We start from the raw sequence: 51,377 nt of genomic DNA on the forward strand, positions 1-51,377 counted from the left end.
GCAACACCGAGAAATTAGGCTTTTTTATATTGAATTCCTTAACGTTGTAAATCCGCATTTTCCTGACGCTACCCCTATATTAGGTTGCGCATGCATTGCTAAAATAGGATTAAGCCGGGTAAGATATAATTATTTTTCTAAATAGTCTACTTTATAATTATTTAATCCGTATATTTTGTTTTTAGGGATAATGATTTTGTTTAGTGTTATACATATTTCTTTTCTACTGTATAAACCTTGTCTCCTCCATGAATAATAAACAAGGGATCTAATTTAGCTGCTCTTTGTAATAAAAGTTCGAATTCACCACCCATCTTAAAACAGCTACCTTCAGGTCCGTTGCATCTGCTGTCTTCAAAAAACACAAAATTAAATTTATTCTTACAGTGTAATTTTTTCATTCATTCTTTCAGTAAATATTCTGAACGTCCATGTAGTGTCATAAACATCTTTTCCTTTCATAAAAATCAATAATCTATCTTTTTAATTACATGAAGATTAATTGTTAAGTTAATCAAAAAAATAAAGGTTCTATAATGAATCTTGAGAAGCAAAAATAATTGAAATCATTTGAGTATAGAGATGAAAAACTTAGATGTTGGGAACTTGTTTTTTGTGGCATCTTCAACCAGTGATGTATAGGTGCATCTTCTATGCCTCGAGATATCGCTATCCAAACTTTCTTTTCACACAGTGGGCTTATTTGGATTTTAAGTGATTTGATATGAGATTTATTGTGTTAGCGCCTTTACTAATTTTTATTGTATATAAGATAAAATGAAGGAATGGTGGAAATGAAATGTCTTTTTAAAGTTATAACAATTGCGCTTATAGCTGGGGCTATCAGCGGTTGCTCTGAGTTAGCGGAGATAGAAGAAAGAGGCTTTGTAGTAGGTGCCGCTTACGATATTGTTAAGGAAAAGAAATCTAATCCAATTATGAAAGGGACGTATCAAATGGTACTTCCCAGTAAGTTAACGCAAGAAGGTGGAAAAGGCGCAGGGAATAATTATATTGATGTGAGTGCAAAAGGAGATAGTGTGTTTGAACAAATACGAATAATCGCTAAAAAGATTAGTCGTACTTTATTTTTTCCACATATACAAGTAATCATTTTTTCTGAAGAATTACTATCGAATCCAAATGTTTTACAAAATACGTTAGATGTATACATTCGAGATCATGAAATGAGAAGAAATATTCGTCTATTTGTTTCTGAGAAAAATGCAGAAGCAATCTTGAAACAAAATGCAAAACCAGAAAATTTACCGGCACAGTATATTGATATGCTAGCTGAACACCCTCCTAAAAATGCTCAGATGGTTGAGGCAGCAAGAATTGGTGACGTGCAGGAAAAGATAATTTCAAACCGAAGTTTTGTACTACCTGTCTTAAAACCTACAAAACAGGGGATAGAAATGGATGGGGCTGCGTTGTTTCGTGGGAAGGATAACAAGTGTGTTGGAATGTTAAACGGCGAACAGACAGTGGGAATAAACTTTATAATCGGTGAAAAATTAGGAGGTTATTTTACCATACGTAAAAAGGACCAGCTTATTACATATGAAATTCATAAGCTACACCGAAAAATACAGGTATTTACTGAAAATACTACAAAACCGAAGTTTGATATTCATCTATTTCTCGAAGGTGCTTTAGCGGAGTTGCATTTTAGTGATCATAAAAAATTCATGAATGAAAAACGCTTAACGAAGGATATTTCAAAAGAGGTGGAACAAAGGATTCAAAAATCAATAAAGCTTGTTCAAAAAAAATATAAGGTAGATGTATTAGCGTTAGGAGAAGTATATAAGCGGCATAATTATAAAAAATGGAAGAAAATACGTAAGAATTGGGATCAAGGCGAAAATTATTTTAGTGATGCCCAAATTAATGTTCATGTTCATTCAATAATTGAACATTCAGGTTCAGCTTTACCCAAGAAAGTAAAATGAGTTAATTTGATTGGTTACCGAATTAGATATTAGCTGCCAAATATCAATACTAGCTATACCCCGTATTATATATTTTATTTTCATAACTTCGATTGCTTCATATACATTACCTGTATTTCTTACATAAATTATATAAGTGAACAAGCTTTTACACTTTTCTTTCAATTTCACCTTTTACTTTTCTTAATATTTTCTTTTCAACTAAAAAATTGACTGAATAATTTTTTATCAGAGGTTTGAAATAGATTAAGTAACTAGAGGTACCATGTCAAAAAAGCTTGTAATTTGGATAACATCCAAATTACAAGCTTTTTATTTTTTATTTAATTACTGCCACCAAATCCAAGCCCAAAGGTAATTTCTTATATTTCGAGGAGTAATGCGAATGAAGCGTTCACCGTCAAAGAAGCAATTTAAATTTGGAAGTGTTTCATCTGGATTTTCTGGAACAAAGGTGACGATGTTCTCGTTACTTGTAACGGTTACTGTAATTGGTGGATCGGTAGGCGAGACTTGAAGTTGTAACGAAATATTGGCCGTATTTTTAAACTCATTATTAACAGGTGGACTTATTACTTGTACTGTGAATAACACGATAATTGTTTCGTTTGGCTCTAAATTAGTGGCAACTAGGAAACCGATATTCGGATTCGCTAGTGGAGAGCGTTCACCGTTAATAAAGACAGTGCCGTTTATAAATTGTAAACCTGCTGGAATAGTATCTTGTAACGAAATATTTGAGAGTGAAATTTTGGAAGTATTTGTAATGCGTACCGTGTAATCAAAATATTGATTTAAATAAGCTGAGCTGACGGAAGCATTTTTCGTGACTGTTGTAGTTATAAATTGAACTGGTATACGAACAATATTTGAATTAACAATGAAAGTAATAATTGGATCCTGTGGTGTCAATTGAAAAGCAGCGGTAACTGTTGCAGAATTTATAATTGTACTGTTTGAAGGAATAGAAGTTACGAGGACTTGAAATGTTATAGTTGCTACTGTACCTGCAGATAAAGAACCAATATTAATACCAGTGTCTGGACGAACATTTGGAACCGAAGTACCGTTAATAGTTACGCTGTTTTCTATAAATGTTGTACCAGCTGGAATTGTGTCTATAACAGAAGTACTAATTGTCGGAATTGTGGAATCATTAAATACCTCTAATGTGAATGTAATAACATCTCCTATAACGACGATAGATTTGTCTGCTGTTTTCTCAATGTTAATTATTGGCTCGATTAATGTTGTTGTAACGGTATTTGTTTGCTTTGTAATTGTAATAGGTGGTTCATCTGGATCAATGATAACGGTATAGGAAACAGTAGCATCGTTATTAATTGTAGGTTGAAGAGTAGAAGAAGATATTGTCACTTGGAACGTAATAATGACAGAGTCATTATGAGCAAGATTTCCTAACGTAATACCATTTTCCGGATTCTCATTAGGCTGATTGATTCCGTTAATCGTAACACTACCAGCAACAAAAGTCGTATCTATTGGTATGGTGTCTATAACAAGAAGGTCTTCAATCGTTACATTAACGCTATTCATAATCGTAATTGTATACGTTAAAGTTTGAGCAGGTAAGGCATTCGTTACATCAACAGATTTTATGGCAATGACATTATCATTTTGGACAGTAGTTGTGACGGTATTTGTTGTAGTCGTATTTGTAACGGGTACGTTATTTGGGTTGACTATATAGTTAAAAGTAGTAATTGCGTTGTTGTTTAGTTCATTTGGTGTTGGAATAGTAGTCACAGTTACTTGGAATGAAACGATAGCATCTCCATCTACAATTATAGTACCAATTGGTATGCCGCTTACTGGATTCACTCCTGGAAGAGTTTCTCCGTTTACAATGACGCTATTTTCTATAAACGTAGTACCTTGAGGAATAATATCTTGAATGATTACATCATTTACTGCAACATTACCGGTTTGATTTAGTGTAATCGTATACGTTAACGCATCACCAACCGTTGCAAATGCAAGGTCAACAGTTTTATTACTATTCAAAGTCGCATGATTAATTGTTGTTACGGCAGCTGATGAAATAATAGTTTCGGTAATAGGCGGCTGGTTTGGTAACGTGTATTGGTATTCAATTGTACTCGTATTAGAGATTGGATTTGTTTGCGGAATTGAAGTAACCCGTACTTGGAATAGAATAGTTGCTGTCGTATTAGGCGGAATGTTATCAAGTTGTATCCCGCTAAGTGGATTATCATTTGGACGAGCGCTTCCATTCACAATAACACTATTCTCTATAAAGCTCGTATTTGCTGGGATGATATCTGTAACGATAATATTTTCCACTTGTATATTCCCATTGTTTGTGATGGAAATAGTGTAAGGGATAATCGTTTGTAGGTCAGCGTATTGGATAGGCGTTGTTTTTGTTGCAATTATATTAGCAGAAATAACTTCAGTGAAGGTAATATTACTAGTTGATATTTGTTCTTCGCTATTAATTGTATAACGAGAAGTGGATTGATTTTGAATACGACCACTAGCTGGAAGCGCTACGACAGTAACAGAAAATGTGACTGGGATAGAAATGTTAGGAGCAATCGTTCCTAACAATATACCGGTACTTGGATTGGCATTAAGCTGCGGAATGTTATTTACTAAAACGCTACCGTCTATAAAGGTTGTTCCACCAGGAATATTGTCTGTAAATACAAGAGCAGTAGCATCCGTATTCCCTGTATTTGTTAAAGTTGTTGTATAAGTTAAAACATCACCAATTGTTACAGAAGTCAAATCAACAGTTTTAAGTGAAACGATATCAGCATCATTAATTTGAACGAAAGTAGTGTTGGAAGTAGTCGATTTTTGAATTGGTGCAAAGTCAGGGTTGAAAATAAAGTCGTAGACGATGTTTGCAGTATTAGGTGTTGGGTTTGCAGCAGGTAAATTCGTAACCGAAACTTGGAATGTTATTGTAGCTACTTGACCTGATGTGATATTCGGGATGGAAAAGCCGATATTCGGATCTGCTGCAGGAAGTACAGTGTTGTTAACTGTTACACTCCCCGAAATAAATACTGTTCCATCTTCTATAATATCAGTAAAAAAGATGGAGTTAGTTGTAGTGGATCCGTTATTTTGAATGAGTACTGTATATTCAATAGTTTCATCAATATTAGCTAATACTGTATTAGCGGATTTTGTAGCGATAAGAATGGCATCAATAAATTGTATATTTGTAGTATTGGAAGATGTCGTTTCTGAAATTGGTGGTAAGCTTTGGTCTGGCTGATACTCATAGTGGATGACGGCGATATTATTCATGTTATTTTGAGAAGGTATCGAGTCTACATTTACTTGGAATGTAACGATAATTGTATTGTTTGGAAGGATAATATTAAGTGAGATTCCGGTACTTGGATTTTCGTTAGGTCTTGGTATGCCATCTACAAGAATGCTATCTGGAACGAATGTGGTGCCAGCAGCGATTGCGTCAATTAGGAGAGTATTTGTAATAGGTACTGTACCAGCATTTGTAACTGCGATGGTATATGTGATAATTTGACCGATGCGTGTAATGGATCTGTTAGCAGATTTAATTGCACTAACATTTGCTGTACGGACTTCCGTGTTTACTGTATTTGATAATGATCTACGCTGAATAATTGGAGAACTAGGGTCAATTTGGTATTCATATGAAGTGTCTGAGATGTTAATGACTGTATTGTCTTCAGGTATATTTGTAAGTTGTACTTGGAATGAAATAGTGACTGTTTCATCTGGTTGTATCGTGCCGAGAGTTACTCCATTTTCAGGATTCGTACCAGGCTGAATGACATTATTTATTGATAAGCTATCTTCAATGAATATTGTCCCTTCTGGAATGTTGTCAATGAACACCGTATTGTTAGCTGGAACCGTTCCGATATTTTGTAGTGTATTTGTGTAGGTAATAAATTGCCCGATGGAGACGAAAGTTACATCTGCGCTTTTAACGGAAATAATATTCGCATTTTGAAGTGATGTTGTAACAATGTTAGAATTTGCAGAGCGATTCACTGGTGGAGCTGTAGGAATACTTATATATTGGTAAGTTACTGAAGATTGATTTACAATTTCGGTTTCAGTAGGTGGATTATTTGTTTGTACTTGAAATAGTATTGTTTTGGAACTGTTTGGTGGAATCTTTCCAATTGGTATTCCGTTTTCGGGATTTGCATCAGGCTGAAGTACACCGTTAATTGTGACACTGTCGAGAACGAATGTAGTCCCAACTGGAATCGAATCTGTAAAAATAATATTTATTGCGTCAACATTGCCGCTATTTTTCACTTCAGAAATATAAAGTATAGTTCCGCCAATATCTACAGTTATTGGATTGGACGTTTTTGTAATTGTTAATTGTGCTTGCACGAAATTTGTAATGACAATATTACTTGTAGATGTTTCAGTAATAGGCGGTTGCCCTGGATCTGGTTGAATTGTATATGTTGTATTAGATTGATTTGTAATCGATTGTTGCGAGAATGGATCGTTAATAAGAACTTGGAAAGCAATAAGGTGAGTAGCGTTTGCTGCTAGGTTAGGCAAAGTAACACCTACATTTGGATTGGCACCAAGTATAGTTGTTCCGTTAAGTGTAAAACTATTGTCTACGAATGTAGTCCCTTCTGGAAGCGTATCTGAAAATATGAGATTCGTAGCTGGAATATTTCCGGTATTTTCTAGCGTTATCGTATAGGTCAAAATATCACCTGTTGTTGCTTGTTGTGCATTGACTGCTTTTAAAGAAAGAACATTCGCATCCGAAATTTGTGTGAAAGCTGGATTAGACGTAATTGTTCGAGAGATGATAGGAGCAGTTGGATCAGCGATAAAAGTATAGTCAATACGAGCTATATTAGAAATTGGATTCACGCTTGGAATGGATTGAACGATAACTTGGAATGTGACGGTGACGATTTCCGAAGGTGCAATGGAGTTTAATGAGATCCCTACGTTTGGATCAGTACCTGGAGCTGAAACACCATTAATGGTCACACTATCCGGAATAAATGCAGTTCCCTCTGGGACCAAATCTGTTAAAGTAACTGTATTTGCAGTTGTATTCCCGTTATTTTGAACGACTACAGTGTAAGTGATTGTACCGTCAGTAGACTGTACGAGGGAATCTGTATTTTTAATTACAGATAGTGATGCATCAACGACAGCTGTATTAACCGTATTAGATGAAGATGTTGCTGTAACTGGAGGTTGACTTGGATCGACAATATATGTGTAACTTGTAAGTGCTTGATTTATAATTGCTCCTTGTGGCGGAATAGAGTTTGCAAGAAATTGGAACGTAATTGTAGCAGAATCACCTGGTGCGATAATGCCAACTGGAATACCGAGAGTTGGACTTGCATCTGGAAGTGAAATTCCGTTAAGCGTAACACTATTGGGAACAAATAATGCCCCTTCAGGAACACCGTTAATGAGTAATACCGAGTTTGCAGGGAAGTTTCCAGTGTTTGTTAATGTTGCTGTATACGTAATTATATCTCCGATAGATACAATTGTTCGATTTGCTTCTAAAACCGTTGTAACAGTAGCATTATTAATTTGTGTAGAAGCACTATTAGAAGTAATTGTGCCTGTAACAGGAGGAGAAGTCGGATCAACAAGAAATTCGTATTGAACGGATGCAACGTTTGTAATTGGGTTTGAAGGCGGAGTAGATGTAACTATGACTTGGAAAGTAACGGTTAAGGAACTGTTCGTACTAACGGTTCCGATATTAACTCCGTTATTTGGATTTGCACCTGGAATGGTACTTCCATTTACGGCAAAACTATTTTCAATAAAGGTCGTTCCAGCTGGAATGAGGTCTGAGAAATTTACATTCGTAGCGTTTGTACTGCCGCTATTTTGTATTAAAACTGTATAAGTGATCGTGTCTCCAATATTCGCAAAGGCTGTACTAGCAGTTTTTACAGCTGAAAGTATTGCTGAATGAATAGAAGTAACGAAGACGTTCGTTTCCACATTGCCAGGCTGAGCCTGTAATGCATTGCCTACGTTATATTGGAAGTTAACAAATGCTAAGTTTTGGAGTTCAGGTGTGAATGTTGATGGATTGCTTACGATTTGAACTTGGAATATGATTGTTACAGTTTGATTTGGAATGATCGTATTTATGCCAATACCGCTGGTAATAGAAGTGGATGGTAATGGAGTGCCATCAACAATAACGGATCCGGCAACAAATTGTGTCCACGATGGTATCGGGTCTGAGAAAATAACGTTATTGGCAGGGATATTTCCAGTATTCGTAATTGTAGTTGTATACGTAATTGTATCACCAATCGTTGCAAAAGCTTTATCACCGATTTTAGTAGTAGTTAAAATAGCACTTTCAATTGTTGTGATAACACTATTTGAAGTAATGTTTTTTGAAACAGGAGGATTATCTGGATTAACGATATGCTGAAAGCTAACGCTAGCTTGATTCGTAATTGGATTAATAGCCGGGATTTCATTTGAAGTAATATGAAATTCTACAATGGCAGATTCGTTTGGCGCGATATCACCAATTGGGACACCTGTAATGGTGTTTGCATTTTCGATAATAGTTCCATTAAGTGTAAAACTATTTGGTTCAAAGGAAGTTCCGTCTGGAATAACGTCGGTAAAAATAACATTCGTTGCATTAACATTTCCGCTATTTGTAATTGTAACGGAGTAGATGATATCTTGCCCAATATCTACTGTTGACACATTTGAATTTTTTTGTGCAGTAAGAATAGCACTATTAATTTGTGTTGTCGTTGTATTAGATTGATTGGAAGTTGTAATAGGTGACTGGTCTGGATCAACAATATAACGATAAGTGGTAAGAGCTGAATTAGAAATAGGGTTGTTGATTGGTAGGGTTGTAACGGTAGCTTGGAATGTGATAATTGCTGCAGTACCACCGTTAATTGAACCGATATTTACACCAGTAGATAAATCAGCATTTGGAATGGTTTGCCCATTAACTGTGAAACTGTTTGGAACAAAAGTTAAATTGCTATCAAGCGTATCGATAACGGTAACATCAGTTGCAGTCACATTCCCTGTATTCGGGAGGTTAAGTGTAAATGTTATTGTATTACCAACATCCGCAAAAGTAAGATCTGTTGTTTTTGTACTTATAATATTCGCGTTGTTTATTTGAAGAAGCGTAGTGTTGGAAGTAGCCGCACTTAATACTGGAGGATTAACAGGATCAACAGTAAACTCATATGTTGTTGATGCTGTATTTGGTGCTGGATTAATAGGGGGAATGCTGTTCACTGTAACTTGAAAGACGATACTATATATTTCATTAGGCGGAAGTGTTGCAAGTAATACACCTGTATTTGGATTCGCGTCAGGTTGTAAAACACCATCGACAGTTAATGTGTTAGGAACAAATGTGACTCCATTTGGTAATACATCTGTGAATACAATATTAGTTGCATCTGTATTTCCTATATTCGAAATAGAAGTAGTGTAAAAAGCAGTTTGCCCGATATCTGCAAAGGATACACTTTCATTTTTCGTCATGGATAATAGTGCTTCTTTAATTTGCGTTGAAACAGGATTGCTAATTGAAGTTTCTGCATCAGGCGGTGAGACTAATTGGTACGATGTTGATGAGAAATTTACAATGGGGTTTTCAGTTGGTAATGACGTTACAGTAACTTGGAACGAAATTGTTACTGTAGTCCCAGCTGTTATAGTTCCGATATTTACACCGTTCACTGGATTTGCACCACTTTGAAGAATTCCATTAATAGAAAATGTGTCTGCAATAAATGCTGTTCCGCTCGGTACGGTATCTGTGAATATAACATTTTGCGCAGATGAGTTTCCATTGTTTGTTAAAGCGACAGTATAAGTGAGTGTGTCTCCAATACGACTAAAGGATTTATCGACTTGTTTTAATGAAAGAATGGTAGCTGTATTAATCGTAGTGAACACTGTGTTTGAAGTAACGGTCCTTGAAACAATAGGGGCATTAGGATCAGCGATAAATGTGTAAGAAGCAGTAGCGGAATTGGCAATAGGATTTTGGGCTGGTGTAGAAGTAGCGGTAACTTGAAATGCTATAGATATTGAGCTGTTAGGAGCAATTAATCCAATTGTAATACCTGTATTAGGGTTGAGCCCGATTTGTGTGATGCCATCTATTGTAACGCTATCAGTTATAAACGTCGTACCATCTGGTATGAGGTCAGTGAAAGTAATATTCGTAGCGTTTGTATTACCGCTATTCGTTAAAATTGTCGTATAGGTAATGGTATCACCTAGTGTTACAAGTGTTTGATCTACAGATTTCACCATCGTTATCATAGCATCTAGTACCGGGTTTGTAACGATATTTGTTGAAATAGAAGTTGTAATAGGAGTTCCGTTTGGATCGACAGTATAAGAATATAAAATTGTGTCATTACCCATAATCGAATTTGAAGGGGGAACAGAAATAACATTTACTTGGAAAGTAACAGTTACTGTTTCACCCGGTGCGATATTTGGTATAGTTACTCCCAGTGCTGGTTGTGCACCAGACTGCTGAACGCCATTTATCGTGAATGAATTTGGTATAAAGGTAATGCTAGCTGGAATAGCGCTTGTGAAAGTAATATTCGTAGCGGCTGTATTTCCTGTATTTGTAATAGTAGTTGTATACGTAATCGTATCTCCAACTGAAACGATAGATTTATCAGCACTTTTTTGGGTTGTTAAAATTGCACTATTAATAGTTGTCGAAACAGCATTAGATACATTCATTTGTGATACGGAAGGTTGGCTAGGGTCGACCACATGTGAAAATTGTACAGAACTAGAATTAGAAATTGGATTTATACTTGGAATATTTGTAACAAGTACGTTGAGAGTAATCACAGCCGTTCCGTTTGGATTTATATTTCCAATCTGAATCCCGTTAGCTGGATTTCCGATCTGCTGTGTACCAGAATCGTTTGTAAGAGTGCCAGATATGAATGTCGTTCCGTCAGGTAAAATATCTGTGAAAATTATATTTTGTGAAGTAACATTTCCAGGGTTACTTAATGTAATCGTATAAGAAATTGTATCGCCAATTGTTGCGAAAGTTTTATCTACAGATTTAACAAGTGTAATTTCTCCGGAATTTATTTGTGTCGAAACCGGATTGGATGTCGTACTTCTTGAAACGAGTGGTAAATTAGGTCCTGTCATAAATTGATAATCAATAGAAGCGCCATTTACAACTGGTGAGTTTGGCCCCCCAGGTCCAATTGTGAAAATTGGATTTGGAATGCTAACTACTTGCACGCGGAAGGTAATGTTTGTAAAATCTCCTGCAATAATATCCCCAATTGGTACCCCATTCGCTGGATTTACCCCAGGTAATAAAACCCCGCCTACTCGAACGCTATCCGCTATAAACACTGTATTATTTGGAATCGGATCTGTAAAAATGATATTCGTAGCAGTTGTGTTTCCTATATTCTCCAATAAAACAGTATACGTTAAAAATGAATTTCCAGGTGCTACGTCAGAAAATAGTCGATCCACACTTTTCGTTGCTTGAATAATCGCTTCGTTAATTTGAACTAAAGTTGGATTACTTGTAGCTGTTTCTGTCACCGGCGGCTGGGTAGGATCAACAATGATCGAGTATGTCGTGCTAGACTGGTTCAAAGTTGGATTTGTAACTGGTATTGAGCCAACGATAGCTTGAAAGCTAATTGTTGTCGTTCCTCCAACTGGAATTGAGTCTAAAGAAATCCCGCTATCTGGTCTAAATCCAAGTTGTGGGATGGTATTAATTTGTACGCTATCAGGAACGAATGAAAGTTCAGGTGGTAATATATCGATAAAAACAGGTGTGTTTGCGGTAGTATTTCCGCTATTGGTGAGGGTAGTTGTATACGTAATTGTATCTCCAACAGCAGCAAATGCACTGCTTGCAGTTTTTGTTGCGATAACGGAAGCAGTATTTACTTGTGTAAAAGTTTTATTAGATTGAACTGTTCGTGAAACTGGCGGTTCATTTATACCTACAATAAAGCTATATTGAAGCGATGATTGGTTTGGGATTGGATTCGGATTTGGGAGTGATGTAATGTTTACTTGAAAACTGAGTGTAGCAGATGCATTTGAATTCAAGTTGCCAATATTGATACCATTTTGTGGATTTGCATTAGGAATAGTTGTTCCATTTACCGTAAAACTGTTTGGAATAAATGATGTACCATTTGGAATTACATCTGTAAAAATAACATTGTTTGCGGTAGTATTACCGGAATTAGTAATGATAGCAGTGAAAGTCAGTGTATCTCCAATAGTAGCAAATCTTGAATTGACAGTTTTATTTATAGAAAGAGTTGCATCAATAATTGGCGTAACCGTCGTATTCGTAACTGTACTACCAACAGCGGGTGATTGGTTTGGATTTACGGTATATTCATAATTTACAAGAGCATTATTTGTTAATGTGCCACTAGGTGGTATCGCTAAAATTTGTGCTTGAAAAGTAATGAATACAGTATCTCCTGGGGGAATATCTGCTAAGTGAATACCAAGTGATGGATCTAACCCTGGCTGCGGAATATTATCGATAGTTACAGAGTTTGGCACAAATGAGGCGCCTGCACCGAGTCCATCTGTTAAAACTGTAGCGCTAGCAGGGATATTCCCTGTGTTCGTAACTGCAATCGTATAAGTAACGATATCCCCAATTGCAGCTGTCGGTGTATTCACTGACTTCGTAGCGACGATTGTAGCGTTATTAATTTGAGTTGTTATTACGTTACTTAACGCATTGGCGGACGCTGGAGGTAAGTTAGGATCTATGACATATTGGTACGCTGTATTGCTTTGGTTCGGGATTGGATTTGGACTAGGAATGGAATTTACTATTACTTGAAATGAGATTGTTGCACTTGTATTAGGGTTTATTGGATCAATTGCAATCCCACTTGCTGGATTTGTATTAGGGAGTGTATTCCCATTTACTGTTACACTATTAGGAATAAATGATGTTCCGTTTGGAATTACATCTGTAAAAATTACATTTGATGCAAGTGTGTTCCCGTTATTCGTTAAAGTAGTTGTATACGTAATAATATCATTTACGTTAGCAAAGTGTTTATCTGCCGATTTTACAGCGGCAATCGTAGCGTTATTAATAGTTGTCTGTACGGTGTTAGAGGCCACCATCTGCGTTACAACTGATTTGGATGCGTCGTATGTGTATTGGAATGTAGTGCTCGATTGATTCGTAATCGGATTTGGACTAGGAATAGTTGGTACAGAAACTTGGAATGCAACAGTACGTGATGAATTCGCTCCTATCGTCCCAATTAAAATGCCATTAGCAGGGTTTGCATTTGCTATAGGGACACCGTTAATCGTTACAGTATTAGGAAGGAAGATGGTACCAGCTGGAATGATATCTGTAAACGTTACGTTAGAAGCAGGGATATTGCCGTTATTTGTTAAAATTGTTGCATACGTTATGACAGCGCCAACATCAGCGAAATTTGTACTTGTTAGTTTTGTGGCAACAATATTAGCAGTATTAATTTGCGTCGTTACTATATTGCTAGTAGCGTTTCTGACAACGGCAGGTAAACTTGGATCTGCGATAAAGCTATATTGAAGTGCAGCGCTATTTTGAACTGGATTTGGTGAAGGTAAACTATTTGCACTTATTTGAAAAACAATCGTTGTAAAACCACCTGAAGGAATGGAGCCGACTTGAAGACCGGTACTAGGGTCTGCACCTTGTTGTAAAGTACCACCTATAAAAATACTATTTGGTACGATAGTGGAGCCATTAGGGATTATATCGGTAACAATAACATTATTTGCTGTAGTATTGCCAAGATTAGCTAAAGAAATTGTATATGTGATTGGTTGCCCGACATCGGCGATAGTTAAATCTACTTCTTTGACAATCACTACATTTGCTAAATTAATTTGTGTACTTACAGTGTTACTTACAGATGTTTCTATAGTTGGTGGATCGCCCGGATTTAGAATAAAGCTATACTGTGTACTAGATGAATTTAATGTTGGATTTTGTGTTGGTAAAGAGGTGACGGTTACTTGATAAGAGACAGTAAGTGAGCCATTAGCAGCAATGGAAGGTAGTGGAACACCTATATTTGGATCTGCGTTATTTTGAAGTACACCATTAATAAGAAAAGTATTTGGAATAAAGGTAGTACCGTCTGGATTCGTATCTACGAAAGTAGGGCTATCAGCAGAAACACTTCCTGCATTCGTCAAAGTAACAGTATAAGTTAATATATCCCCTACGGTAGCGAACGCTCGATCCACTGTTTTGGCTGAAATGACATTTGCATCGTTTACTTGAGTAAATGTAGTGGTTGAAGTAGTGTTCTTACTTACAGGTGAAGTGTTTGGATCAACGATAAAGTTATAGGAGATGGAAGCGCTATTTGAAATAGGGTTTGGATTTGGAATGCTAGTGATTACTACTTGGAATGAAGCTGTAATTGTAGTATTAGCATTGATGCTACCAATATTGATGCTAGCTGGTGTAACGCCTGGCTGAGTAACACTGTTAACTATAACGCTGTTTGGGACAAAAGCGGTTCCATTCGCAATTGAATCAGATAGTAATACATTGTTCGCTGCAACATTTCCATCGTTAGTAAGAGCAAAGGTGTAAGTTAATACATCACCAACTTCCGCAAACGTTTTATCTACAGATTTATTAGCATGGAGATTTGCTAGTCTAATTGTTGATGTAACAGAATTAGAATTTGCTGTTTTTGAAGTCGGTGGCAAACTTGGATTTACAGTATATAGATAAGAAGCGAAGGCGTTATTAATGATAGGATTTTGGGTCGTAATATTGATGACTGTTACTTGAAAGGATAAGGTGAAAGTAGCTCCTCCTGGTATTGTACCAATAGGTACGAAAACGAGTGAATCTACATTTTGTAAAACACCGTTGAGTGTTACCGAACCTGGTGTTAATATCGTTCCATTTGGAAGTGAATCTGTTAGCTGTACGTTAGTTGCAGCTGTATTTCCACTGTTTGTAATAAGGATTGTATAACTTATCGTTTCGCCAATTGTGGCAAATTGTTTGTTAGTTGATTTTGTTAATGTTACATTCGCATTATTAATTTGAGTGGAAACGAGATTAGAAGAAATGTTTTTTGTAACTGGTGATTGGCTAGGGTTGACGGTATATTGATAAGAAGCGCTTGATCCATTAAATACGACGTTTGACGCGGGTATTGTATTTACTACTACTTGAAATGAAACATTTTTTGTTGTACCAGTTGGGATGGATCCAATGTTCACACCGTTAGCGGGATTTGCGCCCACTTGTGTCGTGCCATCAATTGTTACACTGTTGAGAACAAAAGTTGTTCCAGTAGGAATGACATCTGTAAAAATAACATTGTTTGCATTCGTATTACCTGTACCTGTAAAGGAAACGGTGTACGTTAGTATATCACCAATATCTGCAAAATTTTTATCTACTGCTTTCGTCATTGTTACAGTAGCATTATTCACTTGAGTGGAGACAATATTCGTCGTATCAGTCCCGCTTACTGCCGGTTGATTTGGCACAGGAATGTATTGATAAGTTGTTGTACCACTATTTAATATGGGATTTGTTTGCGGGATAGAAGGAACGAATACTTGAAATGAAACCGTAGTCGTAGAATTAGCAGCAATAGATCCAATTGATATACCAGTAGCGGGATTTGCGCCAGCTTGGGTAACTCCGTTCACAGTTACGCTCCCTGGAATGAAAGTAGTCCCGCTAGGAATCGGGTCCGTATATATAACATTTGTTGCAGCGATATTTCCTATATTAGCTAAGGCAATACTGTAAGTTAGCGTTTCACCAATATCGGTAAAAAGTTTATTAACTGATTTTGTGCCATTAATATCTGCGAGGTTAACTTGTGTTCCAGCAGAGTTGCTTGTTGCAAGACCGTTAAAGGTCGTTCCACCGGCGATTGGTGTATATTGAAATGTAATATTAGCAGTGTTAGAAATCGGATTTGGATTTGGCAGAGAAACGACAGTCGCTTGGAAAGTTACTGTACGAGAAGCACCATTATTGATTGTTCCAAGAGATATACCAGCGGCAGGATTTGCATTTGTTTGTGGTATGTTATCTACCATTACAGTGCCAGGTATAAAGGAAGTCCCATTAGGGAGAATGTCTGTCAAAATAACGTTATTGGCGGGAAGAAGTCCGGTATTAGGGATAGTAACTGTATAAGTGAGAATGTCTCCAATTGTAGCTACACTTTTATTCACGCTTTTCGTTGCTTGTATATTAGGTGAGTTTATATTAATTTGTAAACCGACTGTATTTAACATGTATGCATCTCCGTTAGTTGTTAAACGGATTGCGGCAGATACTTGAGAATTTGTTAAATAGGGAGAAATATCAATGGAAGTAATGTCCCAGCCTTGTCTTCCTGCAGAGATGTTTGTACCTGAAGAAGCACTTTGATTTCGCGTTCCAAATGTCCCTGTTGTATCTAAGTTTCCTGCAGCATTATTAATTTGGGAACCGAAGAAATTATTTATGGCATTATTTGGTCCGGATAAAGCGTTTAATGAACTGAAATTTGGTCCGAATAGAGCCTGATCCCCAATTAAATCAGCATCCCCTTCGGTAGAACTCAAAAATAATCGTCCGCTTACAGGTCCTCCGGAAGGTGTTAAAAATCCTGAAACAGCTACATCTGCACTACCGGTATCAGCAGAAACACGGTTACCCGCTACATAAATGGTTAAGTTTCTTGCTGGCAATGTCCCATTTTGATAAGCGACAATGAGCGTCCATCCAGAAGAATTGATAGCCCCATTAGAAGCATCTAAAGGATCAACAAGTCCAGGGACAGAGCCAGTTGTATAAGAGCCAGATCCAGCAGCTTGAACGAGAGATGTTACATCTGCAGAACGTGTATAGAATCCAAATGTGACAGATCCAGAAACGAAAGTTTGATTTGAAGCTGTAACAGCCGAAGGGGTAATTGGGTATGTTGAAACAGGTGTAGTAAAAGAAACAGGGTTTCCTAAAACACTCGTAATGTTTTGATCACGAGATAAATAGTTTCCACCCCAAACGAGTTCTGCGTAAAGAATCGTACTACCAGCAGGGATATTTAATACAGCGGTAGAACTATTTTGTGTATAGTTTAACGTTGTACCAGCAGGAAAAGTAGGTACTTGTAAAGCGGTATTCGTAGTTACGAATGCACCAATTGCCCCGATTGTACCAGCACGGTTTTGGTTACTAATTTTACTTAAACCTAGTGTGTTCCCTGTAATCGCAAGTGCCCCGTTAGTAGTGGTAGAAAATCGATTCGTAATGGGCATTTTTTCACCTCATTTGCATATAGTTTTGGTCAAAATACGATATGCATATAAACAATCAAAAGGAACATGTATAATTGAACTATAAATTCCTTCCTTAATCATTGGAAGGAATTTAATAGTAACAAGGGCTATTTTTAAATCAGTTAATATTAACATTAAAGGAAACTCCAGGGACACAAACATTGATTTATAAAACTGCATTTGTTCCTCTATTTTGTTTATTTTGACTTTTGGATAGCACCACATGCCCATCAACTTAAGAATTTAGAATTACCCCAAAATGAAAAAAATAAGCTTTTTGTTACTTAATAACGGTGTGTCTGTAGCCCTAAAAGGGGCATTTAATTATTAGAATATAATTATTACATTATCGCATACAGTAAAACATATATTTAATAATAGGAAACAGGATTAATACCTTAGCTAAATTTAAATGATTCGTACTATATCTATCAAGAAAAACCTATTCAAGATTAATTAAAATTCAATTATCTGAGCTTTTTTCAAATCAGCAAACCATTCACCTATTATATCGTTATGATGCTTAATAATTTGGGATGCCGATAATAATGTAGTGTCATATGTACTATGCCCATCTTCAACAAGAGTAACATCATACCCTAAGCTATATGCACGTCGACACGTCGCATCTATACATATTTCAGACTGAACGCCTGTAATCACAATGTGTTCGATGTCCCTTTTATTCAATTCTTGTTGAAGACTTGTTTCATGAAATGAATCAGGGTGGTTTTTTTCAAGAACGATATCTTCAGATAGTGGAGCTACAGATTCATGAATTGCCCATTCCGGATTTCCATGCTCTAATAAAGATCCTGTTTTCCCATTAAACTTCATGTAAAAAATAGGCGCTTGGACAGTACGAGCTTTATGGATTAACAATTGAATGTTTTTTAATAATTCAATTCCTTTATATAGCATTCTTTCTTCTTTAAATGAACCCACTTGTACATCTATAATAAGCAATGCTGCATAGCCTTTTATCATAAACGACCACCTCACATTTTGATTAAAATCATACAAGTAAAATATGTATAAAATAAGTATCCATTTTTAAAGTATCCAAAATGGATAGAGAATATAAATATGTGGAATCATGAATTTTTTTATCTTCAAGCTAGAAATGAATACATTAATAAAGTTTGTATTGCTTAATGTAGCCTAGAGGTGTTTGAATGTAGTGAATTTCGCACGTACAGTGTTAAGTGGCGCAAAAGATGGAGATAACTTCAAAGTCTTACCTATCGCAACGATGGGGATGAAGAATGACCATAAATAGAACCTGTTGTTTATAACAGGTTCTAATCAGAGTTATAGGCTCAATTACAGGAACTACAGATCTACTGGGGGGTAGTGTAATTCCTGATTAAAATTAAGATATGTTAAAAAATTTTAAATATGATTAATCAAATGATAACTAAACAAAATCGTTATTTTAAAGTGACTCAAAAAAGAGCACAGATATAAATGTGCTCTTAGAGAGGTAGGTTAAGTATCCTATTGGCCATTGTTCAAAGTTAATATATGTACGTTTAACTAAAAAGTGAAAAATAAAAACAGGATAGTTAGAAAAAAGCTAACTGTTTCATTGCAACTTGTAAAAAAGAATGTGGGAGGTTCAAAAAAGAAACTATATATAATTATACAAGTAAAACAGAATTGTACAGCATGAAAAGGAGCACTACATAAGTGAGTGCTCATCGATAAGGAGGTAACTTTTTTAGCTAAACACCCTTCTTAAAGAATATGCTGGAAAAGTGGGAAATAAAACTAAAATATAGTAACTAATGATGTTATGAATAACAATTTATAGGGAGAGGTTTAATGTTGTTATTATTTAAATAATAAAGCAGCTAGCTCAATGAACTAACTGCTTTATTGTCCAACAATAACGATACCCACAATACGTTGTAACTTAAAGTTACAACTATAGTATAAACGGAATTAAAAATATTATGTAAAATTAAAAGTGAGCTAAATAAGGAAACTAAAAAGAGCACTAGGTACAAGTGCTCTTTAAAAGAAGACCCTATGAGTTAATAGCTACATATCCGTAATATATGATGACAAACAAGTTAATATAAAAGAGCATTCAGCAGAAAACTAACTGCTCATTCCTAGAAGAAAAGGAAAAACAAAATTAAAGAAGTCACTGTGAATTCAAGCTGCATCAGCCCATCTATAGCATTGGACATAATGAATAGAAACAATAAGGTCATTAAAACTCACTTATAAAAACGTAAAGGAGGCACTGCTTAAATTGTAGTATCTCCTTTTAAAAAAGTTAAGTTCAGCTTTACTTCTGAAATCAAAACAGATAATAAAGTTGTTTATTTCCTTGTGAAACTAAAGCTACCATATAGTTGAATAATATAAATTGTTTTATTCGAATATATAGTTTTAACATTGACTTTCCGTCCTTATCCAATAACGGAGTAAATTCCCCTGCATATCCACTCAACTAAATAAATGATGAATTCCTATTTCTTTATCTACCATTATTACTCGTGAACACATAATTTAGAATTTTATTCGGAAAAACTCAAAAAGGCAGCTAGAAAAAACTAACTGCTCTAGTAAATACTATGAATACAATGTTTATTCGTATTCAAACTTGGATTACCTATATTGTTAACATGCCCTAAAAATTTATTCAATAAAAGAGCAGTTAGCCCAGTCTAACTGCTCGATGCAGAGGTATTGTATGCCGAGTTATTGATTTTATTCAAGGAATAAAGAAATTGTATTTATTTGAAAAATATAGTTGAAGAATTTTATAGAGAAAATGTAGCAAATTCTATATTACAAGAGATACAAGGTGTAGCTCCAATAGAAGACAGAAGTACGAAGACCTAAACAACTTTCTGAACCAAATTTTAGTAAGGCTTCAACTAATTTAACTGCATTTGAAACAAAACTAAATAGTAAAACCTAATTAAATGTGAAATTCAACTAAAATTTAATTCTACATAAGTAACAAAAGATATTCATGAAAATGGATACTTTCTCTTCTAAAAAGTATCTATTTTATGTCCATGTACAAGTGTAGAAAGACATAAAAGTCTAAACTAAAATCTCACAAATAATTGTTGATAAATAGTAATTACCATATAGCAATAGGATTTGTAAATAATAATCAAACCACATACCTAAAATCTCGAAGATTATACTTTAATGAAAAGAATTCGAGGACTTTTTGCAAAGTACGAAAAATTAGAACGTGAACTTAAAGAAGTTAAATATTGCTTGTTGAAAGCAATATTTGTAGCACATAAGATTAATACGTAAAGCAATTATCTTTATATAATCTTGATATGAATTTTACTTTGTCTTTCTATAAATATGATTTTATCTAAATATAAACAAATTACACTCTCCTTATAAAGCATCGAGGAGAGATAATGATGAATCCATTTAGAAAAACAACCCTGTTTGTATTTACACTATCAGTATTAAATACAAACATTGGTATGTCACATGGTGATATTCCTATATTTACTAAAATACAACCTGCAATACCACAAGAGGAGAATGCAAAATCAGAAGTAGAATATATGAGAAATGAATCAGTAGAATCAGAAAAGGTACTTGAAAAAGAAAATAGGCCCATAGAGCAAGAAAAAGTGATAGTAAGGCCATTGGATGTGCCGCTGATTCTACAAAAACCAGAATTGATGAGAGGTTGTGAAGTAACGAGCCTTGCTATGGTGTTGCAATTTTCAGGTGTACAAGTCGATAAGATGGAACTCGCTGCAAAGATAAAGTCTGTACCATTTCAGGGAAAGGGTATAAAGGGGAATATGCACAAAGGGTTTATTGGGGATATAGCTACATTTGATAAACCTGGACTAGGTGTTTATGTAGAGCCGATTTTAGAATTGGCAAAGGAGTATGTTTCAGAAGAGAAAGTGAAGGATCTAAGTCACAAAGAACCTCAGCAAATATATGAGGCGATAGACAGAGGGCAACCTGTATGGGTATTAACAAATGCCCGTTTTAAACGGTTACCTGATGATGAATTTTATACATGGCGTACAGATGCAGGAGAAATGAAAGTGACATATCACCAGCATAGTGTCGTTGTGACCGATTATGATGAACAATATGTATATATTAACGATCCACTAAAGAAGGACAAACACAGAGCAATTGATCGGAATAGTTTTGAACAAGCCTGGATTCAAATGGGAAGACAAGCGATGACAGTTTCAATGTAAAACGAACGTAGATTGGATGAGAATAGAGATGAAAAAAGTTTTAATAGTTGAAGATGAACAGATTATCCGAGAGACTGTAGCCCATTATTTCTCGCATGATGGATATGAAGTAATTACAGCGGAAGATGGTCAAATTGGGCTAGATTTGTTTGCTGAACAAGAGCATAATATCAGTTTAGTTATTTTGGATATTATGCTCCCATTAATGGATGGATGGTCAGTGTGTAGACGTATTCGAAAGAATTCTAATGTTCCTATTATCCTATTAACGGCACGAAGTGATGAAGATGATACGTTACTTGGATTTGAACTTGGGGCAGACGATTATGTAACAAAACCATTTAAACCGTCTATTTTATTAGCGAGAGCAAAACGTTTGTTCAAAGATACAAATCAACAAGTACAATATCAGGACTGTATTAATTTATGTGGTATTCGCTTAGATAAATCAGCACGTTCTGTTTCAATAGATGGACAAAAAATAGATTTTACACATACAGAATATGAAATTTTACACTCTTTAATGCAACACAAGGAACAAGTACTATCAAGAGAGCAGTTAATCACAAATATTTGGGGATACGATTATGATGGAGATGATAAAACACTAACTGCACATATGCGTAATGTACGATTAAAACTTGGTGAGAAAGCAAAACACATTATTACAGTTGTTCGTACGGGTTATAAATTTGAGGTAGAAAAATGATGAGAAAGAAGATTGTGTTTCAGTTATTTTCTCTTACCTTTTTACTATGTTGCATGATTATCGCAGCTATCTTTTTCGGACAAATGTATGTGATGAAATACTTATATATAGATAAAGAAAAAGAAAATGTTCAGAAGCAATTACAACGGTACTATACATTTTATGAAGCTCATAAACAGGATGAAAATACACTCCAGAGGAAGGAACTCTCGTATGCTAATCAGCAGGGTATTATGATTGCTAGGCTCGATAAAGAAGCCAATATCAAGAAATTACCATCAGGAGATCATTATATAAAAACAGTTGATAAAAATGATTCGAGTCGATCCTCTAAGGTTGTGTTTAATAATTTAATCAATGCAAAGAAAGATATGGATCCTAATTTCAGTATATTAATTACAAGTTTACTCAATAAAACGACTAAACTAGCTATCATGGATACAGTAAGTAAAAGATCGAATAAAGACATAGTGATTCCTACAACATTGAGAATAAAAGGTTATGATGGAAATTTTGTTGCACCTACTTATTATCAGATTGATAAATATATGATGTCTGGTGCTAAAAATGGTATGAAGGTTTTTTCAAAAGAAGAAAGTGAGAAATATTATTTCTTAGAGGGAATTGTAACAGAGATAAATTTCCCAGTTTACTTCAATTCAAAAATGAATAATACATTGTATAGTAATGAGGTGTTTGCAAATCGTATTTTGCAATTTCAATCGGAATGGATCAGCGATAAAGTGAAATTACAAGGAGACGAATGGGTTCAGAATGAAATCAGTATAGATGGAATCAAGTATCTAGAAACGATAAAACCACTCATGCAAAATGGACAAGTAAATGAATTCATTTATACATTGTCTTCGTTACAACCGATTACAAAAGTGACAGATGTAATGAGTGATTATTATATATATTATAGCATTTGTGCTGATTCTATCGCTGGTTGTATGTTTATATTATTCAAGAATTATTACCAAACCATTACTAAAAATTAATGAAGCAACGAAAAAAATAATGCAATTTCAATTTCAAGATAAGCTTTCTATCAAATCAAAAAATGAAATTGGTGAGCTTTCCTCTAATATTAATCAACTCTCAGAAAGAATGGAAGGATATATCAATCAGTTAAAAACAGACTTAGAAAAAGAGAAAAAATTAGAACAGACACGAAAAGATTTCATTGCAGGCGTTTCGCATGAATTAAAAACGCCACTCAGTGTCATGCAAATATCTGCATCTATGCTGCAAGATGGAATCGCGCCTGAAATGAATCAATATTATTGGGAAGCATTAGAAAAAGAAATAGAGAAAATGAATGTGTTAATAGATGAAATGTTGAATTTGGCTAAATATGAATCCGGAACGTACCAAATACAGATGGAGCAGGTTAATATAGGGAATTTAATTCAAAAGGCAGCAAAAGATTTACAAGTTCAAATTAAAGAAAAATCACTACACATCAAATTAAATATAGATAATGTTTGTGTTAAAGGTAAAACACATCTGTTAGAACAGGTCATAACAAACTTGTTTACCAACGCGATTCGCTATACAGATGCGAATCGAACCATTGTGATAGATGTAAACGAGAAACAACATGACGTATATATAGGGTTTGAAAATAAAGGGGCACATATAGCAGAAGAAAACATAGATAAAATATGGGATCAATTCTATAGAGTGGATAAATCAAGAAAAAGAGTATATGGTGGAACGGGTCTTGGACTTTCAATTGTAAAAAATATATTAGATTTACATAATGTAAAGTACGGTGTAACTAATACAAAAGATGGGGTATTGTTCTACTTCCATTTAGAAAAATGGGATACAAAGTAGTAAGATGTAACATTGATATTATAGATTTTACTGTGGTGTTAAAGGCGATTTACATTCATATAAATTATTTTTAAAAAGGTGCGGAGTCAACTGAAATGTACCCTTTAAAATGGACAGTTTAATAAAAAAAAACTGAAAAATCAAGCCCGGAAAAGATGGTTCCGATATTCAATCGGAATCATCTTTTTTAATGTTCACTGATAACGATTATAATTATACCCCTCCATCTATTAATGGTATCTTTAGTAAAGTTGAAGAATATGTAGGCTAAAGCGTCCATAGCGTTGCTTTTTTTGGTTATATAAGGGTAATATCATATAGGAGTAGAGGCCATGCATATTTGCACCAGAACCGGTTAAAATTAAGGTGGTTCAGTTAGAGAAAGGAACTTTATGGTATCATTTTAGCGAGTTTATTTATATTAAACTATATAAATAAGAAGTTGCATAAAGGTAAGTAAATATTATAATTGATTTTGAACCATTTAATCCAACAATAAATGACATAGCGATCAAACTTACTATGGTACTTTTTATACCGTTATTCTTAGCCTTGCTTATCAAAGTCATACTTATGAAATTTATGAGAGAATCGATTGCTGGCAGACTAGCATATCTATCTTGTCTATTTTTTATGTACTATGTATTTAAATTTGTTACAGAGTAGAAAGACATCTTAGGATGTCTTTTCTTTATAAATAACAGTAATGTAGTATTTAAGCCTATACGTTCACACAAGATTACATGTATTTAGTTCTGTATATCAATAAAGTTTTGGAACTTGATTTTCTTATCCAATCAAGTTCCAAAAAACTCTAAACTAAAAACTTATAAAGAATCTTTGATAAATAGCCATTATTATAAATTTTGTAGGTACTTTCATGTCTTAATAACAGGACATGAAAGTCTAAACCTTTTGAACATAGGACAAAAAACTCTTAACTACTTAGCCAGTAATATCTTTAACTTATTTTATTATAATAGATGAAAATAATGATAAAATTATACCTTTTTCCTAATTGCACGTGTGAATATTCTGATACAATAGAATTAAATAAATTTAAAGTTAGGGTGAAACGTAATGTGGGATAGTCATTTCCATGGTACTCCAAGTAAAGTGATAGTTGAAGAGATTTCTTCGGAAAACAATAGTGATAAAACTTTTAAAGTTGGACAAATATATTCACATCCATTATATGTTTATAAGCTAGAAATTTCTAAAATTGAAGCGTATAAAGGTGAAAGTTATAGTTATAGAAATGCTTCTATATTTGTAAAGCCTTGCTTTTTTAATAGGGAAAATGAAATTGTTAAATTAGATGAGTATGAGATGACTACAGAAGAATTGAACGCAGACAAATGGTGGATTGAATCAGAAAAATAGAGGTGAGAATACTATGATTAATTTACTTATAAATACAGGTCTTTCTAAAAAGCTGTTAAGTGAATGGCATCCTATCAAGAATGGTCACTTGAATCCTGAAGATATTACATATGGAAGTTACGAATATATTTGGTGGGAGTGCTCTGAGGGACATGTTTGGGGATCAACTCCTAATGATAGGCTGAAAGTTGAAGATGAGCTTTGTCCAAAGTGTATGAAGAAAAAGCAGCAGCTAGATAAATTAAACAATGTTAATAAAATAGAAGCTAAATCACTTAGATGTATTGATCCAGATTTATCTAAGCAATGGAATTTCAAAAGAAATGCAGATGTAACACCTGATAATGAGATGATTGATGAAGAGAATTGGAATGTTAGATGGTGGATATGTGGTAAGGGTCATGAGTGGAAGGAGTCTGTTAGAAGTAGACTTCATGATAAAACTGTGTGTCCATACTGTTCAAATAAGAAAGTTTGCAAAGACAACTCATTAGCAACAATGTATCCAGAGATAGCAAAGGAGTTTTGTATCTTTGACACATGTTATCGGCAGAAATTCCGAAATCCATATGAGGCAATTTATACTTCAAATGAAGAAGTAATGTGGGTTTGTAAAGAAGGTCATATGTGGAGAGAAAAAATAAATTTAAGAGTGAAAAATGGTAAGGGATGTAGAACTTGTGAAAAGTATCAACAGTCAATTGCTCTTCATAACCCAGAAATAGCAAAAGAATGGCATCCTACAAAGAATAAAGAAGTATATGGTGTAACAACACCAGAGGAGACATCTACCAGATGTAACGAAAGAGCATGGTGGATTTGTGGTAAGTGTGGACATGAATATAAAGCAATGGTCAAAGCTAGACATGAAGGGGCTGCAAAATGTCCGTCATGTTATCCTCCAGAACCAAGGGTAAGAAAAAAGAAAAGAGAAGCTTTATTTCAAACTTATAATAAGATGGAAGATAATAGGGTTATCTTTGAGAAGAATTTAAGAGGAAAATTTAAAGATAGTGAAGGATAGCTTGAAATCTTTTTTCAAATTTGTGCTGGGAAGCTAAAAAACTAAAAAAGTGTCCTTTTTGCTTTTTTAGTTTTTTACATTTTATTTTGTGGAAATGAATTTAAATAAAAGCACCTATAAATCTCTAAGGTGCTTATTTTACTATATCTAGACCTTGCTATTTTGTGTAGCAAGGTCTTTTATTATATGTTCTATTTATAAAGTGAATTTAGTACGATAGAACATTTTCAATACTCCTAGAAATCATAGCAGTGCTTTTTTGTTATAAAGGATAATATTATATAGGAGTAGAAGCCATGCATATGACAAAAAAGAACAATTTCGGTAGGAATCCTGATTGTTCCCTGAAATGCGTCTTATATTTGCAAAAGAACCGGTTAAAATTAAGATTGTTCAGTTGGAGGAAGGAACCTTATGGTATCTTTTTAGCGAGTTTATTTGTATAATTTTATTCTTTAAATAGAACGATAAGAGAAAGGTAAGTGAATATTATAATTAATTTCGAACCATTTAATCCAATAATGAATGACATAGCGATCAAACTTGCTATGGTACTATTTATACCGTTATTCTTAGCATTGCTTGTCAAAGTCATACTTATGAAATTTATGAGAGAATCCGTTGCTGGCAGGCTAGCCTATCTATCTTGTCTATTTTTTATGTACTATGTATTTAAATTTGTTACAGAATAGATAGGCATCTTAGGATGCCTTTTTTATAAATAAAAGTAACGTAGTATTTAAACATATACGTTCACACAAGATCACATGTATTTAGTTCTGTAAATCTATAAAACTTTAGTTTGGATTTTCTTGGCCCAAGCTAGTCCCAAAAATGAGAGTTTAGAGTTTCATGCCTTTGTACAGTACATTAAGATAGGAGGGGAGTTTAACTCACATTTCCTCAACTGTTCGTTAAATTCCGATTTAACGAACAGTTGGTATTGTCTTATTTATATGTTATGATGTTATTGTCATTTATTATAAGTTGAGGAGAATTAATATGAAAATTCCTTTTATGAAAGAAAAAACAAAAAAAGTAGAAAAAAGATATTTGCAAGCAGAAACATTTGTACAACTATTCTGTGGTTTAATGATTCCTAGAATACGAGACGGAAAAGACATTGAGACAGCTTGGAATGAAATAAAAGATTACTTTGAGGAACCTCGTTTTAAACATGAAAAAGTATGTTTCAGTAAAGGTTTGAAGTATAATTTCGAAGATCTTATTGAAGCATACAATGAATTATATTATGAAGAAACACCCGTCTACTTCAATTTACTACAAGTATTTAAAGAATACCATGCCAGTGAAAAACAAATATTAGCTGATCAGTTAACCATTTATCAGGTAATGAATACAAGAGTGCCTTATAGTACAGAGTCCTACTTTCCCAACACTAAATAATAGTTTGTAAATGTTATAGTATGAATGACGTATGAATCATCCATAATGAAATTTTCAAGCGAATTAGTAAATAGAATATGATTTCAAAACGACAAGAACATTTGTTCGTTAAAATTGTATTTAACGTGAAGAATAGATAGCTGTTTTTTTATTCTTCGTATATAATCAAATTTCCCACTATGAAAGGATGTTTTTTACTGTGAGATCTAATTTTGTAGATATTGTAGGGTATCAGTTTGAAAAAGTTCATACAGGTGCTATAAAATGGTTGTTAGACTCAAGCAATGAATTGATTGATCACAACGAAAAATCAAATGTGCTTCGCAATTTATATAAAATGTGTGGCATCCTCCCCCCTTTCAAAAGTTCGGATATTGATTTTATAGAGTGTAAACCCGAATTTTCTATCGGAAGTGGAAAAAGAGTGGATCTTGTTATTGAAATAACACTAAATAATGGTGACCTAAAATATATAGTAATCGAAATGAAAGTTGACACTATAGCCAAAAAAGACCAACTTACTGCAACCTACGATGGTTTTCACAGCAGCGAAGATGCTATATTTATTCTTTTCCTGTTTGGATCTTCTCAAATTTGTCAGATTCCAAAACATAAGCACTTTAATACTTTTTGCTTAAATGATATCATGTCTGCCTTTAATAACATTGATAGTGAGCACTATATATACAGGGATTGGATGGACTCTTTGCAAGTCGAGTTAAAAAAAGGTAAAACCATTAAGAACTTACTTCCTACTTTAACTAATATTAAAGATAAAGATTCTTGGCGCAAGAACGGGTATCGTACGCATTTCACTGCTTTTTATTACCTTTACAAACATCTAAAATCCAATTCAAAAAACGAAATAGCCTGGAATATTTACAGTGGTAATAATAATCCAATTATGAATTGGGAACCAGGATGGTTAGATAAAACCATTTCTAATAAAAAAATAACATTCTATTGGGAATTTAATTATCAAGATCTTATTTTAAAAGTTAAATTACCAACGGAAGGGTATCTTTCAAGTCAAGAATTACATCAATTAAAATCAAATATTATTTCAATAGTATCTAAAAATCCCCAAATTAAGGGAAATATTGCTCGTAGGCAATCAATACCTAGAGTATATAACTCCCTATATAAATGGAAGTTTGACTTTTTAACGGAGAGTTTTGAAGAGATAATGATGAAAGCAGAATTAATTATTCAAAAAATTCATCCCGAATTAAAAAAATCTAATTGGGAATTTCCCAAAAGTAAATCAGTATAATACTCCAAAGTATTAGAGGTGTATAAAATGAGTAACAAAGAAAAAGAACGCTTTAAATCACTTGTCGAAAAGCACAAAAAAAATATGCCCTGGTATGTAGTAGAATATATAGAAATGAAAGCAATGCTCTCCCCTGCTACTTTATATGGATATATAACAGAATTTGAAAAGTTTTTTAAATGGATGATTGAGAAACGAATAGCGGTCATAAATGGAAATGTCGCAACTGAAATACATGAAATTCCAATTGAATTGTTAGAAAGCCTACCTTTAAATGAAGTGAATCGATTTCATATGTACCTTAAGAGTGAAGGTATTGAAATCAAAGCAATTAACAGGACCTTTTCGGCTTTAAAATCTCTTTTTAAATACCTTTCACAAAAAACTGAAGATGAATATGGGAATAGCTATCTTTCACGAAATGTAATGGATAAAATAGAATTACATAAAGAAAAAATAGATGCTGCAGCAAGAGCAGATGATGTAGCGAATATGATATTTAATAATAATGATGATGCTGCATTCCTGCGCTTTCTAGCAAACGATTATGAATTTATTCTGAAAGAAACTTCTACTCGTAAATACAATTACTTTTTACGTGACAAAGAACGTGATATTGCCTTAATTAGCCTTATTTTAGGTACAGGGCTACGTGTATCAGAATTAGCAAGTCTTAGCCTATCTAGCGTTAATTTCCGCCAAAAAACTATCAAAGTGATTCGTAAAGGGAATAAAAAATCATCCATACTTGCTACTCAATCCAGTCTAGATGATGTACAAGAGTATTTGAAAGTACGCCAAGAAAGGTATGGTTGTCCTCCAGAAGAAGAAATTATGTTTGTAACAAGGTACCAAGGAAAATACACCCAGCTTTCTGTCCGTGCCATACAAAATTTAGTAGATAAATATACAAGTGCATTTGATGAAAAACGCAGTCCTCATAAACTACGACATACCTATGCTACAAATCATTATAAAGAAAATAAGGATCTAGTATTATTACGCGATCAACTTGGCCATACCTCTGTTGAAGTTACTAGTATTTATACTAATATTAATAACGAGAAGAAACGCGAAGCCATTGATCGATTAGAAAAAAGACAATTTGAATAAAAACAGGATACTTCCTTAAAGAAGTATCCTGTTTTTATACTGTTGAATTTATTACTCAGTGATAAAAAAACTTACCAGCCTGAAACACCAGTTAATACAGCTTGATTGGCTGAATTACATTTATTATACACTTCCCAATAAGCATCTACGATCCAACCTTTTTTATACTCTCTATCAGCTGAGAACGCTGCATATAGTGCTGTGCCTAAATTCACTAATTCGAATTGAGATGCTGACTCAATATTCTTGACTCGTTCTTGTAAATTAGCTGAAAAGGCTTCAATATCCTTTTGTGATGTTAACTGTTGAATTTGTTGGTATAAGTAATTTGAAAGCCCCTTAGCGGGTATATTATTTGATAATGCACTTAAAATCTTTTCAAGTAAACTCTTTTTCATTCTTGTTCAACCCCATTTCAATTTATGTAAACTAAACGTATTAGGTTTTTATATAATACATTATATCATTATATTATGTATTATATATGTAATCACGAAAAATCACCGTTCAATTTTTCTATCCCCCCTTAACTAAATAAAGGTGAAATTTTCATATTCACTTGGAGCAGTTGCCCTTAATCCCAACCACTTTTTCTCTTTTCTTGTTCTATTGTTATGCGTTCTTTATATTCATAAGCCTTTATTTCATTACCTACATCAATTTGGTTAAAAACATCACTTTTCACGTCTATAATTCGCATCTTTTCATTCGTATATAATGTAATAAGATGTTTGTCTGGAGAACCTGTATCACCCATAAGAGGATTTCCAGGATCGCCTTCAATAAATTTTTTATCGATAACCTTCGCCTGTACTAACCTTCCTTTTTTTACTGTCTCTTCTTCAATTTCATATTCTGTCATAGCTGACTGTATTGCCGGAAAAATAAACCACACAATTATAATCGTAATAATAGTTATAAAAAAACACACTATAACATTTGCATTGGTTTTTTCATTAGATTTATGCATTATATTTATCCCTTCCCAGTTATGAAAATCACTTCTCTCTTACTTCTACAATTCTTTCTTTACTGAGTTGAATTCCTTCTTCTTCACTTATAGCTTATTAATATTCATCTCGGCACTCCCCCTTTCAGAGTATTAATTTTAGAATAATATATATATAAATTATATATTTTATATATACGAAAAACAACAATAAACTTAATGAAGTTTATTGTTGTTTTTTGAGCGATGAGTGAATTAACTTTTTTTTCAGAATTTTATTGATAAATAAATTAAAATTACATAATATATCCTGCTTTTCTGCTATGATGGTAATAAATAGGATACTCTATAGGATGGGGGAATATATAATGATTGCTTCGATAAAGGGTAATGAGCAAATCACAAAAATGTTAAATGACTGGTATATAGAGATTCGTGCCAGACATATTGGAAAGGCGCATAAATTAAAAGTTGAAATTGATCAAAAAATACACAATATTGAAGAGGACCAAAACCTGCTTTTATACTATTCTCTTTTAGATTTTCGTCATCAATATATGGTTGATAGTTTAAGCATTGGAAAAGACAGTTTTGATAAGGTTGAATCATTAGAGGTGCCTGCAGATCAGTTTTTATCGTACTACTACCATTTCTTTAAAGCTATTCATTCAAATATTACAGGTAACTTTACAAGTGCGAAAGAACATTACAACAAAGCTGAAGAACTATTAAACCATATCCCGGATGAAGTTGAACATGGAGAATTTTATTTCAAACTATCCACTTTCCATTATCATATCTATAAGCCATTGGCGGCTATCAAAGAAGCAACTAAGGCAAAAGAGATTTTTAAAAAGCATGCAGGATATGAGGCTACTATTGCGTTATGTGATAATTTAATTGGTTTAGCTTGTACACACTTAAAACAATTTGAAGAAGCTGAAGAACACTTTATTACAGCTATTAATACATTTAAAAAATCAGGTGAAGAAAAATTTATTACGTTTGTTCGTCACAACTTAGGATTAATGTATGCTGGCCAAAATTTATCTGAACTAGCAATACGATACTTATCTGAAGTAATACAAGAACTCCCTAAAGACTATAAAGCAATCTTTATTAAGGCTAGAGAGCATATGGAAATGGGAGATTCAGAGGAAACTTCTAACCTTATAGATAAAGGATTAGAAGTTTGTAAAGAGCTTAAAAATGAAGAGTACGAACATCACTTTTGGATTTTAGAAAAGTTAAATCAAAAAGTAACCGCTGACGAATTAGAAAAGACAATTAAAACAGGAATCTCTTATTTTGAGAGAGAAAACCTACATGAGTACGTACAAGAATACGCTAAAAAATTAGCAGTTTTATTCCATCAAGAGAATAACCGTTCAAAAGCAAGTGATTATTTTTACCTTAGCCATCAAGCCGAAGAAAAAAACTTTGAGAAGGAGGCTTTAAAATGAGAAAAGTAATTTTTAGCTTAATCGGGATTACAGCTGCATTCACATTTATTTTGAATTCTAGCCATGCAACTGATACACAGAAAGCGCTTAGTGAGGAAAAAATTGTACAATATGCTCACGGCCATACTGGCGGATGATAAAAAACAAGGGTCTTCACTTCATTGTGAGGACTTTTATTTTTATATGGGGATCCCTATTATAAAATTACAAAATACAATCATTTCAGAATCTTAATATAGAAATTAAAAGTAACTGGTTCCTTTTGCATCCATAAAAGGGAGCTTAAAATTTTAAGAGAGGAATTAACTATTAATGCATACACAAGAAGATTTCTATAAAAAATTAATAGAGGAACAAAGACTAGTAACAATATTTTTAATAAACGGAGTAAGAGTACCTGGCATTATTATTGCTGTTGATAAATTTTCAGTGCTAGTCTCCAGTAACGGAAAGCAACAATTCCTTTATAAACAAGCTATTTCAACGGTTTCTTTATAAATATAAATCTGCTTAAAATTGAATTTTTTTAATTTAAAAAGTGGTAAAAACAAAAAAGGAATCCTTAATAAAAGGATTCACCCCAGGAAATATAGATAAATAAAAAGAATTAAGTTTATTATAAAATAAAAGCATACTAAACATATTGAGAAACAAAAAATATTGAAGGTTGAAAGCAAAGAATAATGTTTGCTATACTAAATGCGCACAAATATATGCAAAATCACAAATAAAATAAGGGCAGCTATGCTAGGCTGCCCTTATTTTATTTTTAATTTCATAATCCGCTATTTAATTTGAGGTATTTATAAACCTAGTACACTAACAATCTGACATGCTTTGGAATTTGCAATATGATAGTACATCTCTAACCCTCTTCTTTCCGAGCGGAGAATCTTGCCACGCATCTTAGATAAGTGCTGAGATACAGTTGATTGAGGGACATCTAATAGCTCTGTTAATTGTGTTACATTACAAATTTTGCGGTGTTCTAGCTCCTTCACAATTTGTAACCTAACTGGATGGGCCATAATCTTTAATAATTCTACATCCGCCTCTGGGATTTTGTACATTTCATTACTTGCTTGAATAGTTGTCATTTTAATTTCTCCTTTTATAATTTTGTTTTATTTTAATTATCTATTTTTAAGTATGTTGTGTTTACTTGAGTACATTGTTCATAACCACTATAATGTTTATTCTTTTGTCTCTCTATCAGATTCAATATATATAAGTATTATGATGACTAAAAATCCAATAAAAGATAGCATAGGTATCGAAATGAAACCGAATAAATTTAAGTAATCTTCTGTACATGAAACTCCTACTGAACAAATCTTCATCTCATTAATAGGAAATGCTTGTATTGTAATTTGATATACAGATAATATTAAACCGATACACGTAAATGGAAATGCATACATGCTGACGCGCGGATCTTTTCTATACATTCCTATCCCCAATATTAATACTAATGGATACATGGCCATTCTTTGGTACCAGCATAAATCACATGGCGGCAGCTTCATCCATTCACTAAAAAATAAACTAATTAGCATTGCACTAGTAGCTATCATCCAAGCAATTGCAATGTGGTACTTACGAATCCATTCCATTTTATGTTCTCCTCACACGATTTTAATTGTATTGAAGGTTTTATAATAAGGATGCAATATTATCTCAATTATCTATTTAGAATGTCACTAATTTATTTCCGTATTTGGAATAACCGGTTTCAATGGATAGTATCCAATCATTTAGATCTTCCCAGTCATACCCCTTATCTTTCAACTCTGGTGGAAAGCAATTCTCAAAATCATCACGCATTCCGTACATAGTTTCTAATGCTGTTTCTAGTGGACCGAATCTATATACAATATGTGTTTTCACTCGTTTGTTTTTCTTTTCTGCTACAGCCAAATATACATATCGTCTTTCCTTTGCTAAAACGAACTTCAAAAACCCTGGAATTTGACTCATCTAAAAAATGCCCCTTTCGGTTTTCCTTACCCCTTTCTTTTGTATACGAGTAAGGAAAACAAGCGTTTTTGCCGTATTAATTTAAGAGGTGTCTCATTTTTTTGCTTTGAAAATACAAGACCACACTCATCATCACAATATTTATTACACCGGCTGCAGCTCCAATTTTTGCAATAACATATACAAATTCATTACCGCTAAATGGAAATAGACTCAAAAAAATAAAAAAAGTAGAAATAAAAAAAGATAAGAGCATGTTTCTTTTGTTCCCATTCATTCAAGAAACCTCCTTTTGGAATAAGTATTGATATTAAGCTGCATCATTACGGTTATAATGCCGATTCTTTTCATCTACAAATCCTTTAATGCCCCACACACCAGCCTTTAATTCTTTTGCTTCTTTTTCTGCTTCTAGCATTTCAGGTAGAAATGTAGTATTAAGTCTAGAGATATAGGCTATAATCCCATAACCAGACTTGACCATTAATTCATTAATATGTATTCCGTTACAAAATACATAAGCCAATTTCCTACCGTATTTGTCTTCTTTTTGTCCCCGATCATAAACCAAAGTTACACTTTTCCCTTCTAGTTGTTTCTTTAAAAAGGAAGAGGCTTCTTTTCCCATCTTTTGTGGTGGGATTTTTTGAGATACAGACTCAGGAGTATCCAATAACAGTAACCGTACCGTCTGTTTCTGCCTCTTTACGTTCACGTCTATCGTATCTCCGTCCTTTATATGTAATACCTTCCCTTTAACAGTCTCTAAGTCTTTTATTTTTCCCTTATAAGCTTCTGGAACATCAACAATACCTTTCCCTTCCATGTGCTGTTGTATCCCGTTTTGTACTGCTTGGGCAGGTCTTGATTCATTATTTATTTGTGTCGAATTGCTACATGCTGCCATTTGAAGTACGAATGATGTTAAACAAATAGCCTTAATCCATATTTTCATATCGAAATTTCTTCCTCCTAATCAAAATTCGTAAATAGCTGCATCTCAAAAACAAATAAAAAAGGACACACCTATGGCATATATATGCGTAGGTGTGTCCTTTTGCAAGATAGTTTTAGAAGTATTTTGTTACTTTCATCATATCATATTTCTTATTAATTTTATATATGAAATTTAAGATTTTGCGATATTATTTCTTCTTCTCATATATAAACGTGACTCTCTTCTGTGTAGAGTCATATGTTAATTTCGCATCGAATGATTTTCCTGTTTTTTTCGATATGAATCCTTTTATTGTATCCGTCATATTCTTTTCTAATAATTTCTTGATTTGACTAGCTGTAATTCTTTTTTCAAGTATCATTCCTGAAACAATGAAATCACAGCCCTTCTTGTACTGTTCGCATAGATAGTTTGTTTTCCCTATTATGACTCTACTCTGGCATAATGGGCATTTACCTACTGTACGATCCTCTGCAGTTGGAAATTCAAAACAAATACTAAGGTCCGGGTTTAATCGAATCGCAGCTGTGAATTCTCCTTTTTCTCCACTAAAACCACTAATGAAGTCTGTTACATTGTTATTCACTAGTTTTTTAATCTGGCTATCGGATAATTTCTTTCCTTTAATTTTAGCCGGCAACATAAAATCGCATCCGTTTTGATATTCTGAGCACCCAAAAAACGTTTTACGGTTTAGGATTTGTCCTTTTTGACACTTTGGACACTGACCTAGCGATAATTCTTCAACTGAAGGCAAATTAAAGCTGACTTCACCGTTAACGAATGCTAAATAAGCAGAAAATTCTTTGCCATTAGATTTAAATCCTTTTATAATGTCCGTTTTATTTTCTTCAAACAGTTTTTTAATTTGTGCTGCAGGAATCGTTTTTTCTTTTATTCTTTTGGGTAATCCAATGTTACAGTTTGGATGATTGCTACACCCGAAAAATTTCCCTCTATCTAAAATTATTCCATTTCCACAAGGACATTGGCATACTTCTATTTGTTGCTTCCAGGTCTCTATTAGATTGTGCGAAACCGTGTCAGGTATTCTTATAATCTCTTGTGCTATTTTTTGTACAAATGTATTTGTTTGGGCAATGAAGTCTTCATAACTCATTTCATTCTTTTCAATACGGTGTATCATTCCTTCCATTTCAGCTGTGTATAGTGGATCTTTAATTTGTTGAACAGGAAATTGTTCAATAAAGGCACGTCCAATTGGAGTCGTAGTAATTTTCCCTTTTTCAATGGCTATATAGTTCTTCTCATGTAAAGCTGGAATAAAGGTTGCTTCGGTTGCAACGGTTCCAATTCTTTTCCCCTTCATTAATTCCTTTAAATGTTCATCGTCTATTTTACGTCCTGCTGTTTCCATAAAGGTCAGAATGGAGCTTTCTGTGTGTAGAGCAGGTTTCTTTGTTTTGGATTCTAGTAATTCAAAATCGCAGATTTGAAGTTCCTGTCCTTTCTGCATAATAGGAATTTTAAATACTTCCACACTTTCTTCCTCTACTTCCTCTTGAAACACTTCTAGAAATCCTTTTTCTCGAAGTACACTTTCTTTTGTTTGATAGATATTTCCCATCGCGTCAATAAGTAATACTTCTCTTACCAGGTATACTGCAGGACGCATGAAATTACCCACAAAACGTTTTACTACGAGGCTATATAGTTGTTTTTCAATCTCTGGACGACCTTCCTCTTGATATTGTTTAGTCGTAGGTATAATAGCAAAATGACTTGATACAAGCTCATCGTTGAATGTTTTATGTTTCACATCAATTGCTTCAATATCTACGGATTGTACCAGTAAAGAATACTGACTCTTAGCTAGTGCCTGCATAACACCTTTTACACGCTCTACTTGCTCTGTAGGCAAATGCCTAGAAGATGAACGAGGATATGTAATAAACCCTTCTTCATACAAGTTCTGAATATGTTTTTTTGCAGTTTCAGCATTAATTTGCAATTGCGCATGGGCATCTTTATACAGATCTGTTAAGTTATATAGCAATTTAGGATTTTTCTTCCTGGTTCCCTCTTTAAATTCTTCTACTACAAGATATTGCCCTTTCAAATTTTCTCCCAAACTTCTTAATGGCGATGGGTTTAACACTTGATCTTCTGTTTTCATAACCGGTGTAAGTCCTAAATCTGTTATTAGCTGCAGATGATAATAAGATTGCTCTCTATAGTTTTCAATTGCTAATTCGCGTTGGCGTATCTCATTTAATAAACACATTTGTACACGGCCAGATGACAATAAGAATTTATTTTGTGCTAATTTTGTGGTACATCCCCTGGTTATATTCATCCCTAATAGATAATCCAGATACTGCCTTGCTTTAGCAGAATACGCCAGTCCATCGTATTTAGATGCGCTTTCTAATCGATTGAGAGCTGCTTCAAGTTCTGCAGCTTCAAAAGAGGATTTAAATACGCGAGATTGCTTTTTATTCACACCTGCATATTCGTACACTTCCCTATAGATTAACTCTCCCTCTCGGTCCGCGTCACATACGTTCACCGCATGGTCAACATCAGGACGTTGCAGTAGTTTAACAAGGATTTGTAATTGTTCAGCATTTTCTTGTATCACTTTATAAGCTGGCTGATAAATTAAAGGTAAATGTTCTAACTTAAACATTTTATACTCTGGATCCATCTCTTCCGGATTTTTTAGTTCCAGCAAATGTCCACGGCACCAACTGACAATATAATGATCATTTTCATAATAACCATAATAAGGCTTGCTACCAATGTACTTTTGTGAGTGACGGAATCGTGGCGATTTCATAATTTCATTGGCCACTTTTGATTTTTCTGCAATAAATAGCGTTTTCCCCATAACTTTTCCTCCTTAAACAAAAAAAGGACACACCTACGCTATGGTTATGCGTAGGTGTGTCCTTTTGCAATATGATTTTTTAGTATTGGATTATTTCTATTATAGCACATTATCTATGTTTGTATGTTTCGTACATAGTATTTATATATATATATAAAATAAAAGAAATTAAGACTAAGATTGCTAGCAAATAATAAACTTATTAATATTATTGCTCCAATAGGGTAATTATTAAGTTCACCTTGTTCAAACTAAGTATCGTTCTTGTTTTTTTAATTGAATTAAAATATCCTTATTTTGTTCTAATCATATTATCACCGACCACAACATCGATGTTATCTCCAATATTTATATGTTCATACAAGCTTTTCTCAACTGACACTTTATATTCTTTCTCCTCTACATTTACTTTTAGATAATACCTTTTCTCACCATCAGAAACGCTTGTACTTGTCGTTGTCATCGGTACACTCATGTTAATACCCGGTACAAACATAGAAGACGTATCAAAGGTTGTATCCATTTCAAGATCTTCTTCCTTTTCCTCTTTCCCTAATACTACTCCTTGTTTATCTTCGCCACTTAAGTGTTCCTTTTGTTCCTGCAACATATGATCCACCAATTTATTACCTTGGTATTCACTGTACCAAACAAAACCAAATACCAAGCAGATCCCAAACAAAACTGCTCCTGCATTCACTTTCCAATTCATCTAAAAATCACACCTTTCTATCATCAGTGATTACTTTTCCACGAAATGCTGTAAACGTCCCCATGTTATCAACTCATATTTAAATTAAAGTAATAATTTTTATTCGAATCTAAAGCCAACCAAACATTTTAAGAATAAATGAAATTCCCATAGTAATAATAAAAACAACTGTCATAAATACAATCACTCTTTTAAAAGTTCCGTGACTCAATAAATATCATCTCATTTCTGTATAAAAATCATATTAATATTACTCTTAGGATCTATTATTAAAATTTTTTCTTTATTCAATGCCGATTCTAATATTTCTTTTGCTTTAGATAGAGTATACATTCCACTCATTCCTCTTAACTCTCCACTAGTTATGATAACTTTAAAATTTTTCATTTTGTTATTATCACAATTTCCACATGTGCCCTTAATATCGGAAATATTGTTTTCCTTACCGCAATCTTCACATTGAAAAAGTAATCCCACTATAAACATCTCCTATATTTAAAGCTTTTAATTATTTGCTACTACATTCGAATGGATTTTTAAAAATATTATTTAACCTCAATTACAATAACAATTAGCTTTAAAAATAACCTTTATTCAATAAACTCTCTAAACCGTCCGCAAACTCTTTATCTTCTTGCCATTTACTTGTTCTCTTTATATCGATTACTTCAGAGATAAAACGATGTAGTCCATAGTTTGTTTTACAAACCATTTGAGCCAATTGCTCCATATTTAATTCGATATTTACATTACAATATTGTTCCTTATCTAAATGTTTATAAAAATGTTTCCCAGTTGCCATTAACTCTTCATCCTCACTTTCCTCGCAATTTAACATCTATTTATAGTCCCTCTGGTTTTAGTAAAACCTTTACTTTATTTTTAAGAGCACCTTCCAATTCATAATAACTATAGTTTTCTTCAAGGAAGTGTTGAAAAGTGTCATATACACTTCTTCTCCATATAGTGTTATCAATCATCGGTTTAATTTTGTCATCTAGCTTCATTAATACATCCTTTAGGTTATCTCCATTAGCAACAGGGAGCCAAGAGCCTTCATTATAGAAATAAAACCCTAATTCCGTACTCAATTTTCCTTCACCATCTGTAATCTCTCTTACTTCATATGTGTGATTCGGATGAGGTGCAACCACTGCCCATATGCCTCTACTATATCTATCTTCCCAACATTGTAAATTCCAATTATGTTTTGATATTAATTCTTGTAGCGCATCCATTCTATTGCCTCCTATTGGATTAATTATGATTTATGCGAAAGTTAATTATGTAATTTTCCATTAAGAAAAGTTGCATAGGATTTATCTAACAAATTAAGCAGTTTCGTTAAATCCTTTTCATTTCGGTAACCAAACATTACTCCCTTGGTAAAATCACAATCTATAACACCGAGGAAAGGTAAAAAAATAATTAATTCGTTAAAATCAACCTTTGTTTCTTCATAATATATATAGTTATCTACCTCGCTCTTACGAGCATACTCTTTATAAAAAGAATAAAAATCCCGGTGAAATTTTGCTTTTAGTGGTGTAATAGGTATTTGTATACTACTCTCACCTATTGTTAAGCATCTTTGATAGAGTTGTAAGACACTTTTTTTAGTTACAGTAATATTTTTCTTCAAAGTAATTAAAACTATATTTCTATCGATTTCTTCAACATTCCAATATATCAAACTACGATTCATCAATTGGTTACACCTCACTTATTCCTTTTCAGGGTGATTGGAATATTATCGGATTTTTAATAGGACATAACTACTATATTATTACCGTTAATTTGAATATGTTTTAAATTAGCTCCTTTTGGTGCAAGCTCCGGTTTAAAGTTACTTTCTTCAAAAAAATGGACCTTTGTACCTTTCCCGGGTTTCCCGAGAACAAGAGAATTATTTTGACGTTTTTTGATTTTTTTCATTTTGATTCGCTCCTTTTCTACAAATTTCAAATTTAAAACCAATTAACAATTTCCCCTAAATTAATTTAAATCCATCATGCATCTTTATTTTTCCAAAGTAATTATATTCCGCTACTACTATCTCACCACAAATGAACTTCCATGTATCATTATTCAACTTTACAACAAATTGCTCACCTTCTTTTAAACCCTGTATAACTTCACCTTTATTATTATAAATATAGGAGTCTTTTGTTACTTCAACTTTAATTTCTTTTTTCATCTTATTCATATTCCTTTTTACTATAAATAAGGTAAAATGATATATTGTAATTATTAAAACCAAAAACACGATCAGAAAGAGACAACCATTAAGCATAATATTAAATCTTTCCACCGTATCTCCCTCCTTATTTAATATTTCATTAAAAAAGGACACACCTATGGCAGTGGTCTGCGTAGGTGTGTCCTTTTGCAACGTAATATCAATATATTAACTTACGTTAATTATAACACTTTTTATATTCTTACTCAATTTAATTTATATAATCACAGATAATATTTACTCCATCAGACATCTCAAAATACACCCTTTATTTCTAAAATATATTTTTAATCATTCTTTTTCATCTCAAAATCTTTTTGGTTTCCTTTTAGCTTATAATACTTCATGTTAAGACGAATAGATACTATGGAGATTACTATGAACCCTATTACATATAACATGTCTCTCTTTCCCCATTTCTTATTGTTTAGCGAACTTATTATGTAAATATTTCACATGTTTCTTTTCAATATCCTTATCCATAATGTTCGCTCGCAATATTGTTTGGTAGATGTGCTGGACCTCATCATTTGTTAGTTGCGCTTCAGTATATAATTCAATACATTTTTGTAGTTCGTTATAATACAGGACATGTTTATCATTAGATTGAACATTTACTCTTTTTAGACTGCATTTTGGATGGAACGCTGCAATAGAGATGGTCGGCAGTTGTTGTTCCATTACCCATTCAATAGCTTTTATATGTTTATAATTTTGTCGAAATGGATTTTGAAAAGAAGATTTCTTTCTAAAAATACTCTGTGTCCACCTTGCAGATTTCTCATTTCCACAGATCCAACCTTCGTAGTTTTTCGTCTCTATAACAAATACACCGGTTTCCGCGATAACAATATGGTCAATTTGCGTTGTATCACCATACTCAGTATGAATCGTAACATCATGTAACACGCAATACTTTTCTGAATCCAATTTGCTCAATGTACGCTTCACTAATTTTTCTCCAACTTTCGCTTTCCATTTTGGTACATGTTTTTTCACAACAATATTCAATGGAATTAGAATTGCAATGAGAATTAATTCGAATATCAATACTTTCATTGTAAAATCCTCCTTTTCACACTCTTACGTTTTTGCGCATTAGACGATAGATATACGTTTCTAATCCTAAAATAAAATATGAGATACATAAGCCCTTTATCACCATCTCTACAAATCCTAAGGCTAATGAAAGAAGGAGCCCGCCCCTAAACGGAAACGGTCTTGTCACTCTTCGATTTACTGGTTTTTCAATAACCCCAAAATTTGCCCAGGTAGGCAAACGCTTTTCCACATTCTTTACAGTGCCCGTTAATCCGTATTTTAGCGATAAAATGAAACATCCAATTAGTAAATATACGATAGATGAAAAATAGATAGATAGACTTATAACGATAATTGTAAGCAGCCAACCTATTAAAATAGAATTTCGCAAAGCAATATATTCCCGATTTCTTCTCAAAACAAACATTCCTTTCAAAATAAATTAGGGTATTTTTAAATGGAAAATATTTACATTTAAAAATAAGCATGATATGATACGTCTATATTAAATTTTGAAATAGCCTATAAAGGATTGTGATAGATATGTTAAAACTTGTAGTAGATAATACCGTAACAGAAACAGAACCAGAACCAAAAACAGATTCAGCTTTTTCTAACTTTTTCACCTGCAAAGACTGCGTATATTATCTTTCAAAATCAGATTCTTGCAGTCTACAATTAGCAGCTGATTCAAATAATCCCCTTATCCCTTATGAATGTGGGAACTTTGAAGAAACCTATGAAATTGGAACGGAAGATCCATTGAATTCACATATACATCAACGACTTCGTGAAGAAAAAGCGCAAATGTTAGCTGAAAATTATCCAGCACAACCTTCTATTGATCCGATTCATAAAGATGCAATGTGGTATGGAACAATAGATTTTGGTTGTTGGATTGTAAATGACTCAAAAAAACGCTTTACTCTTGCAGAACAAGTTCCTTTTAATAATAACTGCCCAGAAAAATATGCTTCTCCTTTCCCTTTACATGATCACGGAGCAAAAGAAGGCATCAGACACTATATGTGCTGGTATGTGAACGAAAAGGGCATAGGCGAATACCATCTACTTATTGGCGGTGTCATCATGAAAATTGCAGAAGGAGTTAGAAAACTTGGATTCAATGACTAATCACATCTATAAGAAAAGAATGTTAGAACATACAATAGTATTTACCCTGGTACACCTCGTACCAATTCTTATTTCAACCAGCATCATATATTTAGCCATGGAACTTTCTAATTCGGAGTGGCATATTTTGCTTAGTTATGAAGGGATATTTACAATTCTGTTCCTTATAACGAGGTTCCTAGTCTTTCAAACAAAGACAAGTATTCTTTCTATGAAACAATACGAGAAATGGTTTTCCGAGTTAAATATTATTTTAGTTTCCATTTTCCTTGTCAGTTTTGCAGGCATACCAGCTCTACTACAAGTTGTGTTCATTCTACAAATGGCACTCACTTTCTATCTGTTAGAGCGTAGTTGTCTGTATATCGAAAGATTGACAATACATAATCTCTATACAATACAAGAAATCATTTGCGACAAAAAACAACTAAAAATTGATCGAATTATTCCCTATAATGAGGAACACGGAACTCTTACCATTCAAACTAAAGATGAACAATATTTTTTATATAGAGCAGTGTATCTAAGTGGCATATTATCTCCTATAACTAAGGAAACATTTGCGGAATATGAAAGAAGTAACCTAATGGGTAGATAAAAGGTACTGAATTTAGATTCAGTACCTTTTCCATCTTTATATATGGTTCTTTACATATTAGCAAATAGCCATGGAGCGAGTACGGCTAACATACACAGCAAACAAGATCCTGTTATGACACGGTTAGACCAACGATAATACTCAGGCTGTTTCGTACTTTCATGAATCTTTCTTAAACGAATACCTGCAATTAACATAAATGGTGTGAAAATAAGTGCTGTTGCTTTAAACAGGTCTAAAAAATCCGTAAAGATGTTCATAAACGAAAATACATCGGAACTAAATAAGAAGTACACACTTAGTCTCATGGACATCATGCTAATAAATGAGAAAATCATACTCCCAGTCGCCCACTTCATCCATTGACCATTCTTTGTAATTAATGCCATAACCATGACAATAACGCCTAATACGAATGAAATAGAAAAGATATTTACTCCTACTTTAAAAGCCGGTGCATACATACCTTCAATCTTTTGTATGATTGATGAGCCAAATGAATCATCTTTCTCTGTTGCTTTTGCTCGATTGTTTAATCCCTTTTGAAAGGACGACGAAAGTTCGCTCCCTTTTCCTTCATTAAAACTTGGTTTTACAGAAGCTTGAGCCGCTTGTAAGGGTATAAGTAGTAAAATCATTAAAATAAGCGTACATAGGACTCCAATCATCCCTTTTTCTTGTTTCATCACACATCACCCGCTAATTTCGGTTTAACGCTTTTTAATTTGATTTGATTTCCTTCCGCAACATAATAAAGATCTGCTGCATAATAGATATTTGCTTTCGTATATGCTCCCATAATAGCATTCGCAATTTCTTCCTTCTCTACTGCAATGTATGTTTCATTTTCATTGTAAAATTCAATTTCAATTCGATTAATATTATTATTTAGTACTGTGATATGTAACTCTTTTAGGCTATCTAGACGATTTCCTAATCCACATACTAATTTAAATACTTTATTTGCAATTGTTGGTGGTTTAACATAAGTCGTATTAAAATGAAGAGTTTCATCATCTATCACACCATCTTCCTCAACTTCACACGTCATAATGAAAGAATGATTTTGCTTTTCGATTTCTTGTTGACTCAACTTACGATCAATGACATACTTCACGCTTGTTGACAGGTTTTCTATATATTCATCCAGTTCGGTATTTGAAATTTTAACCTCTGAGAATTCCGGAAAAATCATATAAGCATGTACATTTGAGCTACTTTTACTTACACGTAATACCTGAACTTGTTTCTTTTCATAGCGCACCGTTTGTTCTAATTTTTCTACTACATTGTTACTTAGGGAATTAATAATCATTTACATTCACCTTTCAAAATTGTTATTTTTTTAACTCATAAATATTTTTTACTTCATATAATCCTCATGTTTGGATTTAATCTATTTTAAGCATTGTAATATTGCGGAGAGTTCTCAGTTCTCCTGTTTTAAGATTATAATCACTTAATCTTAAACATTTTAATATTACAATGACGTACAATGTCTCATTATAGTCGAATATTCTTATATGGTGAATCATTCTGTCCCACTCATTTGTACAAAAATAAAAAAATGTTTTATCCTTGTACAAATGAGTGGAAAAATGCTGCATTCATACTATCTGTCTATAAAAATACAACTAGGAAATTAATTTATATATTCCCTAGTTGTCTATCACTCCATTCAACTAATGTATAAGAATACGGTGAATCAATTTGTAATTCTAAATACAACGGTTGATTTTCTGGTAAGATTTCTCCCTCTGTATGAATCCAATAACGCTTGTTATCCGACATATTCAGTACGCGTGTCAGTCCTTGTTCTCGTCTTATTACTTTTGCAGTCCACCCAACCCGATTCATATCTTCTACCTCTGATACTCCTTGTGGAAAAGGTAGATTCTGTTCTGTTTCTAGTGGGATTGGCAACTGTTTTAGTTCCGAAAACGTCTCCTCATATTTAAATACTTCCTCTGGTATATCCTCATCGCTCGGAAAAGGAATTCCATATTCTGCTTCAGAAGCAGGAGTATGATGAAATTCTTCAGCATACTCCACTTCTTTTGCAACTTCCTTGTCCTGCTCAAACGCTTTTTCTTCTTCGCCTACATTTATTCGAATAGATGTAGCAACTAAATCGTATATATTGGCTACATCCTTTTCTAAGGTAATCTCTTTCGTTGGAACAGTAACACGTTCTTGTTCCCTACCAATAGGTCTATTTTCTCTCGGACACCAATAAACAGGTCGTTCCACCGGTTCTGGCCCTTTTTCTTTTTTCTTCTCTTCTATCAACATGTTTCTTTTGGTTTTGCAAACTACATAAACCATATAGCAAATTAGTGCGATAAGAAGTTTCGTAAACATGACTTTCCCCTCTCGTTTAACCAAATAAATCAAACTCAAATTGTCCTTCAATTACTTTATTTTTTTGTTTTCCTTTTCCTTTCTTTTGAGAACCATCTACTTCCACAATCAATTCATCCCAGAGTGTAATGTCTTGTTTTTGTACAAGCATACGCTTATCGGCATTCAATGTTGTTAAAGTACGTATGATATCTTCTACATTCCCGTCAATTTCAAGTTTACGTTGCTTTACTACAACGCCAGGAACTTTTTCTTCTTGGATATATTCAACGGCTTTTTGCACAAATTTCGCATCTTCCATATACGATACGTCAAATGTACTCGGTAATGTTTTCACCCAGTTTGTAAATTGGATCTCAATTGATTCAAACACTGGTGTAATTACTTTACCGATATTTGCAAGTACTCGCTTAGATTCTTCCGATGCTGCCTGTGTCCACTCTTCTGTTGAACCTTTTAATTGATTCCCGCTTTTAATATTTTGGATTAATAACGTCTGAAGATCTCCTGTATCACCAAGCATTGCATTCAGTCCATCACTTGTTGCATCACCATTCATTGCTTCAGCAGCTTTATTCTTTTGGGCAATTAATTGCGCCATCTGTTCTTGGAATGTTTCTCGATATCCAAGATAGAAAGTTCTGCATTGCTTTGTTTGACCAATGCGCCAATGTCTTCTTGCAGCCTGATTTAATGTAAATAAGCTGAATGATAATTGGTAGAAAATTAATGTTGGCGTCGCCAGCAAGTCCAATCCTACCTTAACTAATTCTTGTGAACAGATGATAACATTCACACCGCTATTTACTTGCTCTTTTAACCATGCACTGCGCTTTGGCGGAGTAACTGTATTCGTACGAAGTATAGCTACTTTTGCCCCAGGCACTTGCTCTGCAACCTTTTGTAAACGAGGCTGAATGTCTCGTTCTTTCACTGTAGATCCTGTATCAGATACATAAATGATGGTTGGACGGCCTTCAGAGATTTCAGTATGCAATATTTCTTGCAGCTTCTTCTCCTTCGGCTGTATACAATCCTCATCAAATCTGAATTCTTCGTTGGACCAAACTAATTCTCTTTCCGCATTATCTAAGTGATAGTTTGGGTAGTGATTCATATTGTCTGGATACGAATTTCCTGTACGAATATAAGAGAGCCATAGTTTCCCAACATCTGGTGTACCTTTCGCCCCTTCAATCGCCTTCTCAAAAGATTCTTTCATATGCTCATAAGCCTGTTTTTGTTCTTCCGACATATCGACAAGAATCGTAGGTACATTAATTAACTCCACAGGATTTGGCCACACATCTTTTAAGCGCACATTAATGGTTGTATCCATTAAAAATTGGGTAAACACATAAGGTGAAATACCAGGTACGACCTTGGTTTTATCTAAATTACCTTGTGCTCCACGTGAAGCTATATTAGATGTGACCTCACCATCATGGTAATATGTTCTCTCGATATTTCCGTAGGTTTCATTCCATTCCATTAAAGAACTATATTCAAACCCACTTTTCACCATTTTTTGAGGGAACAGACGCCATAACGTATAGAATACGTCGCTTGCGCGCCCACCAAATAATGTACCTGTTCCAGCTACGACTTTCTTACAAACCCTTGCTAAACTTCCTAAAGCAGTTCCTTGTGCTGTTTCACTCTTTAATTCGTGAACTTCATCAACGATAAGAGCATCAAAGAAGTGTTTCATTTTTCTACGAATATACTCAACAGTAGCTACCTTTCGATATGCTCTTCCTGATTGTTTCGCATCATATGGCTTCACACGATTCTCTAGCTCTAGTTGTTTTTGCAGCGGTTTATTTCCCTCTTTTATTGCTTGTACTAATTTATTTTCATATTTGGTCCAATCTTTAAAACTCGCATATTTCGTTTTTACTTTTGGACTCCAAATGTTTGAATTACAATCAGCACATACACTATTTTTATTTGTTTTCGAATCTAAGTCACTTGCTGTAAAATCTTTATACTGGCAGACTTCTTTCTGTTCACCATTAGCTTGTTGAACTATAATAGAAGACGTTTTTTTACGTAACTTAGCACCACAATCTGGACAATAGTATCCATTCTTATAATATCTTTGCACCTCTTCCTCCGATTTCTTGGAAAGTGCAATTTGCTTATAAGGTAATGGCATCTGTTTAATAGAATCCCCTCGCATTGTAGTAAAACTAATGACAAAGAAGGTTGGCTTTTCTGGTTTTGGTCTTCCTGCCTGGATCCAAGATTGATGAATGCGAATTAAATCCTCTGTACGTTTAATCAGATGTACATCTGCGTCTGGTATTAAGTGTCGTATTTCTTCTTTTGCCCACTTCTCAGTTAGAGTCGGTGGCACAAATACGCAGGTACGATATCCTTTTTGTCCTGTCAAATGGAAATATCCATCTACTGTCGCTGTCATAATTGCACTTTTTCCGCTCGACATTTCCCCCTGTATAATGATCCCTTTTTGTACTTGTAATGCTTTTGCTGCACCTGTTGCTACATGTGCCTGTACAGGGAATAATGGTCTTTGGTATGTATCAAAATGAGATAATGCCTGTTCTTTCATCGGTTGATGTAAAGGCTCATCTAATTTTGTTACTTTATCAAGCATGACAGGCGAATATTCCAATAGATATTCATTTAAATCATTAATTTCATTGATCTTTTCACCTGTACCCTCTTGCGGGAATTGACATTTTCCAGTACGTATCATTTCTGATAAAAACTCTTTACAATCCTCCTCTTTTAACGCTACCTGCGCAATAGATAGAGAAGTAAATTCATTTCTATCAAAATACACATTTAATGGTTGTAACAAATTTCTTGTTAACATCTCTTCATAAATTGGTTTCGCCCATTCTTCTAAAATTGGGAGACCATATGGAGGAGCCATTAAGAAATCTCTTACTTGCATTTCTGGTGCTTCATCAATTGCCACAATATACTTTTCTTCTAATTCTTTAGAAAACGCAATAATTGCCTTTTTTCTATTTACTGTTTGTGTATTTATAAACTCAAATTGCCCTTTCGAATTTACATTCATTTTTTTGCCTAATACATAATGTAATTCTTCTTTTTGCCCCTCTCCAAAATACAAACGACTAGTACCCATTGATATGGCTGCTCTGAATGACTTTAATGTACTGTCATTCGCACCTAACACTGCAAATTGCATTTGGTTGTTATGATTAACTGCCATAGCAAAGCAGAAAGCTGAATGTGAAGCAGTGCCTGTCTCCAATTGCAACATCGCTGGTGTTTGTTCCTGGTCAAATGTATCTTGTTGAATTATTTCTTGTAACATAAGTTTCCCTCCTAAAATAAAAAACGCATCTTATTCGATACGTTTCATGTCCTACTCATTCAATTTATTGGTTAAAAATCTATAAACTGTTTCCACTCTGGTAATGATTGTTCAGCCGCATGGAGCATATCACTGGCACCTTGAAAAACAGAGAATTGCTCTAATACTTCCAAAGATGTACCTGCACCTAATTGAGAAGCACATAAACAAATAACTGTAAGTACAATAGCAATACGAAATATACGATTGCTAAACTCCCATACAATGTATAGTGCTCCTATCCCTAACAGTACAGACATATCTCTCTTCCTTTCCTAGACAAGTTCTTTGACTTCACCAGTTGGTGTTGCGATGATAAATTTCGCGCGGCGTTTTTGTAATACAACTTCTTTCGTTGTTGTTTCCAGTTTCTCGAATGAAGTTTCAAAAAACACATTTTCAGAACCACGAACAGCATGGAGTGTATCACCTTCACCAAGCAATCCATCTGCCACACCCGTTATCAGCAATAGTCCTAATTGTCCAGAAGCAATTGGCATCTTTGCTCTCTCTGCAGCTGTTTTCTCAGCTTGAAGTGAGTAACCATTTCCTCTATTTAAGCGTTTCTTTAATGTTAAGATCCCCTCTGATTTACCTACACCTTCATAAGCATCTTTATAATCTACGCGAGATGTGAAAATTAATTTATTTTGATTTCGTAATGTAGGTATAGTCCAACTTTTACGATTCACCATTTGCGCTAATGTATTTACATGTTCTCTAACAAAATCTAGTTCTGACATATTCTCACAAAAATTAGCGAATCGATCGTTAAAATATGTATCATTTTTCGTAGCTGCACGCTTACGGCCAATAAAGACACATTGTTTAAATTGCTCAAATTCTTCATTTTCATCACCAAAACGCATTAACCCGATTTCCTCGTAATTCTTAGCTAAAAAGTAGCTAATTTCATCTCGAGCAAAACGATCGTATGGAATGACATACACCATAATGCCACCGTCTTGTAAATAATGGTGTGCACGCTTTAAGAAGTTAAACTCCATTTTCTCTGATTTCTTTTTTTCTGTCCGAAGCTCTGTATTATACGGTGGGTTTAAAAAGATAAGTGGAAAATAGTCATGACTAATCATCATACTTTCAAAGCTAGAGCGTATTACTACGTCTAATTGCTCTTTTGCTTTGTTATATCGATTTGCATCTAATTCCACACCATATGTATCAAGTTGTATACCAACTTGTTTCACCGCATCTGCAAAACTTCGTAAAATTGTACCTTCTCCACAACATGGATCAAAGCAAGCATAAGCTCGCTCTGATTCCATTTGTAATAACTGTATTAAATGATTCCCTTCTGTTAGTGGTGTTGGATAAAATCCCGCCGCTAAATCATTTCCTAAAATTGTCGATAGGTAAGTCTTTGAGGTTATCTCCAACTTTTCCCCCGATCCGCACGGTACGTGCCACTTTCACGGCA

Annotated in this window: 39 protein-coding genes and 1 pseudogene; 15 read left to right on the plus strand and 25 right to left on the minus strand. The window is 33.8% G+C overall.

Annotated elements, in window-relative coordinates:
* Nucleotides 1–794: 794 nt before the first annotated feature.
* Nucleotides 795–1,955, plus strand: coding sequence for a Ger(x)C family spore germination protein (locus tag PDQ68_RS23320; protein ID WP_000649885.1), 1,161 nt, complete (start codon nt 795–797; stop codon nt 1,953–1,955).
* Between the two features lie 327 nt (nt 1,956–2,282).
* On the opposite strand, the gene PDQ68_RS23325 is transcribed toward PDQ68_RS23320, so the two are convergent.
* Nucleotides 2,283–17,315: a beta strand repeat-containing protein gene (locus tag PDQ68_RS23325; protein ID WP_270787004.1), complete on the minus strand. Its 15,033-nt coding sequence runs from the start codon at nt 17,313–17,315 to the stop codon at nt 2,283–2,285.
* Nucleotides 17,316–17,792: 477 nt separating this feature from the next.
* Nucleotides 17,793–18,323 (minus strand): cysteine hydrolase family protein, encoded by a 531-nt coding sequence (locus tag PDQ68_RS23330; RefSeq protein ID WP_000589748.1) that lies wholly within the window; start codon nt 18,321–18,323, stop codon nt 17,793–17,795.
* A 2,414-nt stretch (nt 18,324–20,737) separates the two neighbouring features.
* Between PDQ68_RS23330 and PDQ68_RS23335 the strand changes: the two genes are divergently transcribed.
* The 9 genes and pseudogenes from PDQ68_RS23335 (at nt 20,738) to xerS (ending at nt 30,304) form a co-directional block, all read left to right on the plus strand.
* Nucleotides 20,738–21,553 carry a C39 family peptidase gene (locus PDQ68_RS23335; protein ID WP_001997354.1) on the plus strand — a complete coding sequence of 272 codons (816 nt, stop codon included), beginning with the start codon at nt 20,738–20,740 and terminating at the stop codon, nt 21,551–21,553.
* A 28-nt stretch (nt 21,554–21,581) separates the two neighbouring features.
* Nucleotides 21,582–22,262, plus strand: coding sequence for a response regulator transcription factor (locus tag PDQ68_RS23340; protein ID WP_000756749.1), 681 nt, complete (start codon nt 21,582–21,584; stop codon nt 22,260–22,262).
* Nucleotides 22,262–24,104: pseudogene (locus PDQ68_RS23345) on the plus strand (sensor histidine kinase). Before PDQ68_RS23340 ends, PDQ68_RS23345 begins: the two are co-directional and overlap by 1 nt.
* 1,080 nt (nt 24,105–25,184) lie before the next feature.
* Complete coding sequence (locus tag PDQ68_RS23350) at nt 25,185–25,487, plus strand: hypothetical protein (RefSeq protein ID WP_000263523.1); 303 nt, start codon at nt 25,185–25,187, stop codon at nt 25,485–25,487.
* Between the two features lie 13 nt (nt 25,488–25,500).
* Nucleotides 25,501–26,511, plus strand: a complete 1,011-nt coding sequence (locus PDQ68_RS23355) for a zinc-ribbon domain-containing protein (RefSeq protein ID WP_000609152.1) — start codon at nt 25,501–25,503, stop codon at nt 26,509–26,511.
* A gap of 482 nt (nt 26,512–26,993) precedes the next feature.
* Nucleotides 26,994–27,203: a hypothetical protein gene (locus PDQ68_RS23360; protein ID WP_001021329.1), complete on the plus strand. Its 210-nt coding sequence runs from the start codon at nt 26,994–26,996 to the stop codon at nt 27,201–27,203.
* 310 nt (nt 27,204–27,513) lie between these two features.
* Complete coding sequence (locus PDQ68_RS23365) at nt 27,514–27,918, plus strand: hypothetical protein (RefSeq protein ID WP_000701128.1); 405 nt, start codon at nt 27,514–27,516, stop codon at nt 27,916–27,918.
* A 187-nt stretch (nt 27,919–28,105) separates the two neighbouring features.
* A complete protein-coding gene (locus tag PDQ68_RS23370) occupies nt 28,106–29,191 on the plus strand; it encodes a PD-(D/E)XK nuclease family protein (RefSeq protein ID WP_002073815.1) in 1,086 nt (361 codons plus the stop codon).
* A 27-nt stretch (nt 29,192–29,218) separates the two neighbouring features.
* Nucleotides 29,219–30,304 carry a tyrosine recombinase XerS gene (gene xerS, locus PDQ68_RS23375; RefSeq protein WP_000066152.1) on the plus strand — a complete coding sequence of 362 codons (1,086 nt, stop codon included), beginning with the start codon at nt 29,219–29,221 and terminating at the stop codon, nt 30,302–30,304.
* A gap of 71 nt (nt 30,305–30,375) precedes the next feature.
* Here xerS and PDQ68_RS23380 read toward each other — a convergent pair whose 3' ends face one another.
* Entirely contained in the window at nt 30,376–30,702 is a 327-nt protein-coding gene (locus PDQ68_RS23380) for a hypothetical protein (protein ID WP_000749219.1), read from the minus strand.
* Between the two features lie 176 nt (nt 30,703–30,878).
* Entirely contained in the window at nt 30,879–31,274 is a 396-nt protein-coding gene (locus PDQ68_RS23385; protein ID WP_000549611.1) for a hypothetical protein, read from the minus strand.
* Nucleotides 31,275–31,621: 347 nt separating this feature from the next.
* Between PDQ68_RS23385 and PDQ68_RS23390 the strand changes: the two genes are divergently transcribed.
* The 3 genes from PDQ68_RS23390 (at nt 31,622) to hfq (ending at nt 33,214) form a co-directional block, all read left to right on the plus strand.
* Nucleotides 31,622–32,716 carry a Rap family tetratricopeptide repeat protein gene (locus tag PDQ68_RS23390; protein ID WP_000561969.1) on the plus strand — a complete coding sequence of 365 codons (1,095 nt, stop codon included), beginning with the start codon at nt 31,622–31,624 and terminating at the stop codon, nt 32,714–32,716.
* Nucleotides 32,713–32,853, plus strand: coding sequence for a hypothetical protein (locus tag PDQ68_RS23395; protein WP_001233271.1), 141 nt, complete (start codon nt 32,713–32,715; stop codon nt 32,851–32,853). The genes PDQ68_RS23390 and PDQ68_RS23395 overlap by 4 nt, the downstream gene beginning before the upstream one ends.
* A 175-nt stretch (nt 32,854–33,028) precedes the next feature.
* Nucleotides 33,029–33,214 carry an RNA chaperone Hfq gene (gene hfq, locus PDQ68_RS23400; protein ID WP_000557400.1) on the plus strand — a complete coding sequence of 62 codons (186 nt, stop codon included), beginning with the start codon at nt 33,029–33,031 and terminating at the stop codon, nt 33,212–33,214.
* A 305-nt stretch (nt 33,215–33,519) separates the two neighbouring features.
* Here hfq and PDQ68_RS23405 read toward each other — a convergent pair whose 3' ends face one another.
* The 15 genes from PDQ68_RS23405 to PDQ68_RS23475 all read right to left on the minus strand — a co-directional run bounded on the left by PDQ68_RS23405 (nt 33,520) and on the right by PDQ68_RS23475 (nt 42,912).
* Nucleotides 33,520–33,813 carry an ArsR/SmtB family transcription factor gene (locus PDQ68_RS23405; protein WP_000207870.1) on the minus strand — a complete coding sequence of 98 codons (294 nt, stop codon included), beginning with the start codon at nt 33,811–33,813 and terminating at the stop codon, nt 33,520–33,522.
* A gap of 96 nt (nt 33,814–33,909) precedes the next feature.
* Nucleotides 33,910–34,329 (minus strand): disulfide oxidoreductase, encoded by a 420-nt coding sequence (locus tag PDQ68_RS23410; RefSeq protein WP_000454806.1) that lies wholly within the window; start codon nt 34,327–34,329, stop codon nt 33,910–33,912.
* A 76-nt stretch (nt 34,330–34,405) separates the two neighbouring features.
* A complete protein-coding gene (locus tag PDQ68_RS23415) occupies nt 34,406–34,693 on the minus strand; it encodes a hypothetical protein (RefSeq protein ID WP_000078380.1) in 288 nt (95 codons plus the stop codon).
* Nucleotides 34,694–34,769: 76 nt separating this feature from the next.
* Entirely contained in the window at nt 34,770–34,970 is a 201-nt protein-coding gene (locus PDQ68_RS23420) for a hypothetical protein (RefSeq protein ID WP_001014120.1), read from the minus strand.
* Nucleotides 34,971–35,003: 33 nt separating this feature from the next.
* Nucleotides 35,004–35,648: a thermonuclease family protein gene (locus PDQ68_RS23425; RefSeq protein WP_000708141.1), complete on the minus strand. Its 645-nt coding sequence runs from the start codon at nt 35,646–35,648 to the stop codon at nt 35,004–35,006.
* Nucleotides 35,649–35,838: 190 nt separating this feature from the next.
* A complete protein-coding gene (locus PDQ68_RS23430; RefSeq protein ID WP_000520746.1) occupies nt 35,839–38,502 on the minus strand; it encodes a type IA DNA topoisomerase in 2,664 nt (887 codons plus the stop codon).
* A gap of 292 nt (nt 38,503–38,794) precedes the next feature.
* Nucleotides 38,795–39,214, minus strand: a complete 420-nt coding sequence (locus PDQ68_RS23435; RefSeq protein WP_001104249.1) for a hypothetical protein — start codon at nt 39,212–39,214, stop codon at nt 38,795–38,797.
* Between the two features lie 222 nt (nt 39,215–39,436).
* Entirely contained in the window at nt 39,437–39,700 is a 264-nt protein-coding gene (locus PDQ68_RS23440; protein ID WP_011167263.1) for a hypothetical protein, read from the minus strand.
* Between the two features lie 91 nt (nt 39,701–39,791).
* Nucleotides 39,792–40,052 (minus strand): hypothetical protein, encoded by a 261-nt coding sequence (locus tag PDQ68_RS23445; RefSeq protein WP_000930819.1) that lies wholly within the window; start codon nt 40,050–40,052, stop codon nt 39,792–39,794.
* A gap of 4 nt (nt 40,053–40,056) precedes the next feature.
* Nucleotides 40,057–40,452: a hypothetical protein gene (locus PDQ68_RS23450; RefSeq protein WP_000339405.1), complete on the minus strand. Its 396-nt coding sequence runs from the start codon at nt 40,450–40,452 to the stop codon at nt 40,057–40,059.
* 41 nt (nt 40,453–40,493) lie between these two features.
* Nucleotides 40,494–40,919 (minus strand): hypothetical protein, encoded by a 426-nt coding sequence (locus tag PDQ68_RS23455; RefSeq protein WP_001082099.1) that lies wholly within the window; start codon nt 40,917–40,919, stop codon nt 40,494–40,496.
* Nucleotides 40,920–40,975: 56 nt separating this feature from the next.
* Nucleotides 40,976–41,149, minus strand: coding sequence for a hypothetical protein (locus PDQ68_RS23460; protein ID WP_002163368.1), 174 nt, complete (start codon nt 41,147–41,149; stop codon nt 40,976–40,978).
* A 55-nt stretch (nt 41,150–41,204) separates the two neighbouring features.
* Nucleotides 41,205–41,525, minus strand: coding sequence for a hypothetical protein (locus PDQ68_RS23465; RefSeq protein WP_000439354.1), 321 nt, complete (start codon nt 41,523–41,525; stop codon nt 41,205–41,207).
* A 348-nt stretch (nt 41,526–41,873) separates the two neighbouring features.
* Nucleotides 41,874–42,512 carry a nuclease-related domain-containing protein gene (locus PDQ68_RS23470; RefSeq protein ID WP_000865998.1) on the minus strand — a complete coding sequence of 213 codons (639 nt, stop codon included), beginning with the start codon at nt 42,510–42,512 and terminating at the stop codon, nt 41,874–41,876.
* Between the two features lie 16 nt (nt 42,513–42,528).
* Nucleotides 42,529–42,912, minus strand: coding sequence for a hypothetical protein (locus PDQ68_RS23475; RefSeq protein WP_002163370.1), 384 nt, complete (start codon nt 42,910–42,912; stop codon nt 42,529–42,531).
* Nucleotides 42,913–43,037: 125 nt separating this feature from the next.
* Here PDQ68_RS23475 and PDQ68_RS23480 point away from each other — a divergent pair, with 125 nt between their 5' ends.
* Both PDQ68_RS23480 and PDQ68_RS23485 read left to right on the plus strand, forming a co-directional pair.
* A complete protein-coding gene (locus tag PDQ68_RS23480; RefSeq protein WP_000916415.1) occupies nt 43,038–43,628 on the plus strand; it encodes a hypothetical protein in 591 nt (196 codons plus the stop codon).
* Nucleotides 43,612–44,226 (plus strand): hypothetical protein, encoded by a 615-nt coding sequence (locus PDQ68_RS23485; RefSeq protein ID WP_000377937.1) that lies wholly within the window; start codon nt 43,612–43,614, stop codon nt 44,224–44,226. Before PDQ68_RS23480 ends, PDQ68_RS23485 begins: the two co-directional genes overlap by 17 nt.
* A gap of 50 nt (nt 44,227–44,276) precedes the next feature.
* Here the strand turns inward: PDQ68_RS23485 and PDQ68_RS23490 are convergent, their stop codons facing one another.
* The 6 genes from PDQ68_RS23490 to PDQ68_RS23515 all read right to left on the minus strand — a co-directional run bounded on the left by PDQ68_RS23490 (nt 44,277) and on the right by PDQ68_RS23515 (nt 51,336).
* The gene (locus PDQ68_RS23490) at nt 44,277–44,912 is read right to left on the minus strand and encodes a hypothetical protein (RefSeq protein ID WP_000806908.1); all 636 of its coding nucleotides are present in this window, start codon (nt 44,910–44,912) and stop codon (nt 44,277–44,279) included.
* Nucleotides 44,912–45,541, minus strand: a complete 630-nt coding sequence (locus tag PDQ68_RS23495; protein ID WP_000586356.1) for a hypothetical protein — start codon at nt 45,539–45,541, stop codon at nt 44,912–44,914. The genes PDQ68_RS23490 and PDQ68_RS23495 overlap by 1 nt, the downstream gene beginning before the upstream one ends.
* Before the next feature lie 332 nt (nt 45,542–45,873).
* A complete protein-coding gene (locus PDQ68_RS23500) occupies nt 45,874–46,587 on the minus strand; it encodes a hypothetical protein (RefSeq protein ID WP_000494457.1) in 714 nt (237 codons plus the stop codon).
* Nucleotides 46,588–46,603: 16 nt separating this feature from the next.
* Nucleotides 46,604–49,900 carry a DEAD/DEAH box helicase gene (locus PDQ68_RS23505; RefSeq protein WP_000938774.1) on the minus strand — a complete coding sequence of 1,099 codons (3,297 nt, stop codon included), beginning with the start codon at nt 49,898–49,900 and terminating at the stop codon, nt 46,604–46,606.
* A 71-nt stretch (nt 49,901–49,971) separates the two neighbouring features.
* A complete protein-coding gene (locus tag PDQ68_RS23510; RefSeq protein WP_000114818.1) occupies nt 49,972–50,199 on the minus strand; it encodes a hypothetical protein in 228 nt (75 codons plus the stop codon).
* A gap of 15 nt (nt 50,200–50,214) precedes the next feature.
* Nucleotides 50,215–51,336, minus strand: a complete 1,122-nt coding sequence (locus PDQ68_RS23515; RefSeq protein WP_000406895.1) for a DUF6094 domain-containing protein — start codon at nt 51,334–51,336, stop codon at nt 50,215–50,217.
* Between the last annotated feature and the right edge of the window lie 41 nt (nt 51,337–51,377).

The sequence above is a fragment of the Bacillus cereus group sp. Bc010 genome (genome assembly GCF_027716745.1).
GTDB lineage: Bacteria > Bacillota > Bacilli > Bacillales > Bacillaceae_G > Bacillus_A > Bacillus_A pacificus.

Bases quoted from the DNA above. Each gene is read 5' to 3' on its own strand.
- PDQ68_RS23505 (WP_000938774.1), bottom strand. From the start codon at position 49,900: ATGTTACAAGAAATAATTCAACAAGATACATTTGACCAGGAACAAACA.
- PDQ68_RS23430 (WP_000520746.1), bottom strand. From the start codon at position 38,502: ATGGGGAAAACGCTATTTATTGCAGAAAAATCAAAAGTGGCCAATGAA.
- PDQ68_RS23350 (WP_000263523.1), top strand. From the start codon at position 25,185: ATGTGGGATAGTCATTTCCATGGTACTCCAAGTAAAGTGATAGTTGAA.
- PDQ68_RS23320 (WP_000649885.1), top strand. From the start codon at position 795: ATGAAATGTCTTTTTAAAGTTATAACAATTGCGCTTATAGCTGGGGCT.
- PDQ68_RS23335 (WP_001997354.1), top strand. From the start codon at position 20,738: ATGATGAATCCATTTAGAAAAACAACCCTGTTTGTATTTACACTATCA.
- PDQ68_RS23370 (WP_002073815.1), top strand. From the start codon at position 28,106: ATGTTTTTTACTGTGAGATCTAATTTTGTAGATATTGTAGGGTATCAG.
- PDQ68_RS23480 (WP_000916415.1), top strand. From the start codon at position 43,038: ATGTTAAAACTTGTAGTAGATAATACCGTAACAGAAACAGAACCAGAA.
- PDQ68_RS23340 (WP_000756749.1), top strand. From the start codon at position 21,582: ATGAAAAAAGTTTTAATAGTTGAAGATGAACAGATTATCCGAGAGACT.
- PDQ68_RS23325 (WP_270787004.1), bottom strand. From the start codon at position 17,315: ATGCCCATTACGAATCGATTTTCTACCACTACTAACGGGGCACTTGCG.
- PDQ68_RS23385 (WP_000549611.1), bottom strand. From the start codon at position 31,274: ATGCATAAATCTAATGAAAAAACCAATGCAAATGTTATAGTGTGTTTT.
- xerS (WP_000066152.1), top strand. From the start codon at position 29,219: ATGAGTAACAAAGAAAAAGAACGCTTTAAATCACTTGTCGAAAAGCAC.
- PDQ68_RS23450 (WP_000339405.1), bottom strand. From the start codon at position 40,452: ATGGATGCGCTACAAGAATTAATATCAAAACATAATTGGAATTTACAA.
- PDQ68_RS23500 (WP_000494457.1), bottom strand. From the start codon at position 46,587: ATGTTTACGAAACTTCTTATCGCACTAATTTGCTATATGGTTTATGTA.
- PDQ68_RS23510 (WP_000114818.1), bottom strand. From the start codon at position 50,199: ATGTCTGTACTGTTAGGGATAGGAGCACTATACATTGTATGGGAGTTT.
- PDQ68_RS23365 (WP_000701128.1), top strand. From the start codon at position 27,514: ATGAAAATTCCTTTTATGAAAGAAAAAACAAAAAAAGTAGAAAAAAGA.
- PDQ68_RS23330 (WP_000589748.1), bottom strand. From the start codon at position 18,323: ATGATAAAAGGCTATGCAGCATTGCTTATTATAGATGTACAAGTGGGT.
- PDQ68_RS23420 (WP_001014120.1), bottom strand. From the start codon at position 34,970: ATGAATGGGAACAAAAGAAACATGCTCTTATCTTTTTTTATTTCTACT.
- PDQ68_RS23390 (WP_000561969.1), top strand. From the start codon at position 31,622: ATGATTGCTTCGATAAAGGGTAATGAGCAAATCACAAAAATGTTAAAT.
- PDQ68_RS23460 (WP_002163368.1), bottom strand. From the start codon at position 41,149: ATGAAAAAAATCAAAAAACGTCAAAATAATTCTCTTGTTCTCGGGAAA.
- PDQ68_RS23355 (WP_000609152.1), top strand. From the start codon at position 25,501: ATGATTAATTTACTTATAAATACAGGTCTTTCTAAAAAGCTGTTAAGT.
- PDQ68_RS23410 (WP_000454806.1), bottom strand. From the start codon at position 34,329: ATGGAATGGATTCGTAAGTACCACATTGCAATTGCTTGGATGATAGCT.
- PDQ68_RS23445 (WP_000930819.1), bottom strand. From the start codon at position 40,052: ATGTTAAATTGCGAGGAAAGTGAGGATGAAGAGTTAATGGCAACTGGG.
- PDQ68_RS23405 (WP_000207870.1), bottom strand. From the start codon at position 33,813: ATGACAACTATTCAAGCAAGTAATGAAATGTACAAAATCCCAGAGGCG.
- hfq (WP_000557400.1), top strand. From the start codon at position 33,029: ATGCATACACAAGAAGATTTCTATAAAAAATTAATAGAGGAACAAAGA.
- PDQ68_RS23425 (WP_000708141.1), bottom strand. From the start codon at position 35,648: ATGAAAATATGGATTAAGGCTATTTGTTTAACATCATTCGTACTTCAA.
- PDQ68_RS23435 (WP_001104249.1), bottom strand. From the start codon at position 39,214: ATGAATTGGAAAGTGAATGCAGGAGCAGTTTTGTTTGGGATCTGCTTG.
- PDQ68_RS23380 (WP_000749219.1), bottom strand. From the start codon at position 30,702: ATGAAAAAGAGTTTACTTGAAAAGATTTTAAGTGCATTATCAAATAAT.
- PDQ68_RS23395 (WP_001233271.1), top strand. From the start codon at position 32,713: ATGAGAAAAGTAATTTTTAGCTTAATCGGGATTACAGCTGCATTCACA.
- PDQ68_RS23415 (WP_000078380.1), bottom strand. From the start codon at position 34,693: ATGAGTCAAATTCCAGGGTTTTTGAAGTTCGTTTTAGCAAAGGAAAGA.
- PDQ68_RS23440 (WP_011167263.1), bottom strand. From the start codon at position 39,700: ATGTTTATAGTGGGATTACTTTTTCAATGTGAAGATTGCGGTAAGGAA.
- PDQ68_RS23470 (WP_000865998.1), bottom strand. From the start codon at position 42,512: ATGAAAGTATTGATATTCGAATTAATTCTCATTGCAATTCTAATTCCA.
- PDQ68_RS23490 (WP_000806908.1), bottom strand. From the start codon at position 44,912: ATGAAACAAGAAAAAGGGATGATTGGAGTCCTATGTACGCTTATTTTA.
- PDQ68_RS23495 (WP_000586356.1), bottom strand. From the start codon at position 45,541: ATGATTATTAATTCCCTAAGTAACAATGTAGTAGAAAAATTAGAACAA.
- PDQ68_RS23455 (WP_001082099.1), bottom strand. From the start codon at position 40,919: ATGAATCGTAGTTTGATATATTGGAATGTTGAAGAAATCGATAGAAAT.